This window comes from Paraburkholderia sp. 2C, from assembly GCF_054589215.1.
In genome coordinates this window covers 216069-273739 of sequence record NZ_BAAILL010000065.1, presented here as the reverse complement: position 1 = coordinate 273739, position 57671 = coordinate 216069, and the positions used below count along the sequence as shown (strand labels likewise).

The 57671-nt window shown below is 60.7% G+C and carries 45 protein-coding genes and 1 pseudogene (2 of these 46 cut by a window edge); 16 read left to right on the top strand and 30 right to left on the bottom strand.

Going from position 1 to position 57671, the window contains the following annotated elements:
- The 5 genes from ACYPXD_RS30085 to ACYPXD_RS30065 form a co-directional block, all read right to left on the bottom strand.
- Window positions 1-365: the 5' portion of an ABC transporter substrate-binding protein gene (locus tag ACYPXD_RS30085; RefSeq protein ID WP_459720435.1), read on the bottom strand. 451 nt of this gene lie to the left of the window's left edge; only the first 365 of its 816 coding nucleotides appear in the window; its start codon is at window positions 363-365; its stop codon lies off the left edge, out of view.
- Between the two features lie 58 nt (window positions 366-423).
- Window positions 424-1578 (bottom strand): methionine aminotransferase, encoded by a 1155-nt coding sequence (locus tag ACYPXD_RS30080; RefSeq protein ID WP_459720432.1) that lies wholly within the window; start codon window positions 1576-1578, stop codon window positions 424-426.
- 79 nt (window positions 1579-1657) lie between these two features.
- Window positions 1658-3067: an ATP-dependent RNA helicase DbpA gene (dbpA, locus tag ACYPXD_RS30075; protein WP_459720429.1), complete on the bottom strand. Its 1410-nt coding sequence runs from the start codon at window positions 3065-3067 to the stop codon at window positions 1658-1660.
- Window positions 3068-3077: 10 nt separating this feature from the next.
- Window positions 3078-3266: a hypothetical protein gene (locus ACYPXD_RS30070; RefSeq protein ID WP_459720426.1), complete on the bottom strand. Its 189-nt coding sequence runs from the start codon at window positions 3264-3266 to the stop codon at window positions 3078-3080.
- Between the two features lie 151 nt (window positions 3267-3417).
- Complete coding sequence (locus ACYPXD_RS30065; protein WP_459720424.1) at window positions 3418-4467, bottom strand: helix-turn-helix domain-containing protein; 1050 nt, start codon at window positions 4465-4467, stop codon at window positions 3418-3420.
- 330 nt (window positions 4468-4797) lie between these two features.
- Here ACYPXD_RS30065 and adh point away from each other — a divergent pair, with 330 nt between their 5' ends.
- Both adh and ACYPXD_RS30055 read left to right on the top strand, forming a co-directional pair.
- Window positions 4798-6318 (top strand): aldehyde dehydrogenase, encoded by a 1521-nt coding sequence (gene adh / locus ACYPXD_RS30060; protein WP_459720421.1) that lies wholly within the window; start codon window positions 4798-4800, stop codon window positions 6316-6318.
- A 139-nt stretch (window positions 6319-6457) separates the two neighbouring features.
- Window positions 6458-6837 (top strand): annotated as a pseudogene (locus ACYPXD_RS30055) (DUF779 domain-containing protein).
- Window positions 6838-6849: 12 nt separating this feature from the next.
- Here ACYPXD_RS30055 and eutC read toward each other — a convergent pair.
- Both eutC and ACYPXD_RS30045 read right to left on the bottom strand, forming a co-directional pair.
- Entirely contained in the window at window positions 6850-7677 is an 828-nt protein-coding gene (gene eutC / locus ACYPXD_RS30050) for an ethanolamine ammonia-lyase subunit EutC (protein ID WP_459720416.1), read from the bottom strand.
- Window positions 7674-9074 carry an ethanolamine ammonia-lyase subunit EutB gene (locus ACYPXD_RS30045; RefSeq protein WP_459720411.1) on the bottom strand — a complete coding sequence of 467 codons (1401 nt, stop codon included), beginning with the start codon at window positions 9072-9074 and terminating at the stop codon, window positions 7674-7676. Before ACYPXD_RS30045 ends, eutC begins: the two co-directional genes overlap by 4 nt.
- A 478-nt stretch (window positions 9075-9552) precedes the next feature.
- On the opposite strand from ACYPXD_RS30045, the gene ACYPXD_RS30040 reads away from it, so the two are divergent.
- Entirely contained in the window at window positions 9553-10539 is a 987-nt protein-coding gene (locus ACYPXD_RS30040; protein WP_459720408.1) for a fatty acid desaturase, read from the top strand.
- 30 nt (window positions 10540-10569) lie between these two features.
- Here ACYPXD_RS30040 and ACYPXD_RS30035 read toward each other — a convergent pair whose 3' ends face one another.
- Window positions 10570-15330 carry a DUF3320 domain-containing protein gene (locus ACYPXD_RS30035; RefSeq protein ID WP_459720404.1) on the bottom strand — a complete coding sequence of 1587 codons (4761 nt, stop codon included), beginning with the start codon at window positions 15328-15330 and terminating at the stop codon, window positions 10570-10572.
- A 344-nt stretch (window positions 15331-15674) separates the two neighbouring features.
- On the bottom strand, window positions 15675-16406 hold the full coding sequence (locus ACYPXD_RS30030; RefSeq protein ID WP_459720401.1) for an ABC transporter substrate-binding protein: 732 nt from the start codon (window positions 16404-16406) through the stop codon (window positions 15675-15677).
- A 281-nt stretch (window positions 16407-16687) separates the two neighbouring features.
- Between ACYPXD_RS30030 and ACYPXD_RS30025 the strand changes: the two genes are divergently transcribed.
- Window positions 16688-17542, top strand: coding sequence for an AraC family transcriptional regulator (locus ACYPXD_RS30025; protein ID WP_459720398.1), 855 nt, complete (start codon window positions 16688-16690; stop codon window positions 17540-17542).
- A 76-nt stretch (window positions 17543-17618) separates the two neighbouring features.
- Here ACYPXD_RS30025 and ACYPXD_RS30020 read toward each other — a convergent pair whose 3' ends face one another.
- Both ACYPXD_RS30020 and ACYPXD_RS30015 read right to left on the bottom strand, forming a co-directional pair.
- Complete coding sequence (locus tag ACYPXD_RS30020; RefSeq protein ID WP_459720394.1) at window positions 17619-17960, bottom strand: DUF1634 domain-containing protein; 342 nt, start codon at window positions 17958-17960, stop codon at window positions 17619-17621.
- On the bottom strand, window positions 17957-18823 hold the full coding sequence (locus tag ACYPXD_RS30015) for a sulfite exporter TauE/SafE family protein (protein ID WP_459720390.1): 867 nt from the start codon (window positions 18821-18823) through the stop codon (window positions 17957-17959). The genes ACYPXD_RS30020 and ACYPXD_RS30015 overlap by 4 nt, the downstream gene beginning before the upstream one ends.
- A 154-nt stretch (window positions 18824-18977) precedes the next feature.
- Here ACYPXD_RS30015 and ACYPXD_RS30010 point away from each other — a divergent pair, with 154 nt between their 5' ends.
- Window positions 18978-19757, top strand: a complete 780-nt coding sequence (locus ACYPXD_RS30010) for a GntR family transcriptional regulator (RefSeq protein ID WP_459720387.1) — start codon at window positions 18978-18980, stop codon at window positions 19755-19757.
- Between the two features lie 77 nt (window positions 19758-19834).
- On the opposite strand, the gene ACYPXD_RS30005 is transcribed toward ACYPXD_RS30010, so the two are convergent.
- Window positions 19835-21184, bottom strand: a complete 1350-nt coding sequence (locus ACYPXD_RS30005) for an MFS transporter (protein ID WP_459720384.1) — start codon at window positions 21182-21184, stop codon at window positions 19835-19837.
- A gap of 209 nt (window positions 21185-21393) precedes the next feature.
- Window positions 21394-22821 (bottom strand): SLC13 family permease, encoded by a 1428-nt coding sequence (locus tag ACYPXD_RS30000; protein WP_459720381.1) that lies wholly within the window; start codon window positions 22819-22821, stop codon window positions 21394-21396.
- Window positions 22822-22910: 89 nt separating this feature from the next.
- Between ACYPXD_RS30000 and ACYPXD_RS29995 the strand changes: the two genes are divergently transcribed.
- Window positions 22911-23726, top strand: coding sequence for an AraC family transcriptional regulator (locus ACYPXD_RS29995; RefSeq protein ID WP_459720378.1), 816 nt, complete (start codon window positions 22911-22913; stop codon window positions 23724-23726).
- A 43-nt stretch (window positions 23727-23769) separates the two neighbouring features.
- Here the strand turns inward: ACYPXD_RS29995 and ACYPXD_RS29990 are convergent, their stop codons facing one another.
- Entirely contained in the window at window positions 23770-24798 is a 1029-nt protein-coding gene (locus ACYPXD_RS29990) for an alpha/beta fold hydrolase (RefSeq protein WP_459720375.1), read from the bottom strand.
- 265 nt (window positions 24799-25063) lie between these two features.
- Here ACYPXD_RS29990 and ACYPXD_RS29985 point away from each other — a divergent pair, with 265 nt between their 5' ends.
- Entirely contained in the window at window positions 25064-26041 is a 978-nt protein-coding gene (locus ACYPXD_RS29985; protein ID WP_459720372.1) for a LysR substrate-binding domain-containing protein, read from the top strand.
- A 48-nt stretch (window positions 26042-26089) separates the two neighbouring features.
- Here the strand turns inward: ACYPXD_RS29985 and ACYPXD_RS29980 are convergent, their stop codons facing one another.
- The gene (locus ACYPXD_RS29980) at window positions 26090-28276 is read right to left on the bottom strand and encodes a M1 family metallopeptidase (protein WP_459720369.1); all 2187 of its coding nucleotides are present in this window, start codon (window positions 28274-28276) and stop codon (window positions 26090-26092) included.
- Window positions 28277-28894: 618 nt separating this feature from the next.
- Here ACYPXD_RS29980 and ACYPXD_RS29975 point away from each other — a divergent pair.
- Together ACYPXD_RS29975 and ACYPXD_RS29970 are read left to right on the top strand one after the other, a co-directional pair.
- The gene (locus ACYPXD_RS29975) at window positions 28895-29158 is read left to right on the top strand and encodes a hypothetical protein (RefSeq protein ID WP_459720367.1); all 264 of its coding nucleotides are present in this window, start codon (window positions 28895-28897) and stop codon (window positions 29156-29158) included.
- 26 nt (window positions 29159-29184) lie between these two features.
- Window positions 29185-29403: a helix-turn-helix domain-containing protein gene (locus ACYPXD_RS29970; RefSeq protein WP_459720364.1), complete on the top strand. Its 219-nt coding sequence runs from the start codon at window positions 29185-29187 to the stop codon at window positions 29401-29403.
- Here the strand turns inward: ACYPXD_RS29970 and ACYPXD_RS29965 are convergent.
- The 3 genes from ACYPXD_RS29965 to ACYPXD_RS29955 form a co-directional block, all read right to left on the bottom strand.
- Window positions 29370-30017 carry a LysE family translocator gene (locus ACYPXD_RS29965; RefSeq protein ID WP_459720361.1) on the bottom strand — a complete coding sequence of 216 codons (648 nt, stop codon included), beginning with the start codon at window positions 30015-30017 and terminating at the stop codon, window positions 29370-29372. The genes ACYPXD_RS29970 and ACYPXD_RS29965 overlap by 34 nt on opposite strands.
- A complete protein-coding gene (locus ACYPXD_RS29960) occupies window positions 30014-30841 on the bottom strand; it encodes a hypothetical protein (RefSeq protein WP_459720358.1) in 828 nt (275 codons plus the stop codon). The genes ACYPXD_RS29965 and ACYPXD_RS29960 overlap by 4 nt, the downstream gene beginning before the upstream one ends.
- Window positions 30842-30911: 70 nt before the next feature.
- Window positions 30912-31118 (bottom strand): hypothetical protein, encoded by a 207-nt coding sequence (locus tag ACYPXD_RS29955; RefSeq protein WP_459720355.1) that lies wholly within the window; start codon window positions 31116-31118, stop codon window positions 30912-30914.
- Window positions 31119-31375: 257 nt separating this feature from the next.
- On the opposite strand from ACYPXD_RS29955, the gene recC reads away from it, so the two are divergent.
- The 4 genes from recC (at window position 31376) to ACYPXD_RS29935 (ending at window position 41529) form a co-directional block, all read left to right on the top strand.
- On the top strand, window positions 31376-34996 hold the full coding sequence (recC, locus tag ACYPXD_RS29950) for an exodeoxyribonuclease V subunit gamma (protein ID WP_459720352.1): 3621 nt from the start codon (window positions 31376-31378) through the stop codon (window positions 34994-34996).
- Entirely contained in the window at window positions 34993-38916 is a 3924-nt protein-coding gene (recB, locus tag ACYPXD_RS29945; RefSeq protein ID WP_459720349.1) for an exodeoxyribonuclease V subunit beta, read from the top strand. Before recC ends, recB begins: the two co-directional genes overlap by 4 nt.
- On the top strand, window positions 38913-41204 hold the full coding sequence (recD, locus tag ACYPXD_RS29940; protein ID WP_459720346.1) for an exodeoxyribonuclease V subunit alpha: 2292 nt from the start codon (window positions 38913-38915) through the stop codon (window positions 41202-41204). Before recB ends, recD begins: the two co-directional genes overlap by 4 nt.
- A gap of 124 nt (window positions 41205-41328) precedes the next feature.
- Window positions 41329-41529, top strand: a complete 201-nt coding sequence (locus ACYPXD_RS29935) for a KTSC domain-containing protein (protein ID WP_459720343.1) — start codon at window positions 41329-41331, stop codon at window positions 41527-41529.
- 21 nt (window positions 41530-41550) lie between these two features.
- Here ACYPXD_RS29935 and ACYPXD_RS29930 read toward each other — a convergent pair whose 3' ends face one another.
- Window positions 41551-42000: a zinc-finger-containing protein gene (locus ACYPXD_RS29930; protein ID WP_459720340.1), complete on the bottom strand. Its 450-nt coding sequence runs from the start codon at window positions 41998-42000 to the stop codon at window positions 41551-41553.
- 451 nt (window positions 42001-42451) lie between these two features.
- Between ACYPXD_RS29930 and ACYPXD_RS29925 the strand changes: the two genes are divergently transcribed.
- Entirely contained in the window at window positions 42452-43693 is a 1242-nt protein-coding gene (locus tag ACYPXD_RS29925) for a benzoate/H(+) symporter BenE family transporter (protein ID WP_459720337.1), read from the top strand.
- Between the two features lie 255 nt (window positions 43694-43948).
- On the opposite strand, the gene ACYPXD_RS29920 is transcribed toward ACYPXD_RS29925, so the two are convergent.
- A complete protein-coding gene (locus ACYPXD_RS29920) occupies window positions 43949-44647 on the bottom strand; it encodes a glutathione S-transferase family protein (protein ID WP_459720937.1) in 699 nt (232 codons plus the stop codon).
- Window positions 44648-44753: 106 nt separating this feature from the next.
- Here ACYPXD_RS29920 and ACYPXD_RS29915 point away from each other — a divergent pair, with 106 nt between their 5' ends.
- A complete protein-coding gene (locus ACYPXD_RS29915) occupies window positions 44754-45605 on the top strand; it encodes an AraC family transcriptional regulator (protein WP_459720334.1) in 852 nt (283 codons plus the stop codon).
- An 85-nt stretch (window positions 45606-45690) separates the two neighbouring features.
- On the opposite strand, the gene ACYPXD_RS29910 is transcribed toward ACYPXD_RS29915, so the two are convergent.
- Both ACYPXD_RS29910 and ACYPXD_RS29905 read right to left on the bottom strand, forming a co-directional pair.
- Window positions 45691-46452 carry an SIR2 family NAD-dependent protein deacylase gene (locus tag ACYPXD_RS29910; RefSeq protein WP_459720331.1) on the bottom strand — a complete coding sequence of 254 codons (762 nt, stop codon included), beginning with the start codon at window positions 46450-46452 and terminating at the stop codon, window positions 45691-45693.
- A 41-nt stretch (window positions 46453-46493) separates the two neighbouring features.
- Window positions 46494-47129 carry a hypothetical protein gene (locus tag ACYPXD_RS29905; protein WP_459720328.1) on the bottom strand — a complete coding sequence of 212 codons (636 nt, stop codon included), beginning with the start codon at window positions 47127-47129 and terminating at the stop codon, window positions 46494-46496.
- A gap of 72 nt (window positions 47130-47201) precedes the next feature.
- Here ACYPXD_RS29905 and ACYPXD_RS29900 point away from each other — a divergent pair, with 72 nt between their 5' ends.
- A complete protein-coding gene (locus tag ACYPXD_RS29900; RefSeq protein ID WP_459720932.1) occupies window positions 47202-47807 on the top strand; it encodes a recombinase family protein in 606 nt (201 codons plus the stop codon).
- A gap of 24 nt (window positions 47808-47831) precedes the next feature.
- Here ACYPXD_RS29900 and ACYPXD_RS29895 read toward each other — a convergent pair whose 3' ends face one another.
- The 8 genes from ACYPXD_RS29895 to ACYPXD_RS29860 all read right to left on the bottom strand — a co-directional run.
- The gene (locus ACYPXD_RS29895) at window positions 47832-47969 is read right to left on the bottom strand and encodes a hypothetical protein (protein ID WP_459720325.1); all 138 of its coding nucleotides are present in this window, start codon (window positions 47967-47969) and stop codon (window positions 47832-47834) included.
- Window positions 47970-48088: 119 nt separating this feature from the next.
- Window positions 48089-49126: a helix-turn-helix transcriptional regulator gene (locus ACYPXD_RS29890; RefSeq protein ID WP_459720322.1), complete on the bottom strand. Its 1038-nt coding sequence runs from the start codon at window positions 49124-49126 to the stop codon at window positions 48089-48091.
- A 14-nt stretch (window positions 49127-49140) separates the two neighbouring features.
- Window positions 49141-50595 (bottom strand): hypothetical protein, encoded by a 1455-nt coding sequence (locus ACYPXD_RS29885; RefSeq protein ID WP_459720319.1) that lies wholly within the window; start codon window positions 50593-50595, stop codon window positions 49141-49143.
- 85 nt (window positions 50596-50680) lie between these two features.
- Entirely contained in the window at window positions 50681-52318 is a 1638-nt protein-coding gene (locus tag ACYPXD_RS29880; protein WP_459720316.1) for a hypothetical protein, read from the bottom strand.
- An 88-nt stretch (window positions 52319-52406) separates the two neighbouring features.
- Window positions 52407-53891: an AAA family ATPase gene (locus ACYPXD_RS29875; protein ID WP_459720313.1), complete on the bottom strand. Its 1485-nt coding sequence runs from the start codon at window positions 53889-53891 to the stop codon at window positions 52407-52409.
- 48 nt (window positions 53892-53939) lie between these two features.
- Window positions 53940-54971, bottom strand: coding sequence for a hypothetical protein (locus ACYPXD_RS29870; protein WP_459720310.1), 1032 nt, complete (start codon window positions 54969-54971; stop codon window positions 53940-53942).
- A gap of 4 nt (window positions 54972-54975) precedes the next feature.
- Window positions 54976-56634 carry a hypothetical protein gene (locus tag ACYPXD_RS29865; RefSeq protein ID WP_459720307.1) on the bottom strand — a complete coding sequence of 553 codons (1659 nt, stop codon included), beginning with the start codon at window positions 56632-56634 and terminating at the stop codon, window positions 54976-54978.
- Between the two features lie 409 nt (window positions 56635-57043).
- Window positions 57044-57671 carry the 3' portion of an HNH endonuclease gene (locus ACYPXD_RS29860; protein WP_459720304.1) on the bottom strand. Its footprint extends 434 nt past the window's final position, so the window shows 628 of its 1062 coding nt (coding positions 435-1062); its start codon lies off the right edge, out of view — the gene reads right to left on this strand; it ends in the stop codon at window positions 57044-57046.

The following is a 57671-nucleotide window of genomic DNA, read 5'->3' as shown; positions in this document are numbered from 1 at the left end:
ACGCGGTAGATGATATTCGTGAAGTCGATCGCCTCGCGGCGCTTGTCGGTCGCGTTCATCGCCGAGTTGATCGCATCGAACTTGCGGCCCTGCAGCGCGGGAATCAGACCGTCGAACGACGTCTCGACCCAACTGCACCTGAGCTTCGCCGCCTTGCAGACCGCGTCGCCGATTTCGATATCGAAGCCCTGCAGTTCTCCATTCGCGCCTTTCGATTCGAACGGCGGATATTGCGCTTCGAGGCCGTAGCGCAGCGTCGTGGCGTCGGCGGCTGGCGCGGGCAGTGGGGCAAGGGCGGCGATTAGCAATGCGAATGCACACGCCGGCATCAACCCGCCCGGCAACCGGCTTTTGAGCAGCTTCATGTCGATCTCTCCCTGTTGATATTGATTTATTCAGACGAGACAGCAGAAAGTCGATGCGTCAGATCGCGCACAAACGCCGCGCGCCTTCCAGCAGCGTCGCGTCGTCTTTCGAAAAGCTTAGGCGGATTAGCCCCGAATCGGTACCGTCCGTGTAGAACGCGGACAGTGGGATGGTCGCAACCTGTGCGTCGCGGATCAGGCGCAGCACGAAGTCGTTGTCGCTTTCGTCGGAGAAATCGCGAAAGCGCGCGAGCATAAAGAAGCTGCCTTCGCTCGGCAGCAGTTCGAAACGCGAATCGCGCAGCGCGTTGGCGAGCAGATCGCGCTTGTGCTGATAGAACGCGGCAAGGCCCAGGTAGCTTTGCGGTTGCGCGAGCGCGGCGGCAAACGCGTATTGCATCGGCGTATCGGCCGAAAACATCATGAACTGGTGCACCTTGCGGATCTCGTCCATCAGCGCCGCGGGCGCGACGCAGTAGCCGACGCGCCAGCCCGTCACGTGATACGACTTGCCGAACGACGACACGATCACGCTGCGTTCCGCGAGTTCCTGATCGCAGGCCATGCTCAGGTGTGTCGCGCCGTCGAATATGACGTGTTCGTACACCTCGTCGGACAGGATCACGATGTCCGTATTGCGTGTAACCGCCTTCAGGCGTTCGATGTCGTGGTCCTTGAAAACCGTCGCCGTCGGATTGTGCGGCGTATTGACGATGATCATCCGCGTGTTCGGTGTGATCGCCGCGGACACTTCGTCCCAGTTCACGCGAAAGCCGGGCAACGACAGCTTGATCGGAACCGGCGTTGCGCCTTGCAGGCGAACGATCGGCGCGTAGCTGTCGAACGACGGCTCGAAGTAGATCACTTCGTCGCCGGCGTGCACGAGCGCGCTGATCGTCGAATAGAGCCCTTCGCTCGCACTTGCGATAACCGTGACTTCCGACGATTCGTCATACCGCGCGCCGTACAGCGTCTCGACCTTGCGCGCGAGCGCTTCGCGCAGGCTGCCGATGCCGGTCATCGGCGCGTACTGGTTGTGACCGTCGCGCATCGCTTGCGCGACGTCTTCGATCAGCATGGCGTCCGGCATAAAGTTCGGCGCGCCCTGCGACAGGTTCAACGCATGGTGTTCGGCGGCCAGCTGGGCGATCACCGTGAAAATCGTGGTGCCGACATCGGGTAGTTTCGAGCGGGTTTGCAGCGCGCTTTGCATGGGGTGTCTCCGCTTTGCTTGTCGGCTTTGCTTGTCGGCTTTGCTTGTCGGCGTTGCTTGTCCGCCTTATTCGTCCATTTTATTCGTCCATCAGCCGGACCTTGACCTTCTTCCCCTTCAGCTTACCGGCATTGAGCTTGCGTAGCGCCTCGCGCGCAATGCCACGCTCCACCGCGACATACGTCGAGAACTCGGTCACATTGATCTTGCCGATCTGCGCGCCGTCAAACCCGGCATCGCCGGTCAGCGCACCAAGCACGTCGCCGGGACGAATTTTCTCCTTGCGGCCGCCGAGAATCTGCAGCGTTTCCATCGGCGGCAGCAAATGCTCCGAATTGCCGTTCGGGCCGGTCGGCTTCAGCTCCGCCAGCGGATGCCATTCCACTTCGCGCCCCTGTGCTTTCTCGATGCTGCCGACGCGGCCCATTTCGTCCATGCTCGCGAGGCTCAAAGCCCAGCCATCCTGATCGGCGCGGCCCGTGCGGCCGATGCGGTGCACGTGCACTTCCGGGTCGGGCGTCACGTCGACGTTGATGACCGCTTCCAGCTGCGCGATATCGAGCCCTCGCGCGGCGACATCGGTTGCGACGAGCACCGAGCAGCTGCGGTTCGCGAACTGGATCAGCACCTGATCGCGTTCGCGCTGGTCGAGCTCACCATGCAGCGCGAGCGCATGAAAGCCCTGCGCGCGCAGCACGTCGAGCAGATCGCGGCACTGCTGCTTCGTGTTGCAGAACGCGAGCGTGCTGACGGGGCGATAGTGATCGAGCAGCAGGCCGACCGCGTGCAGCCGCTCGTCTTCGGTCACCTCATAGAAGCGCTGGCGGATCTTGCTGTCGTCGTGGCGCTCTTCGAGCGTCACCTGCTTCGGGTTGCGCAGGAACTGCTGGCTCAGCTTCGCGATACCGTCGGGGTAAGTCGCCGAAAAAAGCAGCGTCTGGCGTTCCTTCGGGCATTGGCGCGCAACGGTCGCGATATCGTCGAAAAAACCCATGTCGAGCATGCGATCGGCCTCGTCGAGCACGAGCGTGTTCAGCGCCTGCAAAGGCAGGCTGCCGCGCTCGAGGTGGTCCATGATGCGCCCCGGCGTGCCGACCACAATATGCGCGCCATGTTCGAGGCTCGCGATTTGCGGACGCATCGGCGTGCCGCCGCACAGCGTCAGCACCTTGATGTTTTCTTCGGCGCGCGCAAGGCGCCGGATTTCCTGCGCGACCTGATCGGCGAGTTCGCGAGTCGGGCACAGCACCATCGCCTGCACGTCGAATTTGCGTGTATCGAGCCGCGCGAGCAGCGCAAGCGCGAATGCCGCGGTCTTGCCGCTGCCAGTTTTCGCCTGCGCGATCAGATCGTGGCCGGCCAGCGCGAGCGGCAAGCTGGCCGCCTGGATCGGCGTCATGTCGACATAGCCGAGCTGCGCGAGATTCGCGAGCGCGGCAGGCGACAGCGGCAGCGTGCTGAAGGGCGTGGCGGACGTCGGGCTATTCATGTTCAATCCTTCAATCCTGGTAGGGACGGCCTTCGAGCTGTTCGTAGACGACGGTGCCGTCGTCCGCCTCGAAGCGTTCGACGTAATTGCGCGCGCCGCACATCGGACAGCGGAACAGAAGCCCCTGGCCCTCGTTCTTGATGACGACGTCGGATAGCGCCCACTGCGCGCCGCAGGACTGGTTTCTGCAGGTAAACACGGTGATTCCTCAGGTAGATGCGTTGGATACCGGGCGATTCTAGCGGATGGGAGATCGCGGACCGCGCATGCCGTGAGGAAAAGTTTCGGCAACCACTTCAAGCGGGCGCCGGAAACAGCCTTGCGCAGCGCGGCGCGAGGTGAGCGGGGCGTCAGTGGGCCAGGCGGAATTCGCCGCGAAGCGTCTGTGCGGCCTTGAGCGTGTCCGACGGTCGCATGCCGAACAGTTTTCTGTAGTCGGCCGCAAACTGGCTCAGATGCCAGAAGCCCCATGCGGCGGCGACATCCTGCACGGAAAGCGCGCCGCCGCGCGATGCGTCGCAGAGATCGCGGCGCGCGCCGTTCAGCCGGATCACGCGCAGATAGCTCGCGGGCGCCATGCCGAGCACGTCCTCGAAGCAGTACTGCAGCGTGCGGCGGCTCACATGCAGATGCTCGCACAGTTCGGGCACGCTCACCGGCCGGTCGCGGTTCGCCAGCACATAATCGCGCGATTCGCTGACGACGCGGCGCCGGCGCGGCCGCAATGACGCCGCCTGCGCGGGCTCGCAATCCGTCGTCATGCCGCATGCGCCGAGCAGCACGTCGAGCACCGATGCATGGAGCTGGGGCCGCGCGCACGTCGCAAGCGCGGCGTCGCCTTCGGCCAGAATCTGCGCGAGGCGCGCGCAAAGCTGCGCCTTGCGCACCGGATCGATCTGCAGCACGCCCGGAAGCGCCGCGCGATCGACCAGCGCATCCCCGTGTCCCGCCAACGCCGCATGTCGACGCAAGATGCCGCCATGCACGACCACACCGAAAATTTCATAGCCGGCCGGCGTCACCAGTTCGAACTCGATGCCGCCAGGTCTCAACGCAACGGCATCGCCATCGATCGCGTTACCGTCGATGCGCCCCGTCGCGTCGCGATGCACCGGAATGCCGAACCAGTACGCGTCCGATTGCACCTCGCATGTCTGGCGCAGCGTCTCGCTCGTCGTTTCGCGGAACACGTGCATATCGTCGACGTGCAAGCCGGTGAGCTGTCCGGTAAATCGCCCGGACGTCAGTTGATCGTACGTCTGCCGCCAGCCGTGGAGATTGCGCGCCTGCTCGTCGGCATCGTGTGCGATGCGCGTTTGCACGCGATACAGCTCGCGGTGCTGCGGTGACATGGCTGTTTCGCTCGCAGCGGCATCGGGAACGTCGGTGTCGATTGTCATGGGGATCACCGGGCGGCAAATGTCGGGCAATGGATGCCCTCGCTACTTTAGCCGCTCAAAAAAACGCTGTGGGCAAGCTGTTACCGCTCATGCATGCGCCGCGGCGGCTGCTGTTCAGATCGTGAACAACGGCCGCGACACTGTTCAATATCGAAGCGCCTCGCGAAGCGAACGTGCAGGTATGCGAAACAACTATGCATTGCAACGGTGCCCGATGCACCGCGATCAATCCTGGCTTGCGTCGATTGGCATGGTTCTGGCGTGACGAGCGCGCGGCTAACGCTGTAAGGCTGCCGCCCCAAACAATCGACACATGTGAGGAGCATTCAGATGAATCATGCGGAAATGCAGTTTCTGAGCACCGATTACCCGTACAAAAAGCAGTACGCGAATTTTATCGGCGGCCAATGGGTGAAGCCGGCCGGTGGCGAGTACTTCGACAATATTTCGCCGATCACCGGCGAAGCGTTCACGTCGATTCCGCGCTCGCGCGAAGCGGACATCGAGCTCGCACTCGACGCCGCGCATCGCGCGAAAGCGAGCTGGGGCAAAACCTCCGCCACCGAGCGCGCGAATATCCTGAGCAAGATTGCCGACCGCATGGAAGCCAATCTGGCCCGTCTCGCCGTGGCGGAGACGATCGACAACGGCAAGCCGCTGCGCGAATCGATGGCCGCCGATATCCCGCTGGCGATCGACCACTTCCGCTATTTCGCGAGCTGCATCCGCGCGCAGGAAGGCTCGATCTCGCAGATCGATGAAGACACCGTCGCCTATCACTTTCACGAGCCGCTTGGCGTAGTCGGGCAGATCATTCCGTGGAATTTCCCGATCCTGATGGCGGTGTGGAAGCTCGCGCCCGCGCTTGCCGCCGGCAATTGCGTGGTGCTGAAGCCCGCCGAGCAGACACCGGCTTCGGTGCTCGTGCTGATGGAGCTGATTCAGGACTTGCTGCCGCCTGGCGTCATCAACGTGGTGAACGGCTTCGGTCTCGAAGCGGGCAAGCCGCTCGCGTCCAACAAACGCATCGCGAAGATCGCGTTCACCGGCGAGACGACGACCGGCCGGCTCATCATGCAGTACGCGAGCCAGAACATCATTCCGGTCACGCTCGAACTGGGCGGCAAGAGCCCGAATATTTTCTTTGCCGATGTGATGGATCACGACGACAGCTTCTTCGACAAGGCACTCGAAGGCTTCGCGATGTTCGCGCTGAATCAGGGCGAGGTCTGCACGTGTCCGTCGCGCGTGCTGATCGAAGAGAAGATTTACGACAAATTCATCGAGCGCGCGGTGAAGCGCGTCGCGGCCATTTCGCAAGGACATCCGCTCGACGCGAAGACGATGATCGGCGCGCAAGCGTCGCAGGAACAGCTCGAGAAAATCCTCTCGTATATCGACCTCGGCAAACAGGAAGGCGCGCAATGCCTGATCGGCGGCGAGCGCAACACGCTCGACGGCGAGCTTAGCAAAGGCTATTACGTCAAGCCGACCGTGTTCCGCGGCAGCAACAAGATGCGCATCTTCCAGGAAGAGATCTTTGGGCCGGTTGTTTCGGTAACCACATTCAAGAACGAAGATGAGGCACTCGACATCGCGAACGACACGCTGTACGGACTCGGCGCCGGTGTGTGGACGCGCGACGGCACGCGCGCGTATCGCTTCGGCCGGCAGATTCAGGCTGGACGTGTGTGGACCAATTGCTATCACGCTTACCCGGCGCACGCGGCATTCGGCGGCTACAAGCAATCGGGTATCGGCCGCGAAACGCACAAGATGATGCTCGACCACTATCAGCAGACGAAGAACCTGCTCGTCAGCTATAGCGACAAGGCGTTGGGATTCTTTTAAGCGCTGATCGCTTCTCTCGCTGATCGTCTTGTTGTCCGCTTTAGTTGCCCCCTTTGTTTGTCCGCTTTGTTTGTCCGCCTTATTTGTCCATAGGCAGGCCGCCGCGGCGGTGGCCTGCTTCTTTTTACCGGGGAAACGAATGTCTGTTGAACGTGTAGTCGCGACGGATCCCGCCATTTCGCTGATTCAAAAGCTGGCCGCTGAACACGGTTCGATTCTGTTTCATCAATCGGGCGGATGCTGCGACGGCAGCGCGCCGATGTGTTTTCCGACGAGCGAATTCCTGGTGGGCGCGTCCGATGTGAAGCTGGGCGCGATCGCCGGCGTGCCGTTTTATATGAGCGAATCGCAGTTCGAGTACTGGCAGCACACGCAGTTGATTATCGACGTGGTGCCCGGTAACGGCGGGATGTTTTCGCTCGAACGGCCCACGGGCCTGAGATTTCTGACGCGCTCGCGGCTCTATGACGATGCGGAAAATGGCTTGCCACGCATCCGGTGGAACGAGCCGACGCTTGAACGAGATTTTTTTTAGTGCGCGTTGAGCGTGTTGGGTGTGTCGCCACCGCTGCCGGCAAGAGGCATTGCATCGCCGGCCGTCGGTGCGTCTTCAAGCAGTGCATCGCTTTCGTCTTTTAGTCCGACACCGGTCAATTCAAGGCGACGCGCGTGCGTGAGCAGATAGTGCAGCTTATGCGCGGCGGCGTCGAACTTCAGCCCCTCAGGGCGCACGTTGGAAATGCAGTTGCGCTGCGCATCACTGCAGCCGACTTTCGGCGCGTAGGTCAGATAGATGCCAAGGCTGTCCGGCGAGCTCAGGCCGGGCCGCTCGCCGATCAGCATCACCACGATGCGCGCGCGCAGTAATTCGCCGATTTCATCGCCTAAGGCGACGCGCGACTGACGGGCCACGACGATCGGACCGATTGTCCAATCCTGCTCAAGCCTCGCGTGAATCGCCTGCAGCATTGGAATCGATTGCTTCGATGCCGCGAATGCGGAGAGCCCGTCGGCAATCACAAACACGACATCGGGCTCTTCGGACGTCGCCTTCGATAACACCTCGCGGCTTTCATCGGACAGCCTACGCCCGAGATCGGGCCGCCGCAAATAGTGTTCGCGGTCCGGCGCCGCGCTATGAACATCGAGCGTCGCGGCAAATCCATGTGCGCGCAGTCGCTCATGCAGCGCGTCTGCGTCGAGCGGATGATGGACTGCATCGCGCGCTTGCGCGTGCGACAGGTTGAACGCAAGCAGTGGAGCCGTCGGCACGCTGTTGCCCGCGCGCCCCAGTGCAATGCGTGCGTGGGTGAAAGCGCGCAACGCATCCCACGGATTTTTCTCGACGGAATCGCTCATGGCACCGCTCCGACCCATTCGCGTGCGCCTTCGAGCAGCGGTTGCCGCGCGGCCGCGCTGTTCAGCAGCGCGCCGCGCTGATCGGTGATCCTCATCGATTCGAGCCATGCTTCGAACTCCGGCGCGCGCCGCAAGCCAAGCACTTCGCGCAGGTACAGCGAATCGTGAAACGACGTGCTCTGGTAGTTGAGCATCACGTCGTCGGCGCCCGGCACGCCCATGACGAAGTTGACGCCGGCGGCGCCGAGCAGCGTCAACAGGTTATCCATGTCGTCCTGATCGGCTTGAGCGTGGTTCGTGTAGCAGATGTCGCAACCCATCGGCACGCCGAGCAGCTTGCCGCAGAAGTGGTCTTCGAGGCCCGCGCGCGTGATCTGCTTGCCGTCGTACAGATACTCGGGCCCGATAAAGCCGACCACGGTGTTCGTCAAAAGCGGCTTGAACTGGCGCGCGACCGCGTACGCGCGCACTTCGCAGGTCTGCTGGTCGACGCCGTGATGCGCGTTCGCGGAAAGCGCACTGCCCTGTCCGGTTTCGAAATACATCACGTTATCGCCGACGGTGCCGCGCTTGAGCGACAGCGCCGCTTCGTACGCTTCCTGCAGCAGTGCAAGCGAAATGCCGAAGCTCGCATTGGCTTGTTCAGTGCCCGCAATCGACTGGAACACGAGGTCGACCGGCGCGCCCTTCTCGATCGCGGCAAGCGTGTTGGTCACGTGAGTCAGCACGCACGATTGCGTCGGTACCTGATAACGCTGGCGAAAGTCGTCGATCATCCGCAGCAGCTTCGTGATCGCGGCGAGACTGTCCGAGGCCGGATTGATGCCGATCACCGCATCGCCGCAGCCGTACATCAGACCGTCGAGCATCGAAGCGGCGATGCCTTTGACGTCGTCGGTCGGATGGTTCGGTTGCAGGCGCACCGACATATGGCCAGGCAAACCAATCGTGTTGCGAAAGCGCGTGACAACCGGACGCTTGCGTGCCGCGGCGATCAGATCCTGGTTGCGCATCAGCTTCGACACCGCCGCGACCATTTCGGGCGTAAGGCCCGCGGCAATGCGCTCGAGCGCGCGCGAATCCGCGCTCGCCGCGAGCAGCCAGTTGCGAAAATCGCCGACCGTCAGATGCGAGATTTCGGCGAAAGCGTCGGGCGAATGCGTATCGACGATCAGCCGCGTGACTTCGTCGCTTTCATAGGGAATCAGCGCTTCGTTGAGGAATGTGCGCAACGGCACGTCGGCGAGCGCCATTTTGGCGGCGACGCGTTCTTCTTCGCTCGCCGCCGCCACACCGGCGAGCTGGTCGCCGGAGCGCAGCGGGCTCGCTTTCGCGAGCAAGGTCTTCAGGTCGGCGAAGCGGTAGGTGCGCGCGCCGATCCTCTCCGTAAAGCTCATCGTTGCACTCCCTCTCTGGCATCGGCCGGCGCCGCGCAGTCTGTGCCGCCGCGCATGCCAGCGATGCTGCCACGATAGCGCCAAATACCGGGATCGTCACGCGGTTTGCTGGCAAGCCGCCGCGCGCGAACACAGCGCCCGTCGATACCGGCACGGCCGCGCATGGAAACCATGGGTAGCGGACATAGCCGACATAGCCGACGTAACCGACGTAACCGACGTAACCGACGTAACCGATGTAACCGATGTAACCGATGTAACCGATGTAACCGATGTTACGAGGGCGGCAGTATCCACGTTATCGAAATTCGGCAAATTTTCGGGTGAGCGTTTCCAGGATTTCAACGGATCGCGTGAGTCGCTTCGGTACGACGTATTCATTTTCCTGTCCTTGAAGTGTGCGAGCGTACGAGGGCTTTAGGCTGGAGGAACTCGTTTATCCGCCGGCCATAGCGACTACTCACAAGGAATGCGGCAAATGAATCGAACAAGATCAGCCCACGAGGCTGCTAAAGATGCATCGCCGGGCGGCCCGCCGTCCGGCGTCGGGGTTTCAGCCAATCTGGCTTTGATTGCGCTTGTCGTGCTCGCGATGGGCATCGAACTCGCCGGAATGGCGCTGCTGCTTCAGCACACGGGCACGGCCGCACTCGGCCTGATCGTGCCGGTCGTGCTGCTCACGCCCACGCACTGGGGTCTCATTCATGAGTCGATTCATGGTCAATTGCTGCCGCGGCACACGGCCAACGAAAACGTCGGACGCCTGCTTTCCATTTTGCTTGCACTGCCTTTCGATGCCGTTCGCTTCGGACATCTGATGCATCACCGCTTCACGCGCGAACCGTACGATCAGCCCGATATCCACCACGCCGGCGAGCGGCGCTGGCTTGCACGGCTTCGATATCTGGCAATGCTGTGCGGCGGGTTCTATCTGATCGAACTGCTGTCGCCCTGCATCGCGTTTCTGCCGGTCAAACTCGTCCAGCGTCTGTTACACGACGGGTTCAATGCGAACGGTGAGCAAGGCGACGAGATCCGTCGGCGCTTTGTCGACTTCGCGAGCGCCGAGCGTAGACGCAAACAGACGCGACTCGATTTCCTCGCGACGCTCGCGATTTACGGCGCGGCGTTCGCGTTATATGGCCGCTGGTGGCCCGTGCTGGTGTTGATCTGCTATTTGCGCGGCATATGGATCTCACTTGCCGACAACATGCCGCATTACGGCGTCGCGCTCGACCGTCCCGGCCGCGCGCACAATTTCAGGCTTGCGCGCGGATGGCGGATCGTGGTGATGAACCATCATCTGCACGGCCTGCATCATCTGCACCCGACGTTACCATGGTCGGCGCTGCCGCGGCTCGCGGCAGGTGCGGAAGATGCCAGTGCGATGGGTGATGGCGATGGGTATTTCAGCGCGTTGGGGCGGCAGTTTCGTTGGCCGAATCAGCGCGCGTCCGATGTATAGACAAAGGCGCGCGGCTCGTACGCTCTACCGTCATGACGGCGATGACATACGGTAGATATTTCCGCTCATCAACACAGCGCCGTCTCGCTGTAGTGAATCCAACTGCAAAAGAACCGCTTCCCGCAACTGGGCGCTTACCGTACCAAAGCCGAGGAGGCGGCCAACGGCTGAAGGCACTTCGTCCCGATGCCCACCCAGGTTTTCGCGTAAAACGGAACCAATCGCTTCCCTGATCTCTAACGGCGGCAGATACTCAGGCTTGCGCAATGTAGCCGATCCCACCTGCGTCCGGTCGCGCACACGTATTGGTCGCCCCGGTATATCGAGGAAGTGATTGTCCGTCGTCGCGGCCAAGTCAGTCACGAGAACTTGTCGCGCGCGGTCGAGCACTTCGCGGATACGGTTCCCCGCTCGCTGCAAGCCCCACAAGGTTCGGATTCGCGTAACGACCTCATCGAAATGAATAGGGCCTTCAACGTCTACCACCTGCCGCATCAACTCTGCCAGTCGTGTGATTGGCACCTCATGCAACTCCTGATGATTCGGCACATCAACGGCTGCTTCTTGGTAAGGAATGGTTGCACGACGCGTGGAGTCTATTTGCAGAAGCGAAGCATCCTCACGGTCAACGATAATTTGCATCGCGCCGGGTTTCGAGCGTTCCATGTCTTTGCGCGATTCGAGTTCCGCCTTTGCTGCAATGACTGCGGTCTTAACCTTTTCCAATTCGATTTTCGGCTGCCTGAACCAATCCGTACTCCAGATACGGTGAAGAATCCAGCCATGGTCTTCCAGCACCGATTGCCGCAGGCGGTCGCGATCGCGAGCAGACCGGGAAGCGTGATAGCTCGCCCCATCGCACTCGACCCCGAGTAAATACCGACCGGGGTTGTCTGCGTCGACAATGCCAAGGTCAATAAAGAATCCAGCTATGCCTACCTGCGGATGTACAGTCAGACCCTCCGCGCTCAAAGCCTGCAAGACTTCCTCTTCGAATACCGAGTCGAGATCGCGCCCGCTTTGAGTGGCGAGCGTAAGCCGCCCCGTTGCTGCGTAGCCGAGAAATACTTTTAAAGCGGCTACGCCCTTGCCCTTTGCACGTTCCAAGTCGATATCGTCCGCCGTGATCGAAGAGAAGACTTCGCAGCGAAGTTTGGCCCGTGAAATCAGTACATTCAGACGGCGTTCTCCCCCGTCGAGGCTCACTGGGCCAAACCGCATCGGCAAAGGCGCGCGTGAATCGCCAGCGGTGCTTCTTGCATACGCGACCGAAATGAAGATGACGTCTCGTTCGTCGCCTTGCACGTTTTCGAGGTTCTTGATAAAGAACGGTTCGTCCGGATGACCGGTAAAAAACGGTTCAACTTCCGGGTGCTGACGTCGTAAGAGTTCAAGTTCGTCCTGAATGGCGATCTTTTGCTGCAGCGAAAATGCCGCAACGCCCAAGCTCATCTGCGGCGCAGTTTTGGCGTGTCCAATGACTGCGCGGGCTATCGCGCGCGCCTCCTCACGATTGACACGCGCACCACCACTGTCAAATGTCCCGTTAGCAATGTGATTGAACCGCAGCCCCATTCCAGACGAAGACGTATGCGGGCTCGGCACGATGAAAAGCTGGTTTTTGTAGAACTCCTGGTTCGAAACAGCTATCAGCGATTGATGGCGGCTCCGATAATGCCAGCGCAGCATCATCTGCGGCATCCCTTTAGCGATACAGAGGCTAAGAATGCTCTCCACGTCCGCAGCATTGGCGAGATACGATTCTTCATCTTCGGAGGTCTCGACGTCCGAGGTCATCCGGGAGAAGAAGCGTGTCGGTGGCAACTGGCGGTCATCGCCGACCACAACGAGTTGCCTGCATCGCGCTATTGCGCCCAACGCGTCGACCGGCTCGATCTGACTCGCCTCGTCAACTACGAGGAGATCAAATTCGACAGCGCCCGGCTCCAAAAATTGAGCCACCGATAGCGGACTCATCATGAATACCGGTTTTATTGTCTGCACTGCAGCACCCGCCAGCTTGAAAAGACGCCGCAAAGGCATGTGGCCGCGCTTACGGGCAATTTCCCCATTCAGCGCGCCCATCGGACCGATACCACTATTTCCCCGCGGTATCTTCTCGTAATGCGCTAGCGCAGTCTCTGCGCGAGCCAGTTCGATGCGTCGCTTGTCGAGCGAACGGAAGGCTTCGACCGACTCGCTATGCAGGTCGCCGTCGAAGGTAGCGACAGTACTGTCATGTTGGCTCAGCGCGCGCAACATCTGTTCGTAATAGGCACGCTCGAAAAAACGTTCAAATCGGTCAAGCTCAATCACGCCGAGTTCAAATTGAGCGGCAAGTTCGGCCAGTCCTTCGGTTTGTGCTTTTGTGCGAACAGCGACGTATTGCACCCAATCAAAGAGCACTTCCGGCGATGCAGCCCAGCTTTGCAGGCGGTTCTGAAGCCCGTCGAATGTCACTGCGGTTAGATCAGAAACGCCGAAAGCTACCGGCAAGTCGAGTGCGTAGGCAGAGAAGAGTGCCGTCAGGCTGCCTTCGAGTGCCTTAAGCTTTCCACTCAGTGCTGTTCCCAGTTCCGCGCATTGCTCTGGCGAGGGAAGACTTGAATATAGAGTGCGGAAGGCTTCAGACAACCCCTTTCCATCTTGGCCCGACATCCATTTGACGACCGCAGCCAATTGCTGCCAATCGCTTGCCTCACCTTTCCACAGGCTCCCGAATGCGGCTTGGCCGTCCCGATCCCGATCTGCGATCGCCTTTCGATGTTCCTGGGATTGGATGATGTCGTCCAGAAGGGCGACCCGGTCGCGATACGATTTGGGTAACGGGGCCTTCGTGTGCGACTTGACCTTTGACATGGCATGTCGATAGGCACCCGAAAATACTCGGAAGATCGAATCGCCATGTGCCGCAATATGCCGGCGGCACGATTCGACATCCTCCTTCCAAGCGGACTCGGCAAACGTGGACTGTAGCTTCGCGTGAGATGCATCGAACTGCTTCCCGTGCTGAACGAGTTGCTCAAGTGCCGTTAACCCACTCGCCCAGATTCCTGACGCGACCGTGGCACGATCGAGGGTGGGTGCCGCACCGATTTGTCGACTGAGTTCGAGTTGCTCGATCAATTCGCCCATTGTTTTCGCTAGCGGCAAACCAAGTGACGTGGCAAATGCTGCGCTGTCAGCAAGCAGTAGCGACACATCTTTTTGTCTTAGCTGAACCTGACCGATCAGACGCTCGGCGTCCAGACGCAGCAGCGAGGTTAATCCGACACCACGCCAAGCGTGTCCGCCGACGCCACCGAGCTTCGCAGCCTTTATGACGAAGTCATGCACGAGAGCTTTACGCGCACGATAGGTGTCCTCAGCCCAGCTTTCCGGACTGTCGAGCAACACCGGCAAGCCTGACAAGCTCACATCGGCCAAGCGAACCAACTGACCGACGATCTGAAAGGGAGTCCTGCGGCACTCACCGAAGGAGGCATGCATTGCGGCCGCATAGCCATTCAATCGACGACGTATCGATTCAAGTTCACTAATGATCTCGTCGCGCGACGCGATCTTGGGTCGTCCAAGATCTCTTGTCGCCTTGATCTCCTCAAGCACGCGTCGTTTATTTGCGTGATGACTGTGCAACTCGAGACACGCCGGGCTCAACCCAATAGCAGTTAGTCGACGAAAAACCACCTCCAGCGCGGCCATCTTTTCGGACACGAAGAGCACGCGTTTCCCGTCGGCAATCGCTGAGGCAATGACATTGGTGATTGTTTGCGACTTACCTGTCCCTGGAGGTCCCTGGATAACCAGATGTCCTCCTCGACGCACCGCCTCAATGGCGAGCGACTGAGAACTGTCCGCGTCGACGACGTGCTTTTGCTCTGCCACGCTTACGACGTCGTCAACTACCGTATCCTCCGGAAACAGTTCGCCCGTCGCGGGAAATCCCTCGTGCATCGCGGCCACGATCAGTTCGTGCTCGTCGATTCGTTTGTGCGCCGGCCAGTTGGCAGGATCAAGATCTCGGTACATCAAGAACTTGGCGAAACTGAAAAAGCCGAGCGCCATCGCGTTCGGGCGGACTTCCCACGCCGACTGCGACGATATAACCGAAGCAACGCGGTCCAGATAAGCAACCGGATCGAAATCATCACCCGTTTGAAACTCCGGGAGGATGAGCCCAAAATCCGCCTTGAGCTTTGCAGCTAGAGATAGATTCTCTGCGGCGTCTTCCTGCAACCACTGAAGGTGGAAGCGCTCGGCCGCGCTCTTGCGCTCAAGCGACACTGGTAACAAAATGAGCGGCGCATAACGTTCGGTCTCCGGTGAATTGACGTCAAACCATTTCAATTGCCCGAGAGCCAGATAAAGGATGTTGACGCCTTGCTCTTCGATGAACGTACGAGCGTCGTAATACATTTCCAGCAGACGATGTTGAAGCTTGTCCGACGCGAGCTTCGTTTGAAGCCTGAGGTCGCGATGACGACTTGCTACGCCGGCTTCATCATCAGGATCGTCGGCCGGTTGAGGCAATGAAACGCCGCTTTCGTCGTCGCCAGGCTCGGACTCTGCTGTTCCATCCTCGCCGCTTCTTTCACTTGCTTTACCCGGCAGGAAGGTCATATTTCGACCTTCGGCGACAAGCAGACGATAAACCTCGGGGGTCAATTCGTCGTATATGTTGATTAGCTTGCTGGAAGCACGCTTTGGGAGGCTAAGCAAACGATTGCGTGTGGATAAATCGAGCAATGTCTGTCGGCTCTTTTCGAGTTTATTTGCGATGGTTTCGGCCATGATCATTCACACGAATGCGGGTGACGTTTGATTTGCACCCCGTATCGTATTATTTTTTTCGTGTAAAGAAACTAGTTATTGAGCGAATCTTACGAGATTCGACAACTTGCCTTATTTTTGACATGGAGCGATCGTCGCTCGCGGATTGGATCCGTTTGTAATCGTTTATGCGTAGTCGAGCCGACAAAGTCTTTAAGCTTGACGCGCTCGACATACGTTTTATGCAAATGTCATGATTTACATCGCTGGCTCAATGCGAATTCGATATCACCGACGCCGGTCACTGAGGGGCACGCGTCGCGCGACACAAGCATAAATCTCAGTGCTATCGAAATTGTCAAAGCTCAAGCCGCCGGCGCCACCGACGCGCCGTTAATCCCGTGACGCGCAAGCGCCGCCGCCACGAACCCACTGCGCTTCTGGTCCTCGACATAGGCGCGAAGGAAAGCGGCAGCCTCGTCGCCGCGGCTCTTCGGCACGCCCATGGCCTGCTGGATCACCATAAAGCGCTCGTTGAGCAACCGCAGTCCCGCGGTGCGCGCGGCGTCGGCTTCGAGTTGCTGCTTGACGCCCGCCGCCACGTCGAGCGCCTGATCGAGGAACGTCTGCACGACGGCCGGCGAACTCGGCGCGCGCACGATCGTCGCCTGCTTCAGTTCGCGCGTGAGGAACAGATCGTATGCACTACCGAGCCCTACCGCGACGCGATTCGTCGATACATCGACCTCGTCGTTTCGACGAATCGGCGAGGCGTCGCGCACAAGATAGTAGCCCTCGATCAGCACATAAGGCGCCGTGAATGCGATGCTCGCGCCGCGCAACGGATCGATCGCGAAGAAGCCGACATCGGCGCGTTCGTCCGATACCGCCTCGACGGACTTGCCCGCCGTATCGAATACGACGAGTTCGATCTCCACGCCAAGCCGCTCCGCAAGCGCGCGTGCGAGATCGACGGAGACGCCGCCGGGCTCGCCTGTCTGCGGGTTGCGATTCGCAAGAATCGGATTGCCGAGGTTAATCGACGCGCGCAGTTTTCCTTTGGGCGCGAAAGCGGAACGGACGGTATCTGGGTTCATGGGTCGAATGCGGTTCGTAAGGGAAGGTGGGCGCACCCAAGGTGCAACGGCAACGGCTTCGAGTACTACGCACACGCGATGTTACGTTACGCGCCCGCCCGCCGTGTTTAAGAAACGCTCGTTTCCAATTCGGCACCGTCGAATCTACGCGCCGCGGCGCCTCATGTGTTTGCACGTATCGCGGCATGCATGTGCATTTACGCACCACGCAAACTCCGCAGGATTTGTTAAATCGACTCGTGCTACCTTGCTTTCAACCCGATTACCGCTCGCGTGCCCTCATGAACGATCAGAGCCATCAGTCCCGCTATCTCGCGCGGCTGCAGCGCGTGCTGGACTACATCTACGACCATCTCGACGAACCGCTCGATATGGACCGGCTTGCGCGGATCGCGTGCTTATCGTCATACCACTGGCACCGCATCTATCAGGGTTTGTACGGCGAGACGATCGCAACGACGGTGCGGCGTCTGCGGCTTCATCATGCGGCGGGTCTGCTCGCGAACGGTACGCAACCGATCGCCGAAATCGCAACGCAGTCCGGTTATGGCAGCTTGCAGTCGTTCACGCGCACATTTCGCGCGGTGTATGGGATGCCGCCTGCGCGGTATCGGAAGGAAGGGAGTCATCGCCGGTTTCGGCCGGTCATTTCTGGAGGTGCTGAAATGGAACATCGAGACGTGGAGATACGCGACGTACCGGCGATGGAAGTCGTGTCGATCGAGCACGTGGGCGACTATATGCAGATCGGTAAGGCCTTCGATGCGCTCGCGGGCTGGCTCGCCGCGCGCGACCTGCTGACCGACGATATGCGGATGATCGGCATCTACTACGACGATCCGGGCGTCGTCGCGAAGGAGCAGTTGCGCGCGAAAGCGGGCGCGTGGCTGCCGCGGCCGGTCGAGGTGTCGGCGCCGTTCGGTATCACGCCGGTGCGCGGCGGCCGGTATGCGGTGCTGCGTCACAAAGGTCCGTATAGCGACATGCACGCGGCCTATGAGTGGCTGTTCGGCGAATGGCTCGTCAAGTCCGGGCACGAAGCGGATGACGCGCCGGTGTTCGAGGAGTATCTGAACGACCCGAAGCATACGGCCCCGGCCGATTTGCTGACGGAGATTTATGTGCCGCTGCGTTGAGGTGTGACCAAAGGCTAAGGGCCGCGGCTAAGGACCGCGGCCAACGCCAAGCGGTGCCGCCGGCCTCGACGATGGCTTATCCGCCGACGGGCCCAAGCCAGATTCCAAGCGCGCAGCCTGCCGCAATGATCGTCAGCACCGTCGCCGCGATCGCGACATATCGACGGTTTCGCTGCCGCGCGAAGACGACGAGCATCAGCGTGACGCGCAGAATCGGCAGCAGCACGAACAGGCCCACGCCCGCCGTGATCACGTTCGCGCCCCACGGCGCCTGTTTCGCTTGCAACATACCGGCGCCGGTCGCGGCATTCAGCACGAGACCGGCGCCGATCACCGCGCACGCCACCCACGTGCCGTATTGAAGCAGCGCCGCTAGCCAACGGTCCAGCTGCGGCAGAGAAAATCGCGGCGCGTTCATGGATGGACCGACGCGGTGAGATCGACCCCAAAGCCTTGCAGCAGCATCGTGCAGGCGACGAGCACGAGGACGCTCGTAAACAGCAGTCGCAGTTTTTCGTTCGACACCTTCATCAATACGCGTGCACCGATCACGGCGCCAATCACCGACCCCAGCGCGACCGGCCCCGCGATCGCACTGACGATCTCACCGCGCAGAAAGTAAGCGCCCGCACTCGCGGCCGCCGTCACGCCGATCATGAAGTTGGACGTGGCCGTGGACACCTTGATCGGCAAGCGCAGCGCGTGATCCATCGCGGGAATCTTGAGAATGCCGCTGCCGATGCCCAGCAGCGCGGACACGAGGCCCGCGACATACATCAACGAGAGACCGGCGGGAACGCGCCGCACTTCGTAGGCAACCTCGCACTTCAGACGCGGATCGCGATAACTCGAATGCAGATCGAGCGCCGCGGCAAGGCCGCCGCGCGAGACGGGCATCGCGCCCGCCACCGGATCCGTGCGGCGCAGATACATCTGCCATGCCGACACCAGCAGAACCACCGCGAACAGGAAATCGAGCGCGGCGACTGGAATCAGGCCCGCCACCAGCACGCCGGTCAGCGCGCCAAGTGTCGTGCCCGTTTCGAGCACCAGCGCGAGACGCACGTTGGTCAGGCCGTGCCGTAAAAAGTCGGCGGCGCCGCCGCAGGAGCACGCGATAACCGACACGATGCTTGCCCCGACCGCCGCATGCAGGTCGAAGTGAAACAGCACCACGAGCAGCGGCACGATAAACAGGCCGCTCGCCATGCCAAGCATGCCGCCGAGCGCGCTCGAGCCGAGGCCCGCGAAGAACAGCCAGAGTGTGGTGGTGAGACTCACGGTGCCCCGCGCTTGAAGTTCGATGTCATTATAACATGTTATAACAGGTCGAAAATCAAGCGCAACCCATGTTGACAGGTAACCGTCCGGCGGCTGAAACACCGATCGATTGCTATATCATCGCTACGCGACCACACCGCGCCAGCCACTTACCTTGCGACATTCGAAACCCACCACCGTAAAGAAGCGAGCCACGCGCGAAACCGGCGCGCCGGCGCCGCTTTACTCGCAGATCCGCGAGGCGCTGCGCGCCGAAATCGAACGCAAAGCGCTGGCGCCCGGTGCGCAGTTGCCGCCCGAAAGCGCATTGATGGAACAGTTCGGCGTCAGCCGCATCACCGTACGGCAAGCGCTCGCGCAATTGCAGACGGACGGCCTCGTGTTCAAGGTGCCCGGCAAAGGCACTTTCGTCAGCGAGCCGAACGCGACGCAGGAAATCAACCATCTGGAAGGGTTCGCCGAAGCGATGGGGCGGCAAGGGCGCGGCACGACCAACCGCGTGCTCTCGCATACGGTGACGCGTTGCAACGACATCGTCGCCGCGAAGCTCGGCATCGAGCCGGGCAGCTACGTGACCGAGATACGGCGCGTGCGCTATCTCGACAGACGACCGGTATCGCTCGATATCACGTATCTGTCAGTGGAAATAGGCGAGGTGCTCAGGGGCTCCGAAGCCCTTGTGACCCGCGACCTCTTTTCGATTCTCGAAGACGATATGAAAATCCGTCTGTGCTACGCAGATCTCGACATCGCCGCGATTTCCCCGGACGCGGCGATGCGCGAGATCCTCGAGATGCATGACGACAGCCCTTTGCTCAAGATCGAGCGCCTCACGCACAACGCGCAGAACGAGCCGGTCGATTTCGAGTACCTGTTCGTGCGCACTGACTATCTGCATTACACGTTACGGCTCGAGCGGAAGCGCAAAACTTAAGTGCGCTCAGTGCGCTCAGTGCGCTTACTGCGCTTACTGCGCTTACTGCGCTTAGTGTGCCTGGCGCACTCACGCCATCACGAACGCACGACGCTGCCTTCCTCGTGCGCATCCATCTCGCCGCTCATGGCCACCTCGAGCGCGCGATCGTGATGCAGCAGCAGCGCCGCGGCCATACCGACAAGCCCCGCGCCCGCAAGACAAATCAGGCCCGCGCCGAAACCGCCGGTACTGTCCTTGATCCAGCCCATTGCATACGGGCCGAAGAAGCCGGCGAGGTTGCCCAGCGAATTGATCGCGGCAATACCGCCGGCCGCGGCCGCGCCCGATAGAAACGCCGCGGGCAGTGTCCAGATAACGGGCAGACAGCCGAAAATCCCGAAGCCCGCAATCGACAGCGCGATCATCTTCAACACCGGACTATCGAGCCCCGCGGACGCCGCGATGCCGGCAGCCGCGACCAGCAGCGCGATACCGACGTGACGCTTGCGCTCGAGCTTGCGGTCCGAATGGCGTCCCCAGACGATCATGCTGATCACGCCGACGACATACGGCAGCGACGTGACGAAGCCGGTCTGCACGTTGCTGAGGCCAAACGACTTGACGATCTGCGGCAGAAAAAAGCTTAAGCCGTAGTTCGTCGCATTCGCACCGAAATAAATCAGCGCGATCGCGAGCACGCGCGGATTGAACAATGCCTGCTTCACGCTGAACGCGCGCACGGCCTCACGATGCTTGCGCTCATCCGCCTGGCGCGCGACGAGCCAATCGCGCTCGTCGGCGGCAAGCCAATGCGCGTCGGCCGGCTTGTCGGTCAGATAGAAGTACACAACAAACGCGAGCAGCAACGCGGGCAAGGCTTCGAGCAGATACAGCCATTGCCAGCCCGCCAGACCCGCGCGCCCGTCGAGCGACAGCAGCGCACCGGAAATCGGCGCGCCGATCACCGTGGACAGCGGAATCGCCGCCATGAAGTAACCGACCACGCGACCTCGATAGACCGCTGGAAACCACAACGTCAGCAGGAAAATAATGCCGGGAAAGAAACCCGCTTCGGCGATACCGAGTAAAACACGCAGTCCATAAAACACGTCTGTATGCGGCAGACCTGTATATTGGGAAATGTGTGGAATAAAGGCCATGGCCGCGGCGACGATACCCCACGTGAACATGATGCGTGCGATCCAGCGCCGCGCGCCGAAACGCTCGAGCAGCAGATTCGATGGGACTTCGAAGAAAAAGTAGGCAATGAAGAAAACGCCTGCGCCAAAGCCGAACTGCGACGCGGAGAAGCCGAGATCCTTGTTCATCTGCAGTGCTGCAAACCCGACGTTCACGCGATCCAGATACGCCACGAAATAGCAGACGATCAGGAACGGCACGAGCCGGGACATCACGCGCTTCATGGTGCGAGCTTCAAGATCCATCGGTGTCTCCTCCGAATTGGGATCGAGTGGGGATGCCTTTTAGCAGGAGACTACTCTTTGAAGGCTCGCGATAGAAGTGCGATTAGCGATTTCATGCGGGAAAACATGAGGGGCTATCTGTGACGCATGAATCTTGCTCGCGTGCACCGCACAGGCACTTTCAATCTGAAAGAAAGCGGCAAAGCGCGCACCACTATGACAGCTCCGGTTTAAGGCAGTGCACCGAGCACGCGCCACCAGAGAAGATCGAGCGGCAACACCGCGACGATCGTGATGGCCGCGAGTACGAGACACAGGCGTGCCCCCTCTTTCAACGACACGCCGCCCATATGCATCGCGATCATCATCGGCGGCGACTGATACGGCAGGATCACCGTCGAGAAAGCCGGTACCTGCAGCATCAGGACGGTGTACAGCGAAAGCCCGCTTGCGTGTGCGAGTTGGCCCGCCAGCGGCGTGAGCACCGCGGGTAGCGCCGGCAAGGTGGTGAGCATCGAAATCGCCATGCCGATCGCGACGATCAGCACAACGTTTTCGATCGGGTGCCCGGGTTCCATATGCGTCGCGTCAAGCAACAGATGCGCGGCCCACTGCCCTAACCCGCTTTCCGTAATCAAGGCGCCAAGGCCCAGAAAGCCCGCGACATAAATCAGCGGCGCGATATGCATGCCTTGATTGAAGTCTTGCGTCGACATGATGCGGGTTTGCGGCAGCAAGCACGCGACGCCCGCCGCAAGGCTGACCCACGCGGGTGAAATGCCGTGCCAGAAGTCTGTTGCATAGAACAGCAGCGACAACGCGAGCACCGCGGTCAGCATCTTTTCCGACGACGAAAACGGCTTGACGGTTCGTTCCGCGAGCGCCGTCTTGTCGATCCTGTCCGGATACAGCCAGCAGATCAGCACAATGATCAACACGGTTTTGAGCGCACCGAGCAGCGGAAAATGAAGCAGCAGATACGGCGCGTATTGCAGCTTGACACCGTAGAGTTGCTCGGCCGCGCCAAGCAATACCGAATTCGGCACGTTGGCGGGAAGCACCGACGTGGACGGCATATAACTGCCCGCCGCAACAGCCATCACGATGCCGGTGTGGCCGCGACGCCCGTGACTCAAGCCAAGGCGATCGGCCAGCACGAGTGCAATCGGCGTGAGGATCAGGATGCGGCCGGTCGTCGACGGCATGACGAATGCGAGCCCCACCGAAGCGAGCACGACGACAGCAACGTAATGGCGATACGTGTCGGCGCGCATCGACAATAGCTTGTCGCTCAGGCGCTGTGCGAGCCCGGTCGTGCGCACCGCAACGCCCGTAATGCTGCCGCCGAAAACGAGCCACCACGCCGGCGAAGTGAAGCCGCTAAACAGCGTTTCGGGCGGCGCGACGGCGAATAGCACGCCGAACAGAAAGAACAGCAGCGTCGTGACCGGTTCCTTGAAGAGGCCGAGCGCCCAGCTCGTCACCGTGAAGACCACGAGCACCGCGGCGCGAAACGTCGCGGGCGCAAAGCCGTGAACGGGCGACACGTAGCGGGTCGCCCCCAATGCCGCAATCAGAACGAGCAGCACGACGGCCGTGCCGATCTGCTCGCCGCTCCATCGCCTGTTTCCGACGACGGCTTTCCGCGCGTCGCTCATGGAGGTCTCCCACTTTCTGTTCGATCTGCTCATCGTAGACCGATTTAGAATGGCATCAAATCGTTTCCAGGCCAAAAACTTACGCTTTTATGCCACGCCAGCGAACTGCGTACGATCCCTATCCGAAGCACAAGCCGACGCCCGCCGAACCGGTCATCGTGCATCTACGGGTTCCGCCTGCGGACGGCGTGATCCCGTGGCACACGCACGCGTGGGGACAGCTTGTGTGTCCTCATCAAGGCAGCGTCCGGGTTAGCGTGCCAGGCATGATGTGGATCGTGCCGCGCTACCGCGCCGTGTGGATTCCGCCCGGCATCGAGCACGAAGTGGCGATGCTCGGCGAAGTGGACTTCCACGTGATGTATGTGGAGCCTCGCGCGCTTTCGCTGCCGCTCGACGCGTGCACGGTCATCGACGTGAGCCCGTTGATGCGCGAGCTCGTCAACGCGCTCGCAGACCATGCCATGCGCCAGGAAAGCCAGGAAAGCCAGCAAAGGCGGCGCCGCGCCGCGATGACGTTGCTGGTCGAAGAGATGCGCGAAGCGCGGACGTTGCCGCTCGGTTTGCCGTTACCGACGGAACGGCGGCTTAGAGCGCTATGCGTCGCGATGATGGAGGAGCCCGGCGCGGACAGGACGCTCGCTGAATGGGCACCGCATGTCGGCGCTAGCGCGCGGACGCTCGCGCGGTTATTTCATACCGAACTCCATACGAGCTTTGGAACATGGCGCCGGCAATTGCGGCTCGCGCGCGCCATCGATCTGATCAGTCGCGGCATGCCGCTCGCCGATGTAGCGATCGAAGTCGGCTATGCGAACCCGCCCGCATTCACGACGATGTTCAGGAATGCGCTGGGTTTTCCGCCGTCATATCTGGTGAATGCAGGGACAGCGGAGGACGCCTGATTCCGTCGCCCCCCCCACCACCGCATCACGGTTCACCTCGGCATCACAGATGCTGCACCTGCAAAACCGCATCGGCGAACGCCTTCGGCGCTTCCTGCGGCAGGTTGTGCCCGATGCCGCCGCTGATCGTACGGTGCTGATACTTGCCCGTGAACTTCTTCGCGTACGCCGACGGGTCCGGATGCGGCGCGCCGTTCGCGTCGCCTTCCATCGTGATGGTCGGCACCGAGATGGCCGGGAATGCCGCGAGTCGCTTTTCGAGGTCGTCGTATTTCGCCTCGCCCTGCGCGAGGCCCAGACGCCAGCGGTAGTTGTGAATCACGATCGCGACGTGGTCCGGGTTGTCGAATGCCTTCGCCGAGCGGTCGTACGTTGCATCGCTGAAGTGCCATTTCGGCGACGCAAGTTGCCAGATCAGCTTGTTGAAATCGTGCGTGTTCGCCGCGTAGCCCGCCTGGCCGCGCTCGGTTGCGAAGTAGAACTGATACCACCACGCGAGTTCGGCCTTCGGCGGAAGCGGCTTGCGGTTCGCTTCCTGGCTGCCGATCAGATAGCCGCTCACCGACACGAGCGCCTTGCAACGCTCCGGCCACAGCGCCGCGATGACGTCGCAGGTGCGACCGCCCCAGTCGTAGCCGGCAAACACGGCCTGATCGATTTTGAGCGCATCCATCAACGCGATGATGTCGACCGCGACGACCGCCTGCTGACCGTTGCGCGGCGTATCCGCCGACAGGAAGCGCGTCGTGCCGTAGCCGCGCAGATATGGAATGATCACGCGATAGCCGTGCGACGTCAGAATCGGCGCGACATCGACGAAGCTGTAAATGTCGTACGGCCACCCGTGCAGCAGGAAAACGACCGGACCGTCCTTCGGACCGGCGTCCACATAGCCGATGTTCAGCGTGCCTGCGTCGATCTGCTGGATCGAATCGAACGACGCATTGCTCGCGGCGGCATGCTTCGGGGCAGCGGCGTGAGCGAGATTGCCGAGGCCCAGTTCAAGCAGGCTCAAACCAGCGAGCGTGGTGCCGAGCAGCCGGCGACGGCGAACATTCACGGTATCGGACATGACCATTCCTCTTATCAGGTTTGTTAGAGAGACGCCGTGTGCATCGTGGCGGAAATGTTGCGTTATAGCCGAAAGAAACGCCCGGTTTATTTCCCAATGTATCCGCGCAATCTTCCGACACAAACAACCCGACACTGGCCGTCGCCGCTAGAGCATGCATCTTCGCCGTCAGACGTGCCGCTAGCAAGAGCAACAAAGTTCACATATCGTTGCCTGGCGAGCAACGCACAATGGCTGAAATTTGCCCCGGATTCGGAGAGGTTCGATGCGAGAGATCAACCAGCAACGGCTGCGCTATTTCAATGAGGTGCTGACGCACGGCACGATTCGCGGCGCGGCCGATAACCTGAACACGTCGCCGTCGGTCATCACGCGGCAGATCAGGCTGCTTGAAGAGGAACTCGGTGCGCTGCTGTTCGAACGGCAAGCGCGTGGCGTGCGGCCGACCGAAGCAGCGGCGCATCTGCTCGAGTTCTGGCACGGGTACCGGTCGCAACAGGAGAAGCTCGAAGATCAATTGCATGCGCTAAAAGGGCTGCAGACCGGCCACATCGAGATTGTCGTCAGCGAGGGGTTCGTCGATACGCTCGTCTCCGAAGTGCTGAGCCCGTTTTGCGCGCGCTATCCGAAGCTCGATATCGGCATGAATATGCTCGCCGTCGATGCGATTCTCGAAGAGGTCGCGGAAAGCCGCGCGCATATCGGGCTCGCCTACAATCCGCCGCCGCATCCGCAGATTGCGTATCGGGCGAGTTCGGCACAGCCGGTGGTGTTACTGCTGCGCAGCGACCATCCGCTGGCGCTGCAAAAGCGCGCGGCAACCGTCGACGATCTGCTTGCGTGGCCGCTTGCGGTGATGCCGTCGACGTTTGGCATCGGGCATGTCGTGAACATGCTGGAAGTCGCGGAAAACATCGAGCTTCGGCCGACGTTGGCGACCAATTCGTTGACCGCGTTGAAACGCGTGGTGATGGCCGGCGAGTTTGTCACCCTGATCGGCGAGTTCGCCGCGTATCGCGAGATGGCCAGCGGCGAACTGACCGCGCTGCCGATCATGCATCCGTTGTTTCAGGGAACGCACGCGCGATTGATCGTCAAGGAAGGACGGCCACTCGCGGCAGGGCCGTTGGAATTGATCAGGTGGATTGAGGAAAGGCTGCCGGTGTTTGCTGCTCAACAGGCCCCCAAGCCCGGCGGCCGGACGCGAACGCGCCGCCGTCCCGATCCGCACAGTCGTGCATAACGATCGGAACGGCGGCCGCTCACACCTCACCTGCACCTGTACCTGCTGTTACTCCGTCTGGCTACGCGGCTTCAGCTTGCCCTGGTAGCGCAGCAGCGGACGTTCTGCCTGCGGTTGCGCTTGCGGGACCTTCAGCATCAGGCTACGCGCCGTCGCGGTTGCCGGCGGCGTGATCGAACCGATTGTCGTCGCACGCGTCGGATTCGCGAGGCCCGAATTCACGAGCATCTTCGCTTCCATCTGCAGGTTGGTCAGCAGCACCGGGTCGGTCAACGCGCTGCTTTGCGCGAGCAACTGACTCCACGCGTTATCGCCATAGTTCGTCACGTAGTAGTCGAGCCCGCTCGGATCCGCAACGACGGCCGAGCAACCGTTCACGCGGACCTGCATCTGCGTGTCCTTCAACGCGACAGTCTTGCGACGCATGAGGCCGTCGCCATAGGCGAGCGTCAGCGGCACCGTCCATTGAATGCCCGGATACGGGTTCTTGTTCGGATACGGCGCCTGCTTGAGCGAGACGACCGTCTGATTGCTCGTCAGATCGCACTGCGTATCGAGCGTGATCAGCGGTACGCCCGTTTGACGGACGAAGCTGTCGCCGATGTCCGCCATCGACTGGCCGCTTGCCTTCGATAGCTCGTTCCACAGGCGCTTGGGCGTCGTGTTGCCGAACGAATAATCGGTCAGGTACGACTGCAGTCCCTTGCGCATCACGCCTTCGCCGAGATAATTCTCGAGCATCTTCAGCACGATGCCGCCCTTGTCGTACGTGAAGGGGCTCGCGCTCAGCACGAAGTCGTTCGAGGCCCAGTCGTTGAAGTTCGGCTGAACCGGGAACGCGTTGGCGCCAAGGTCGCGCGACATAACGGCGTACTTCGTCCTTACCTCGTCGACCCAGTTGAAGCGATCCGGGAAGAACAGGATCTTCGTCTTGTTCTCGAAGAACGTGGCGAACGATTCGTTCATCCAGACGTCGTCCCACCAGTCGAGCGTGACGAGGTCGCCGAACCACTGATGCGCGGCTTCGTGCGTAAGCACCGTCACGCCATAGTCCGACATCGGCGTGCCGGGGGGCGGCAGGATGTCGTCGGCGAATTCGAGAATGGCGCCCCAGTTCTCCATGCCGCCGAAGTTCAGGTCCTTCTGCTCCTTGAACGCGTCATTCGCGGCAACGGTGTCGAACTTGGTCAGCGGCAGCGAGATGCCCGTGTAGCGATAGTAGTAATCGAGCGCCTGCTTGGTCTGTTGCATCGCCGGCACGGCCCAGTCGCGCATGCCGGGCGGCGCGAAGATGCGCAAATGCAGGTTCTTGCCGTTCGCAAGCGGATTCGCGAAGTCGTCTTCGAGCACGTCGAACTGGCCGCCGCCGAAGAACAGCAGATACGACGGCATCGGCGGCGTCTTCTCGAACGACACGCGCTTGTAGCCTCTATCGACGTTCACGGACGGCAATTCCGCCGCATTCGATACGACGCGCCAGTTCTGCGGCACTTCCGCCGACACTTCGTAGGTCGGCCGGAACGCCGGCTCGTCCCAGCCGGGGAACCATTGGCGCGCGAGGTTGCTTTCGCCTTGCGTGAGGATGGCGCCGCTCGTCGTGCCGTCGGTCGCCTTGAGGTCGACGCGGAACACGCCTTCCGCTGCGGAGCAGCCGGGGTACTTGTCGTCGCCGCAGCTTCCGCCGGTTTGGGTGGCGGGGTCGTCGTAGGTCTTGAAGTTGATGATGCCCGTCCACTCCATATGCAGCGAGTATTCGCCGGCGGGAATCTGGCCGCTCGCGGGGCGCAGCTGGTAGAAGTCGCCGTCGTCCTGCGGCGTGGCGATCAGCTCGATATTGCCGGGCTGCAGCACGGTCTTGCCGTTGACGAACTTGATGCGATGGCCGGCCACTTCGATGTAATTGACCTTCTTCTTCACCTGGATGTCGACGTCCGCGCGGCCGTCGAAGGTGGACAGCGCGGGGTTCGGGCGGAACCAGAGCCGGTAGTTGACCGGCTGCACGGTGTCAGGCAGTTCGACCGGCTTCACGGTCTTCTTGATCGTTTTGTCGGCGGCGACGGGCGCGGCCGGCGTCGGTAGCGCGGGCTGTGAGGCGGCTGTCGAGGCCGCCGCTCCGCTGACCTGCGAGTTGTTCGACGCGATCCCGCCGGCATCGTCTCCACCACCACATGCGCTCAATGCCAGCGTGCCCGCCAGTAGCAGGCACTCTAGCCTTAACCGAAAATATGTACGCATTGTTCGTCCCTGTCCGGAAAGAGCTGCTTTGAAATGTGCGGTTGTTTGTTGTTTTTTTATTAAATAAAAATCGGAAAAAAGGTCTCCCCACGCGCCTGATCGCGAATGAAAAATCGGTATTAAAAGGCGAATTCCGGCCTCGACTTTAATTGCCGATATCAGTGCTTTTGAAACGTTGAAATCAAGAATCGCTACGACGTGACGGCTCAGCACGCGGCGAACGCCGCGTGCCTGTGGACTCTCGTATGCCGGTTATAAGCCCGCGCGAACCCTAACGAGCTTTCATCTGATAACTACCAGCTTACGATGGCGGTAGATTAGTTGGGCAAACGTTAGCGTGTCAACGTTCAGTTACAAATTATTTCTCTAATTCTTTTGGCTATGCGAGGTAAATCAATGTAATTCGGAGCGGATTTATTGAAATTGCATTGGGGAATGGCAAATGCAATTACGCATTGATTTGGGGGAATTGGTGTGATTGACGCGCACCGCCATCGCATCGTCGCGCGCCCGTGCGCCTTCTCCGAACAAACCACCCATCCCAAAAAAGTTCGTTGATATCCTTGGATTCGTATCTTCGTTAGCCGACACGCGGGACACGCCCGCCCGAGTCTACTTATGACGCTTGCAATGGAAGAGTTCTATCGGTCTAACGGAGTCGAGTTGGCGCGAATGCGCGCCAGCGTACATGCGTCCTTCCCGCTTCACACCCACGCCGAATATGTTGTCAGCGCAAATCTGTCGGGCTGCGAAAACATCTGCCTGGACGGCAAGAAGCTGCGCGCGACCGAACGCATGGTCACCGTCTATAACCCCGAGGCGATGCAGTCTTCGAGCTTCGATTCCAATGCGGGCGATGCCGAGTTCACAAATTTCAACTGATCCGCAGCTTCAAAACCGCAGTGGGCATGACGCCGGCCAGATACCATATGCAGCTTCGATTGATCGAAGCGCGAAGCCGGTTGCGTCGCGGTTTCACCGTACAAGACGTTGCGTTCGATCTGGGATTTTTCGATCAGAGTCACTTCATTAACGCCTTCAGGAAGGTGCTTGGCATGAGTCCGTTGCGGTTTGCCGAGCCCGGGCGCTTCCGTCAAACTGGCAATCCGAGAATAAGCGTGCGATAGCCCGAGGAAACGACCTGCCACGCAAAAAACGCAAAAAGCGCCGCGGATGCGAAGTAGCAGAACGACAACGCTTTGGCGCCGAAGGCTTTGCCTCCGAGCCTTGCAATAAGACATACCGCACACGTCCAGACGACGCCCGCGACAAAGAAGCCCGCGAGAAAACGGCCGGTCGCGTCCCATCCCTGAATGCCCGATTGCGCGATCAACGCGCCACCAACCGCAGCGAACCAGACTATCGCCGAGGGCGAAGACAGCGCTAGTAAAGCCCCTTTTAACAGTTGTTGAAAATGCGTCCCGCCCGCCTCGGCGCTGCCGCCGGATGATGAGTGAGCCGATCGGAGTGCGCTGATCGCCATTTTTGCCGCGAGCACGACAAGGACCACCGTCCCGCCGAGCCACATTCCCCATCTGACTGCGGAAAATTGCAATAACGCTGTCATCCCAGCCAAGGCGAGGATCGCGTAGATCAAATCGCCGATGCACGAACCCATTCCGAGCCAGAAGCCCGTCCAATAGCCGCGTTGCATTGCGACGGTCATCATCGCGATATTGACGATGCCGATGTCGAGGCATAGCGAGAGGGAGAGAAGGAAGCCGTTGGTTGCGGGGCTCATGCTGCGAGAAAATCCTGGTATTGGTAAATGGGTTGCACATAGTCGAGCGTATGGACTGATCTGCCAAGCAATGAGGCTATGCGGTCGTGGGCGCACCTATTGAGATGCGGACAGTATCGATTAGCAAAATCCATCACCGTCGCGAGATTCCCGGTAAGGACTGAACACGACAGCTGCTTTGCAAGAGCAGCCATACCGGCAATCATGTCCGCGCTCGATATGCCCATCTTGCCGTCGCTCGTCTCCACCTTCGCGTAGCCGAGCTCGATCAAAAACTGCAATTGAACGAACGCGGCGCCAGCATCCGGAAAATCTCTCGGCGCGCGGCGCAGGTATCTGAGCATTTCAAAGCAATAGACCTGACAGACCATTTCAGGATCGAGCCCCAGACCGTCGCACCACGTGTCGGTCACGCAAAGCAGGAACCCGAACACATCGGCAAGCGCCTCTTGAAGAACCATCGACGCCCATCGATCGGCCTTGCTAATGATTCGAAAATCGGTTTCAGGCCCGACGATGGAGTGGCCGATATCATGGCCCTTAAACCACGAGATAAGATGCGCACCCGCTTCCGATGCTCGCAGAACGCCATCGGTCACGCAGATGTGAGCCCTCGACTCCTCCAGAGAGATCAGGTTAAAAAGTGCGAGGTAGGTGTTTGCAAAAACAATCGTCCGCTTTCTGCTCGCATACTTGACTCCCTCGTCCTCCGGCAAGAAGTAGGCAAAGTGCTTTGGGTAGAAATTAGCCTCGCCCGCCGCGGCAACGAGATGCGTGATCTTGAATTCACTGACTGAGCCAAGGACCAACCGTTCGTCGAGCATGTCGCAGATCTCGGCAAACGCATCTGGTGATAGCTTGTGTGCCGCATCCGCAATATTCTGATGGCGCACATCAGGAGAAAGAGATTCTTTCGGACACGGCCCGCGTCGCTGTATCCGCGATCGGCTGCAAACCGCGAATCGCCTGAGTCAATTTAAGAATTGTCGTGACATGTCTTGCTATTTCATAGGTCATTCCTGCATCGTTCAGGTCAAGCGTCAGGGAACTAACCGTGTGCATTCGGTTGCGCGGCCAGAAGACGGAGATCTCGTTTTTCATGGTCGGTGTGCATGAGATAGAGAGTCCGGATGGTCGCGCCGACAGGGAAGAAAGGATTGGAAGAAATTGAGGAAGCGCTGGTCTGCGATTTCCCGGGCGTATGTCAGCACCTGAATCACAGCTTGTATCATTACCGACAAGCATCCGGACACCCTCTGTCCCCCTGCACCCCCAAAATACGCGGACAAGCCGTCCCTTTCGCCAACGCAACCGCATTCGCGACGACCGAGTACATGCCATCCTCGATGGAGCTTCGTTTGAGCTTGACACCCCAACCGCTACCGGCCGGACTGATGCTCGTGCATGGCAATCAGCCCGAGCGCTTGCGCGACCTGATGATCGAATGGATCAGGCAATATCCGCTCGCGCCGCTCGAAAACGAAGTGATCCTCGTGCAGAGCAACGGCATCGCGCAATGGCTGAAGCTCGCGTTCGCGGCCGATTCCGTCGATGGCGGCTGCGGCATTTCCGCCGCGCTCGATCTTTCATTGCCGGCGCGCTTTCTGTGGCAGGCCTATCGCGCCGTGCTCGGCGCCGACGCGGTGCCCGCGGTTTCGCCGTTCGACAAATCGCGCCTCGTCTGGCGGCTGACTCGCCTGTTGCCGGAACTGCTCGATCAGCCCGACTACGCGCCGCTCAAGCGCTTCATGGCGCACGACGACGATCAGCGCAAGCGCTTTCAACTCGCGCAGCGCGTCGCGGATCTGTTCGACCAATATCAGGTTTATCGCGCGGATTGGCTCGCGCGCTGGGCCGCCGGCGAGGACGTGATCATCGATGCGCGCGACAAGCAGGCGCCGCTGCCCGACGAGCATCGCTGGCAAGCCGCGCTTTGGCGCGCGCTGCTCGACGACGTAACCGTGAACGCGCCCGCGCGGAAAGGCGCCGATGCATCGACGGCCGGCCGCGCGGCCGTGCACGAAGCGTTCATCGAGCGTGCCGCCGCCCTGCCCGATGAAGACCGGCCCAAAGACTTGCCGCGACGCGTGATCGTGTTCGGCATCTCGAGTCTGCCGCACCAATCGCTCGAAGTGCTGGCCGCGCTCGCTCGCTTTACGCAGGTGCTGATGTGCGTGCATAACCCTTGCGCGCACTATTGGGCCGACATCGTCGCCGATCAGGATCTGTTGCGCGCCGAGCGTTCGCGTCAGCGGCGGCGTCAAGGCGCGCCGGCGATCGTCGACGAAGAACAACTGCACCTGTACGCGCATCCCTTGCTGGCCGCATGGGGCAAGCAGGGGCGCGACTTTATCGGCCTGCTCGACGAATTCGATAGCGATGCCGCACGCGACGCGTATTCGTCGCGCTTTGCGAATATCGGTCAACGCATCGATCTGTTCGAAGCCGAAAGCACCTCGACGATGCTGCAGCAGTTGCAGGACGACATTCGCGACTTGCGTCCGCGCAAAGAATCGCGCGAAATCTGGCCCGCGGTCAATCCGCGCATCGACCACTCGATCCGCTTTCACATCGCGCACAGTCCGCAGCGCGAGGTCGAGGTGCTGCACGACCAGTTGCTCGCCGCCTTCGCTGACGACCCTACCCTGCGACCGCGCGACGTGATCGTCATGGTGCCGGATATCGAAGCGTACGCGCCACATATTCAGGCCGTATTCGGTCTGCTCGACAAGGACGATCCGCGCTATATCCCGTTTAGCGTCGCGGACCGCGGGCAGCGTGACTTCGATCCGCTGCTCGGCGCGCTCGAGACGCTGCTCGCGCTGCCGCAATCGCGTGTGACCGTCAGCGACGTGCTCGATCTGCTCGAAGTGCCCGCGCTGCGCGCGCGCTTCGGCATCGCCGAAGACGATCTGCCGAAGCTGCATCACTGGATCGGCGGCGCGAATATCCGCTGGGGGCTGCACGGCGAACAGCGCGCGAGTCTCGACTTGCCGAAGGCCGGCAGCGACGATGCGCCGAATACGTGGGCATTCGGTTTGCGCCGGATGATGCTCGGCTATGCAGTCGGCGACAAATCGGACGCGTGGCGCGACATCGAGCCCTACGCTGAAATCGGCGGGCTCGATGCGGCGCTGCTCGGGCCGTTGACGCATCTGATCGATGCGCTCGAACACACGTGGACAACCTTGCGCGAGCCGGCCACCGTCGAGGCGTGGTGCGCGCGTCTGCGCGAGCTCAAGAACACGTTTTTCGCGCCCGTCGACAGCGACGATGCGTACACGCTCGGGCGTCTCGATACGGCGCTCGAAGCATGGCGCGACGCATGCGACGATGCGGCGTTGACCGGCGAATTGCCGCTCTCGATTGTCGCGGACCACTGGTTATCGCAGCTCGAAGAAGGCAGCCTGTCGCAGCGCTTTTTCGCGGGCGCCGTCACGTTTGCGACGCTGATGCCGATGCGCGCGATTCCGTTTCGCCGCGTCTGTCTGCTCGGCATGAACGATGGCGATTATCCGCGCACGCGCACACCGCTCGACTTCGATTTGATGCGGCAAAACTACCGGCCCGGCGACCGGTCGCGACGCGAAGACGATCGCTATCTGTTCCTCGAAGCGCTGTTGTCGGCGCGCGAGCATTTGCATGTGTCGTGGGTGGGACGCAGCGTCACGGACAATACGCCGCGGCCGCCGTCGGTGCTGGTCGGGCAATTGCTCGAACATCTCTCGGCCGGCTGGCGTCTTGCCGGCGACGAAAGCGGCGACCCGCATGCGCTGGGCGAGGCACTGACGATCGTTCACCGGCTCCAGCCTTTTAGCGCCGATTATTTCCCGGCCGGTGCGCATACGTCTTCGTCCCCTCTGTTCACGTTCGCGAGAGAGTGGCGCGCTTCAACGATGCCGGCGACCGTTGCAGACGCAAGCATCCATCGTTCGAGTTCGACACCTGAGAACGTGATGTTGCCCCCGCTCGAGCGCGACGAACCGCTATCCATACGCGAACTCGCCGACTTCTTGCGCGACCCGGTCAAGTCGTTCTTCCGGCAACGTCTGCGCGTCGCGTTCGAAACCGACGTGATGGCAAGCGAAAACGACGAACCGTTCGATCTCGACGGCCTCAGAGCGTGGCAATTGCAAAACGAGCTGATCCGCGCGCAAACCGAGGCGCTCAAGCGCGGCGACGATGATCTGCTTCCCGCGGCGCAAGCGCGGCTCGCGCGCATGCACCGCAGCGGCGACCTCGCGACAGGCGGATTCGGCGAACTGCTCGGCGACGAACTGATGGAGCCGATGCCCGATCTCTTCGAGCGTTACAGAATCGCCCTTGCGCGTTGGCCCCAGATGCTCGACGAACAGCAACATGAACTGAGCATCGAAGAAACGATCGATGGGCGAACCCGTTCAATCGACGACTGGATCAGCGACATTCGCACGAATACGGATCGCGAGCTGGGTCGTGTGATTCTCGATGCAAGCACGCTGATCAAAGACAACAAATACCGGCGCGACAGACTCATCGCACATTGGGTCGCGCATCTGGCGGCGCAGGTAGCGGTGGGTCCGCTCACCACGGTCGTGGTCAGCAAGATCGGCAGCGTCGAACTCGCGCCTTTAGCAGATGAAAAAGCCCGCGCACATCTGCTCGTCTTGCTGCGCGCGTGGGACGAAGGCATGCGCCGGCCGCTGCCGCTCGCGGTCAATGCGGCGTTTGCATGGCTAGGCAAATGGTCGCCCGAGACCGCGGCCGATCGGACACTGGCGCGCGACGCAGCACGCGCCGTGTACGACGGTACGTCGTGGCAAGCGGGCGAGCGCGACATGAACGCGTATTTGCAGCGTGTTTATCCCGACTTCGATGCGCTCGCGGCGAGCGGCGATTTCGAGCGGCTCGCGGTCGACCTGCTGCTGCCGCTGCATCTTGCGATTCCTTCGTCGACGAAGCAAAAGAACAGCGCAAAAGATGACGGAGACGCTCAATGAGTGAGCTTATGAACGCGACGCAATCATCAACGGCGGCCGCGGCGCTCGATCCGCTGCGGTTTCCTTTGCGCGGCAGCAGTCTTATCGAGGCAAGCGCGGGGACGGGCAAGACCTTCACGATCGCGATGCTCTATGTGCGTCTGGTGCTGGGGCACGGCGGTGGCGAAAGCGGTAACGATGCGCGCGCGTTGACGCCGCCGGAAATCCTTGTCGTGACCTTCACCGATGCGGCGACGAAGGAGTTACGCGAACGGATTCGCGCACGGCTTGTCGATGCAGCCGAATATTTTCGTGCGGACCCGGACGAGGTCGACGCCGCCGCTCCTCCGGCAGGCAAGGATTTGCTGCACGACTTGCGCGCTGAATACGATTCTAAAGACTGGCCCGGTTGCGCGCGTCGTCTGCAACTGGCGGCCGAATGGATGGACGAAGCCGCCGTTTCGACGATCCACGGCTGGTGCAACCGGATGCTCAGCGAACACGCTTTCGATAGCGACAGCCTGTTCTCGCAGACACTCGAAACCGATCAGAGCGCGCTGCAAGCCGAGGTGGTGCGCGACTACTGGCGAACATTTCTAACGCCGCTCGATGCCGAATCCGCGCACGACGTGCGTCAGTGGTTCGCGAGCCCGCTTGATTTGCAGCGTGTGGTGAGCAGATTGCTCGCCCATGCGGATTTGCTGCCGCAAGCCGAAGCACCGGAATCGACGCTAAGGGAAGCGCGCGACAAACAACGTGCGCATCTTGCGAAGCTAAAGAAGAACTGGACGTCATGGTGCGACGAGCTTCAGGCCATACTCGATGAGGCACGTGAAAAAAAGCAGTTCAACGCGCAGAAGCTGAATCGCGCGAACTGTCAGACCTGGCTCGAAAAATTGCGCGCGTGGGCGGCCGATCCGCTGATGGCCAGACCCGCGTTCGACGACAAGGCTGCGGTATGGACGCGCCTCACACGCGCCGGTCTCGCGGAAATCTGGAAGGTCGGCGATCCGCCCTCGCACCCGGCGCTCGACGCCATGGAAGCGCTGCGCGATGCACTCGCCGCGCAGCCGACCGCTTACTACGATCTGCTTTGCCACGCCGCGCATTGGGTCTCGCAACGCTTCGCCGCCGAGGAAAAAAAGCGCTCGCAGATGGGCTTCGACGATCTGCTGACGCGTCTTCGCGATGCGCTGCGTTCGCCGAACGGCGCGCGTCTCGCCGACATCATCCGCAAGCAGTATCCGGTCGCGCTGATCGACGAGTTTCAGGACACGGACCCGGTGCAGTACGCGATCTTCGATGCGGTCTACCGGATCGAGGAAAACGACAAGGACACGGCGATCATCCTGATCGGCGATCCGAAGCAGGCGATTTACGCGTTTCGCGGCGCCGACATTTATACATACCTCGCAGCACGCCGCGCGTGTGTGGGGCGGCTCTTTACGCTGAAAAAGAACTTCCGCTCGACGGTCGCGATGGTGCGTGCGGTCAACCGCTGCTTTGAAGCGGCCGAGGCGCGCACAGAGAGCCCCGGCGCCTTTCTGTTTCGCGATCCGCGCACGGGGGAGAATCCGCTGCCGTTTATCGCCGCCGAGGCAGCGGGTCGTCGCGACGCGTTGCAGATTGCGCACGGCGAATCGCCGGCGGCGCTGACTGCATGGTGGATGCCGCCGGTTGAAAGCGGCGTAGCGCTTTCGAAGGATGCCTACATGCGCGGCATGGCGGCGAGTTGTGCATCCGAGATGGTGCGTCTGTTGAACCTCGGCGAAGAGAAAAAAGCAGGCTTTGTTAGTGTTGGTGTTGGCGATGGCGACGGCGATGGCACGCCAGGGATCAGACCATTACAACCGGCCCATATGGCTGTGCTCGTCAACAACGGCGAAGAGGCGCGCGCGATTCGCACGGCGCTGGCCGAGCGCGGCGTGCGCAGCGTCTATCTGTCCGATCGCGATTCGGTGTTTCAGACCGAGCAGGCAATCGAGTTGCGACATTGGCTTGCCGCCTGCGCGGAGCCCGATGACGGAAGGCTCGTGCGTGCGGCGCTCGCAACCGCGACGCTCGGGCTCGACTTCGCCGATCTCGATGCGCTGACGCACGACGAGATCGCGTGGGAGACGCGTGTGATGCAGTTCCGCGGCTACCGCGACAGCTGGCGGATGAAGGGCGTGCTGCCGATGCTGCGTCAACTGCTGCACGATTTTCAGGTGCCGCAGCGGCTGATCGGGCGAACGGCGGGCGCGCCCGTAAACGGCGAACGGGTGCTGACCAATCTGCTGCATCTGGCCGAGCTGTTGCAACAGGCGAGCACGCAGCTCGACGGCGAACACGCGCTGATTCGCTATGTCGATGAAGAGCTTGCGGATCAGGCCGGCGGTGGCGCGGGCGGCGATGCGAGGCAGATCCGTCTCGAAAGCGATGCGGGCCTCGTGCAGGTCGTGACGATTCACAAGTCGAAGGGGCTTGAATATCCGCTCGTGTTTCTGCCGTTTGCGGGCAACTACCGGCCGGCGAAGGCGACCGATATGCCGCTGAAGTGGCATGACGACGGGGGCCGGTTGCGGGTGACGCTCGACGATGCGTCGGTGTTGCCGCAGGTCGATCGCGAGCGGCTCGGCGAAGACTTGCGCAAGCTTTATGTGGCCCTCACGCGCGCGCGGTACGCGACGTGGGTGGGGATTGCGCCGGTCGCCGGCATCGAGTTGAGCGCGTTTGGGTATCTGCTGTCCGGCGGCAAGGCGATCGCGCCGGACGAGCTGGGCCCGTTGCTCGAGCAACTGCGCCTCGATCATGCGGATATTCGCGTGGCCGAAGCACCGGTTGCGGGCAACGAGCGCTTCATATCGAGTGAATCACAGGCGGCGGGCGGCGCGGCGCGCACGTTGTCGCGCGCCGTGCGCGAGCATTGGTGGATTGCCAGCTATTCGAGCTTGCGCAAGGTCGACGGCGTGATCGGCGGTGTTACCGCGCATGAGGTTGCTGCAAGTCCACTCGCCGCTGTCGGCACGGGCGAGCAGCAGCCGGCGCCCGATACGCGCGGTCAGGATGTGTATCAGGAGCTCGCGGGCGCGCAAACGCCCGATGAGTTTGCCGACGCGGCGTGGCAGCGGACCGATGCGCCGGGCGACTATGCGGACGTGCAGGTCGATGCCACGCTGCATGGACTGCCGCGTGGTGCCGATGCCGGTACGTTTATCCACGAGTTGATGGAGTGGGCCGCGACTGAGGGCTTCGCCAAGGTGGTGAACGACCGTGATGCGATGCGCGATACGATCGCACGCCGCTGCAGCGTGCGCGGCTGGGCGCGCTGGATCGAGCCGCTGACCGAATGGCTGTTGCGGCTGCTGAAAGAGCCGCTGCGCATTCCGTCGATTCCGGCGTCCACGACGGGCGGCAAGGCGGTTGTTCCGCCCGTGATGCTATCCGCGTTGACCACCTATGTGCCCGAGATGGAGTTCTGGGTCGCGACGCATAACGTCAATGCGCAAGCGCTCGATCGTCTTGTCTGCGATATGACGCTCGATGGCGCGGTGCGTCCCGCGCTCGAGCCCGCGCAACTGAACGGGATGCTCAAAGGGTTTATCGATCTGGTGTTCGAGCACGATGGCCGCTTTTATGTGGCGGACTATAAATCGAACTGGCTCGGGCCCGACGATGCCGCCTACACGCCGGCGAGGATGCGCGCGCAGATCCTGCACTCGCGCTATGAGCTGCAATACGTGTTGTATCTGTTTGCGCTGCATCGCCTGTTGAAGGTGCGTCTGCCCGATTACGACTACGACCGCCATGTCGGCGGCGCGGTGTATCTGTTTCTGCGCGGCAGTCATGCGGAAAGCCAGGGCGTGTTTGTCGACCGTCCGCCGCGCGAATTGATCGAGCAGCTCGATGTGCTGTTTGCGAAGCGTGTCGGCGGAGAGGAAATGGCGGGAGATATTGCATGACGAAGCGGCGTGTCACTGACTCCCAAACCGGCGATTTATTCGCGGACTTGCCGCCGACGGGCACGCATCGTGAGGACGATGCCGTTGCGGCTGTCCGTGGTGTCCCTGCTGTCCCTGCCAGTGTCGCGAGTGCCACGGGTGCCGCGGTTGTTGCGCTTACCGCGGTTTCCGATACTGCATCGATGCTTGGCGTGCTCGACGAATGGGTCAAGCGCGGCTGGCTGCGTCCGCTCGACGCGGCGTTTGCGCGATTTCTTGCCCGCGAGGCGTCCTCCGATGCCGCGCCGTTGCTGATTCTTGCGGCGGCGCTGGCGAGCCATCAGCTGGGCCGTGGTCACGCGTGCCTCGATTTGCAAGCCGCGCTTGACGATCCGACCTTCGTGCTGTCGCTGCCGCCTGACGATGCGATCGATCGGATGATCGAAGCGCCGACCCATGCGCCTACCGATCTGCTCAAGGGCGTGACGCTCGGACAATGGCTCGAGTCGCTCGATCATGCCGCGCTTGTGAATGCGGGCGCGGGCAATACGCCGCTTGTGCTGGTCGGCACGCGCCTTTATTTGCGGCGCTATTGGCAATACGAGCAGGATGTTTGCGCCGGTATTGAACGGCGACTGCATGCGTCGTTGCGGCATGCGGCCGCGCTCGATATCGAGGCGGTGCGGGCTACGCTCGATGTCCTGTTTCCGCCTGCGAATCGTGACGCGGAACAGCGTGACGCGGAAAAGCGCGGCGCCGACTGGCAGAAGCTCGCGTGCGCGCTCGCGGCGCGCAGTGCGTTCAGCATCGTGACCGGCGGACCGGGGACGGGCAAGACGACGACAGTCGTTAAGTTGCTGGCTTTGCTGCAGGCCATTGCGTTGAGTCACGGCGATAGCGGCGGCGCTGGTGCCGCTGGACGACGTGCCCGGCCTTTAAGAATCAAGCTTGCCGCGCCGACCGGAAAGGCCGCGGCCCGGCTGAACGAATCGATTGCGGGCGCAGTGGCGAGTTTGCCGGTCGACAACCTTGCGCATGGTGCGCAAGTGTTGAAGGCCATTCCGACTGTCGTGACCACCCTGCATCGCGTACTTGGCACGCGCCCCGACAGCCGGCGCTTTCGACACGACGCGAGCAATCCGCTACCGGTCGACGTGCTCGTGATCGACGAAGCATCGATGGTCGATCTCGAGATGATGGCCGCGGTGCTCGACGCGTTGCCGTCGTCGGCACGGCTCGTTCTGCTCGGCGACAAGGATCAGCTTGCGTCCGTCGAGGCGGGCGCCGTGCTCGGCGAATTGTGCGAACGGGCCGCGCGTGGACATTACACGCCGCAGACGCGCGAGTGGTTGCAGGCAGCGACGGGCGAGCGTGTCGACGACGCGATGATCGACGAGAACGGCACCGCGCTGGATCAGGCGATTGCGATGCTGCGCGAAAGTCACCGGTTTTCGTCGGCAAGCGGGATCGGGGAGCTGGCGCTGCGCGTGAACGAAGGGGATGCGGCCGCGGTTGAGCGCGTGTTGAGCGAGGCACGCGCGGATCTTGCGTTACTGAATTGCTCAGCGGGTCATGATGCGTCGTTCAAGGCGCTGATTGTCGATGGGGATGTGGGTGGCGATGGCGCTGAAACGTCGGCAGGTCGGCGGCATGGCTATCGGCACTATCTCGAGACGATGCATGCACGGCAGCCTGCGCGTGATGCCGGCTCTGCTGCACTGGATAGATGGGCTGGCGAGGTACTCGACGCGCACGATGCGTTCCAGTTGCTATGTGCAGTGCGGCGCGGGCCTTGGGGTGTCGATGGGCTCAATAGGCGCATCGCGCGGCTACTGCACGAAGAAGGTTTGATCGACGCGCGCAACGAGTGGTATGCGGGACGGCCGGTGCTTGTCACGCGGAACGACTACGAACTCGGGCTCATGAATGGCGATATCGGCATTACGCTGGCTTATCCGGGGAGCGCCGATGGGCGCGGCGCGATGCGCGTGGCGTTTCCGGCTGCGGACGGGTCGGGTGGCATCAAATGGGTGCTGCCGAGCCGCCTGCAAGCGGTGGAAACCGTGTTTGCGTTGACCGTGCATAAGTCACAAGGGTCGGAATTTATGCATGCGGCGCTGGTGCTGCCGGATCGCTTTAGTCCGATTTTGACGCGCGAGCTCGTTTATACGGGGGTGACGCGGGCAAGGGCTTATTTGACGCTGGCGGTGCCGGAAGGAAAGACGGTGCTCGAGGAGGCGGTGACGGCGAAGGTGCAGCGGGCGAGTGGGCTGCTCGCGGCGTTCAGCGTGGGGATGGAAGCGGACTGAACAGGATTGATACCGCTACTCTCCACATGTGCTACGGGGAATAAAATTGGACGTCATGCGCTCGCGCATTCGAAGCACTTGTGAAAGCTTCGCTCACGCTCGCGTCGAGCAAAAGGAGGATGGCATGGAGATGATCCTGGTGAGATCGAGGGCAATTCGTGCAGTCGGTTACGATGCCCGCACCATGCAAATGCGAATCCGTTTTCAGCAAGGACACACCTACGACTTTTGCCGCGTTCCCGCTGACATCTATCAAGGGCTGATGGATGCGACGTCGAAGGGTACTTACTACAACGAGTACATCAGGGATAAGTACCCGTGCTAGCTTGACGAGGCAGGCGATGCTTCATTGCCGCTCGCCCGCATTTCGATGCGCCTTCCACGCTTCCACATAGCGCAGCGCCTGCTCGCACTGATCGAGGGTGAATGCATGGAGACTCGACGGCACGGGATCGAATCCGAGCTCTTGTGCGACCCATCGAACGGCCTTGGCGCGGGCCTCGAAAACGCTGACCTTATCGCGCCGCGCCTTCGCTTCCGCTAACGGTTCGAGCCTATCGTGCAGGCGGCTTTTCGCTTCGCGTAACGGCGCGTCGGCGAGGCGGCCGAGCGGCACGTTGTGCTTGCTGCGCGGGCGCACGCCGATCCACGCTGCGCACGATGTGCAAATCCACACGGCGGCGTGGTCGTCGCGGTACGGATAGTCCGCGTCGCCGAATTGCGCAAGTTGCGCACGTGCACCGCAGTAGTCGCAGTGCGGTTGGGGGAGAGCTTTGACGGGGCGGCCGACTCGCACGGGGGTTCCTCCTTCTTCGCAAGAAGAGATGCTGAAGGATAGCAAGTTCGGACGGTACGACGGAACGTGCGCGCGAGACGTGACGGCATCAACTCGCGGGCGGGCGGCGCCGACGGCCGGAACCCGGCTGCTGCCTTTACCATAACGATATCTCTTAACAACCTACCCGAATGAAACGTGTATCTCTAAAGGCATATCGGGTTTAATCGTCGCTGCTTCAGCGTTCACATACGCCTTCGTCACGATTAACGGAAGCAGACAAGGGTCTCCGCCCCTACGGAATCCTACAAAAATCCTAGTTTTCCTAAAGTATGTCGGCGCGGACCGCAGGTCTATCAGACCTGTCCATTCCGGCGCTGCATCGTTTGCATCCACACAGATAAAACAGGGCAGGTGGCTCGGCTTCGCATCTGACGGCCTCGTCGCCCCCGCTCCGTCGGAGATAGACACGATGTTCGCCAGACTACGCGCAGACTTTTCGGCATCCGCAGCCATCGCGGGACTGATCGCCCTTGTCGCAACGTATAGCGGTCCGGTTCTGATCGTCGTGCAGGCGGCCCAGGCGGGGCATCTGTCACACGATCTGCTCTCCACGTGGATATGGGCGGTTTCCATCGGCGCCGGCGCGCTTGGCCTTTGGCTTAGTCTGCGGCACAGAATGCCTGTGATCGGCGCGTGGTCGACGCCCGGTGTCGCTCTGCTGATCACCGGACTCGCGCATTATCCGTTCAGCGATGTGATCGGCTGCTATCTCGTGGTTTCGATCATTGTTGCGGCGCTGGGTCTATCCGGTCTTTTCACGCGGCTGATCCAGCATCTGCCGGCACATCTGCTATCTGCGATGATCGCCGGTGTGCTCTTCGAATTTTGCGCCGGCATATTTCGATCGCTCGAGTCGACGCCCGGCGTCGTCTTGCCCATCGTCGTGGTGTACGTCGTCTGTCGGCGCGTCATTCCGCGCTATGCCGTCGCGCTGGCGCTGCTCGCTGGCGTGATTGTCGCGCTTCCGGGCGCGAATCTCAGCCGTGATGGGCTTAATCTCAGTATCGTCAAGCCCGAACTGACGGTTCCCAGTTTTTCCATGGCGTCGCTGGTCGGCTTGGGCCTGCCTTTGCTTCTGCTCGCGCTCACCCAATACGCGACGTCAATCCACATTCTGCGTAGTGCCGGATACGTGATTTCGCCGCGATCGGTGGTCGGCGCGAGCGGGCTGATGTCGATTCCGCTGTCTCTGTTCGGCAACTCCGGCATTAATCCGGCGGCGATCGTCGGCGCCATGTGCGCGAGTCGGGAATGCCACGAGGACCCGCGGCGCCGATATATCTCGGGCGTCGTCTGCGGCGTCGGTTACCTGGGCATCGGCGCGTTCGGTGCGTCGGTTGTCGCACTGTTTGCGCGCTTGCCCGACGGCCTCACCAGCACGCTTGCAGGCCTCGCGCTACTCGGCACGCTCGTGTCGAGTCTCGCGTCCGCGCTGGCGAACGAAACGCATCGCGAATCGTCGGTCATCACGTTCGTCGTCACGATCTCGGGCATGTCGTTCTTTGGTCTGGGGTCCGCGCTGTGGGGGCTCGTCGCCGGCGTCGTGTTCTCGCTTGCGCTATCGAAAAGGCGGCCTTCGGCTCCTGCAAAGCAATCGGAAAGCGTAGCCGCGACGGCGGCACGCGCGTCAGTTCAGACAGAACGCACCTGATCGTTCTACGGCGCAAACCGGATCGATGCAGATGGCTGCGCGGGTGCCGCGCGGCTGAATGCTTACGTGTTCGAGTGGGTGAATCACGAAAACATCGTTTTGGACCCTTACAACTGGGAGGATATTTGACCATTACGGCTCACGGACGCGCGGCGCTCGACTGGCTGCTGAGCGTCCAGCGATCGCCGCGGTGGGAAGAAGTCCGGTGGAGTCGGTATGGCACGTAGGCAGGGTGCGGGCGGACCGCGCTTAAGCTTATGGTGCCGCCACGTCAAGCCGAGCGTTTTGAGGAAACATCTCGCGACGCGCTGCTTCGTCCATTTCGGCCTTGAATGCGTGGCGCGTTTTCAATGCGCCGGCTCGTTGCGCGGCCGGCCGCGCGTTGATTTCATCGAACAGGCGCTTCACGTGCGGCAGCTTGTCCCATGCATCGGCGTCTCCCGTCAGGAAAGGCACGACACCGGCCCAACCCCATACCGCCATATCCACCAGCGTGTAGGTGTCGCCAAGCATATAGCGGCGCTGCGAGAGGCGATCGTTAATGATGTTCCAGTGACGCCAGGCCTCGAAGTCGTAGCGGTTAAGCGCGTAAGCCTTCGGCTCCGGCGCGAAATGCCTGAAGTGAACGGATTGCCCGGAGTACGGACCAACGCCGGTTGCAACGAACATCAGCCATGAATACATCTCGGCGCGTGCGGCAGGCTTGTTCTCGGGGAGAAACCGTCCCGTCTTCTCGGCGAGATAAAGAAGAATGGCATTGCTGTCAAAAATCACCGCGTCGCCATCCACGAGCGCCGGCGTCTTTCCGTTCGGGTTGACGGCTCGGAAGGCGTCTGTGTGCTGCTCGCCCTTACGGGTGTCGACCGGCACTACTTCGTACGGCAATTCTGCCTCTTCGAGAAAGAGCGCGACCTTCGCCGGATTCGGCGATGGGTGGTAGAAAAATTTGATCACGAGGTCTCCTCTTTGCGATGAACAACATACCAACGAGGTTGCCAATGTATCGCAGCGAATAGGACAATAAGTGACCAATAGTCCTGATGTTTAAACCATCCGTCCCATGATCGATCGTCTGTCCAGCTTGCTGAGCCGCTTCGAATTGCGTGCCCGCGTATTTCGTGGCGGCGGTCTGTGCGGCACCGAAAGCTTCGAAAGCAATGGCGACGAATGCCATCTGCATCTCGTGCGCGGTGGGTCGATGGTACTGACGAGCACGCCGCTCGGCCGACACGTTATTGCGAAGCCCGGTGCGGTGTTCCTGCGTCGCCCGGCTTCCTATCGGCTCGATTCAAGCACGGGCGACGCTGCGGAAGTGGTTTCTGCCGCTTTCGAGTTGGGGCTGGGAGACGAAAACCCGCTACTGCGCAGTTTGCCCGAGATGCTTTCGATTCCATTTACCTGCGTACCCTCGCTCGAAGCGGTGCAGGAGGCGCTTTTCACGGAGTGCCACGAGCGCGCGTGCGGCCACGCGGCCGTGGTCGACAGACTGGCTGAGGTGCTGGTGATTCAGCTGCTGCGTTTCGCGATCAGACGGCAGCTCGTCGAGAGCGGCTCGCTCGCCGGCCTGGCTGATACGAAGCTCGCCAAAGCGTTGACTGCGATGCACTCGGATCCATCACAGGAGTGGACGCTGGAACTGATGGCCAGCATTGCGGGCATGTCGCGCTCGCGGTTCGCGGCATCCTTCACGGACACTGTGGGGATTCCGCCTGGCGAATACCTTGCGCAATGGCGCATCGGGTTGGCGAAGACGCTGTTACGGCGAGGGCTGCCGGTGAAGCAGGTCGCGCTGGACGTCGGTTACGGCAGCGCAAGTGCGTTGACGAGAGCGTTTGCGCATGGCGTGGGTCTTACTCCAACGCAATGGTTAGCCGGACAAGAGAGCGTAACCGGTGTGCGGCTGGGCGACTGAGACGGAATGGGGCTTTCGCAGGGATGTTGAAGATCGGTTTGTTTGAACGTGATTTTTGACAACTGTTCAACCCGGCCGTAAGCGGTTACCAAACTGAGTGGAAAAGCGCGGGCATCACGACGCCGGCAGCACCGACAAGATTGAACCGCGCGACGTCATCGAGCGACGTCGGATTCGGGTTGACTTGTACGACCGTCGCCTGGCGTCTCGCCGCTAGGAGCGGCAGACCCGCGGCGGGTTGCACGAGCGACGACGTGCCGACGCTGAACAGCACATCACACGCCTCGCATGCCTTGACCGCAGCTTCCCATTCGCGCTCCGGCAGCATCTCGCCGAACCAGACGACGCCCGGGCGTATGTATCCATTGCACCGGTCGCATCGCGGCGGCGCGAGGCGTCGACCGCCCTCGGGTTCGTCGGGTGCCTGAGACGGCAAGGCATAGGGATGACGGCAAGTAAAACAGAACGGGCGATTCAATCGGCCATGAAGATGCAGCACGTTGCTGCTGCCTGCGCGTTCGTGCAGGTCGTCGACGTTCTGGGTGATGACGTCGACGCGTGCGACCTTTGACGCGATAGCGGCGATGGCCTGATGCGCTGCGTTCGGGGCGGCCTTCATCACCTGCACGCGGCGCCACTCGTACCAGCCCCAGACGAGATCGCGATCGCGCGTGAAGGCGTCGGCGGTTGCCAGTTGCTCGGCGTTGTAGCGCTCCCAGAGGCCGGTTAGCGCGTCGCGGAAGGTGGGGATGCCGCTTTCGGCGGAGACGCCGGCGCCGGTTACAAAGACGACGTGCTTGGCGGCGTGTAGGGCAGTGATCAGGTCGGGTGGGATGGTGGTGGTCATGGTGGTTCGCGAGATCAACGATGAAACGCAGACGCGTGTGCTCACGCGTCGAGACGTTGAGCAATGATAGCGAGCAGATCGCGCCGCATACCGAATCGACCCCGAGCATCGTTTCCCGCCGAAGCACCGATCATGTATGCGAGCGCGTGAAGCGCCGTATGTGCAGGCAAATCGCCTGCGACAGCCCAAAAGCCCGCGCGGCGCTGCGGAAGCTGCGTTGCGTCACCGGCGAATAGTACGATTTCGGGGCGTGTGCTTTCCCATGCACAGACCATTGCGTGATTCGCGCCCACGCAGTTCCAGCAGAATGCATCTTGCGCGCGCGGCGACGGTTTGACCACATGCACGACAAGCACAGCGTTTTCGGCGATACGGTCGCGTGCGATGGTCCAGCTCAGCATGCCGTCCAACGAAGGCAAACCGTCGAGCCATGAGTGCACTTCATGTTCATCGAATCCCCACGGGCGCAACGCAACATGCAACGTTGGTTGGCTGTTGCGATCGGCGCCCGGATCGAATGCCTGTTCGCGCGGGAGGCTGTCCGTAGATTTGGTCATGTGGCTAGTGTGGTTGTTTAGCGAGCCTCCATCTTGAATCGCACTTGAGACAAACGCTGTCCGATCAATCGAGCACTGCATCGAACCGATTGTGAGACCTGTGGTATGCAACGAGTCCATTAACTAGGACACGATTTGTCTCAACTGTAAGGCACAATCGATCTGATTCAGGACTTGGCGGCATCAACAAGAATGCGAATAGGGTACGCAAGAGTCTCTACGGATGACCAGAATCTCGACCTGCAAATCGCCGCGCTCAAGCACGCGGGTTGCGATCGCATCTTCACGGATCAGGGGATTTCCGGCGCGCAGTTTTCGCGGCCGGGGCTTGCCGCTGCGATGACGGTGCTCTCGGCGGGTGACACCTTTGTCGTCTGGCGACTTGATCGTCTCGGGCGATCGTTGCACAAGCTGATTGAACTCGTGGAGGGTTTCGGCGAGAAAAAGATCGGCTTTGCGTCGCTTACCGAATCGATCGACACGGGCTCGCCGGGCGGTACGCTGGTCTTTCATATCATGGCAGCGCTTGCGCAGTTCGAACGTGGATTGATCAGTGAACGAACGAAGGCAGGCATGCTCGCGGCGAAAGCGCGTGGGCAGCAGGTTGGGAGGCGACGGGCGATGAGCGAGCGGGAATGCGTCGAAGCGCGCGGGTTGCTGGCGGCGTATTCGACTTCGGATGTTGCGCAGCGCTATGGCGTGCATCCGCGGACGTTGTTGCGGAGTTTGAAGCGGCAGGGGATTGAAGTGAGCCGTCGCGCGGGTGAACCGGGACACGCGTATTTGCTGATAGCGTGACCCGGCTTCAGTCGCGTCGTCAGGTCAGGCCACCGGGGCGCGCGCTGCATCGCGACGGACCTTTTCGATGTATTTGCCAAGCGCGGCAGTGGACAGCGCACCTGCGACGAAGACGATGGCGAAAGCGGCGAGTGTTTCGAGCGGGGAGTTGTTTGGGATCATTTGAGTTCCGTTGGTGTCGCGATGCGCCCGGAGGTGGGAAGCATCTTGCAGCAATTTAACGCCGGGTCAAGACAATTCATGTCCCAAGACAGCGATCGGCACCGAGCACCGAGCCGGCGTCACGCTCTCGTCGCGAAATAAAGCTCGTGAGCCCGCTTCGCTTCATTGGCGAATGTCTGGCGAAGCTGCTTCGGTTCGAGTACTTCCACGTAAGGTCCAAACGCTCGAATCCACCAGTGCAAGCGGTCGCTCAGCATGACTGTCGCCCGCACCGTTATCGAGTCGTCGTCGTTGGTTTCGACACGCTGATCTGTCGAAATCGGTGTCTCGACAACCGCATGACGTGCATCGCCGGCAAAGCGTAAAACGATCTGCACCTTGCCTTGCGGGAAGAAATCGAAGTGCCGCTCATTCTCGACGTATTGAGCAAGGGAGAAGTCTCGTGGATAAGCAAACGATTCAAGCTGCACCTTTGCGCTTTCCATCCTGTCGAGCCGGTACGTGACAGGATTAGGCTTGCCGGGCTGCTTGGCAACGAGATAGACCATTTCGGCGGCTTCGACCAGCCCGAGCGGCATAAGAACGTGCCGCACCGGTTCATTGGACGGTTTCGAACGCGCGCGGTAGCCTATCTCCAACAGCTGCTCGGCAAACAATGCGTGCGACACCATCTGAAAGACCACTTCCTTGATAGGCGGACGAACAAGCTGAAACGCGCCATCCACGACGGCTACCTTGCGATGCCAGCTCGCATGACGACGCCCTTCATGGCTTGAGCCGCGCGCCAGTCTTTCGTTCGCAACGTCAAATAGACCCTTGAGGGACGAGCTGACCAGGGATGGAATCTGCCGACCGGCGAACCGGTTAAGAACCTGCAGCGCAAGCGCTTCATCGAAGCCCATCATGGCGCCAGCCTTGGCAGCAATGCCGCTCGCGCCATCCTTGCGCTGCCATTCAAGTGCGTTGCCAGCGCGGCGGTTCACGACAACACCCTGTTCGAGCAGGGCTTCAAGTCGCCGCTGAACTGTTTTGACGTGTGCGACCTCGGTACCGAGCCGCCTGACCGCATCGGCGACGCCGGGCGTGGTCATCCAGCGCTGCTGATCGCGCGGGGTAGGCAGAACGGCGAGGATCTCGGAGTCTATTTTTGTTGTCATGCTCTGCGCTTCCGTTACCCCGTCACACCTTCTTTCGCCGCCAGCGCCTTCTTCAGGCCGTCGACGAAACTTTCGCTTTCGACTGTCTCATTCCACGCTTCCCATTTGTCTTTGGTGGCGAACTCTGCATCGCGATCGAGCTTATTCCGTTTTTCCTCCGACCAGAAAATTCCATCGTAACCATAGTCCAGCGCCTTCTTCTGGGCTGCGATTTCTTCGTCCCAACGCTTTTCATAGGTGCTTCGCGCCATTGAGAGCTTGAACTCGAGCGTCGAAAGATCGTCTTTCGTCAACGACTGGATCAGCTTCTCACGCACTGCCACTGCAATTGAAGGGTTCTGGAACAACGTTACGCGAGCTTCAACGCTCCCGTTAGCGCGAAGTTCATGCTGACAGGCCACGGCCAACGACGGATTGGAGGCAAGCGCGCGCAACACAATCTCGTCTCTCGAGGCAAGCAGTCTTGCCTGAATCTTTTCTCCGATCACCGGATTAGACGCCAACGATGCGCGCACCTTGGTCTGACTAACTCCCCAGTGCAATTCTCCGGTAAAGCGTTCCTGCAGCGCCATGCTCAGAGAGGGATTCGATGCAAGCGCAACGACCAGCGCAGTAGCCGCCCTTTCCTGATCGATGCCGTACTTGTACGGCATCTTCGAAGGCACAGCCGCTTCATATCTTGCGGCCTGAAGTTCCTCGGGTAACGACGGATTCTTCAGGAACGCGATTCTCACGTCGGAGTCCACATCTTTGCCGAGCGCGTCATGCAAAGAAGCAATCAATGATCGGTTCTTCGCGAGCGCACATCTCACCTCCCAGTCGTCATCCTGGGCGAACCGGCGTTGCAGCTCGGCGTTGATCGAAGGATTCTCGGCAAGTGCGCTTTTCACTTCCTTACTGCCCGTCTCACAGAGGAACAGGTGCCATCGCTCCTGGAGCCATGGGTTGCGCGATAGCGCTTGCCGGACCACTGGCTCTCCTTCGCGAATGAGTTCTTCCTGCCATTGCGGATGAATGTTTTGTTGCTTCAGATATTCGGCCTTATCTGTGTCATCCCATCCATCAAACCCCTGCGGCTTGATCTCCGCTGTGGACGGCTCGTCGGTCGGATCCGGCGCTTCCTCGATGATGGCCTCCGCAGGCGCTGGTTCCGCGCCTGGTGGCGCCACCGGCGGTTCTACCGGAACGTCCGCCACATCGTTTCGCTCAAGCAGGTACTCCGCGACTTCGTCCGGCACCTCGACGCCCAATGCGGCGCCAAGGCTGATCAGCAAACCCTTGTCGTCGCCGTTATCGCTGACCGCCAGGACGTTTTCCCGTTCGGCATCGTAGCCATAACTCTGCAGCCACCGCTGCAGGGTGCTCTTCCTGTAGAGCGTGAGGATTTCGGCAGTGAGGTTGTCCTGCAGCGCATCCAGTGTGCGCACTTTCATGCCGTTGATGTTCAGGTCGAATTTGATGGACTTCATGGATCGATATCTTTGAAAGTGATGCAAGCCGACATAGCCGAGACATCACTCGGTGTCGGCAGCCGCGTGGTTCTTTTTGAGCGCGTTATGCAAACACGGCGGAAAACACCGAAGCGACAGCCTTAGCCGCATGGCGCACTCCATCGGCCGCAACGGAGGCCACATCCTTGAGCACATGGGTCGCTGCTTTCGCGACGGCCTTCTGGGCCGCAAACATCGTGCGAGCCACCGTGCCGCCGGCAAAGCCGCCGACCAGGCCGCCGACGAACCCGCCCACGAGCGCGCCCCATGGCCCAAACACCATTCCGATTTCAGCGCCAAGCAACGTGCCTTCCGCAGCAGCCGCGAGCGACGCGAGCGCCACCGTTGTCGTTTCAGCCATTGCCTCCAGCGCTTCAGGCGCCGACAACTCGCCGCGGCCAAGCTTGTACAGAATTTTGGCGTTTTCCATCCCGATGAAAACGATGTTGGCGATTCGCCCTGCCGGCGTATTCTTGACCAGCGTACCGAGCCAGCCATTTTTCACGGCGACCACGATGCCGCCTACCACGGCCACCATCAGGCCGGCATGCGCCCCGCTTTTCACCGAACTTTGGAAGAACTCGTTCATCGCTTCGCTGAACGGCGGATTCTTCTTGCCACGCAGACTGTTCCAGGCTCGCGTGCCGAGAATGCGCGCGCCCTGCATCGCGCATGCGATCGCCGCAGCAAAAAGCGCCTGCTTGCCGATCTGTTTCGCGATGGTGATACGGTTCGCGTCTTTCCACTCGTATTGACGCGTCTCCTGTTCTTGCTGGGCGGCTTGTTGCTGACGCTTCGCGTCTTCCTTCGACAGCGGAGTCGACGTAACGCCATCCGCCTCGATTACTTCAGTGCTGCCCGGGATGTCCTTCGACTGCCCTTCGGGCACAAGCTTTTTCTGGCCGCGATAGTCACCGCGGTCAAAGCACGTCTGCGTCGCCTCTGCGTCAGCGCCGTATTTGCATTGGTAACGGCCAATCAGTTTGCCGTTTCCGTCATAGATACCGATATCGACGGAGTTTTTCGTGTATGGGTTGCCCGGCGCGGGGGACAGGACTCGGGCGCGCAGCGGGCTGCCCTTTGCCGCCGCATCGATGTTGAACGTATCGACGTGATGCTGTTCCGCGATAAACCCGTCGAGGTTCATGCACAGGCTGATTTCGCCGTCGAGACGCTGAACCACGGCCGCACTGTTCCCGGTGGCCTGAGTAATCGCGCGCTCAATGTCGGTGGTGTAGAAGGCGACGTCCGTTGCTCCCTTCGTCGCGACCACACGGTCGAGTTCCTTGGCCAGCCAGTTCGAGCGTGTCGCGCCGCGGTCGAGACTCTCATGCAGATCGGCCTTTTTCTGATGCAGCAAACCGACCGTCGAGACGACTTGACGGGCCGCTTCGTCCATCTCCGCATCATCGGCCCAGCGATGACGGCGAAACATCGCCTTCAGCCATTCCTCGTCGCTGACTTCGCTGCGATTGTGCTCGTAGGCGTGAACGAAGGTTTGAACGATGCCGGCGGTGTCCTCGGCTTCCTGGTCGCTCGCCGTGCCGTCCTGGGCGACCGGCAAACATTCGTTTTCAGGTGCTGCCGCGTCGTGCATCGCGGCCGGCAGTGTCTCTTCGGGATGGGTCGAATTCACGGCTGTCACTTCTGGTAGTTGTTGGATGATCGCCTCGTCCCATGTATCTACGGCAATGGGAATCAAACCTTTAGGGTGCTTGGTGCGAGGCGAATCACAAGCTAGCAAGCGGTCGGGACAGTTTCTGTCTCAACGATGCGCCTCGGCTCACCGCTTATGACGCGGGCTTGATCTTCGTTCTGGAAAGCTTGTCCTTGTATTCGGCGACCTTGTCCTTCATCACGACGCTCAGCGGCACGGTATTCCTGACGACACCCAGCAGACGGCCGGTATCGACTTGCGCCTTCGCATTGACGAAGGCCAGCTCGATCGCTTCCTTGACGACGGCTTCGATGTCCGCACCCGAAAAGCCCTCCGTCTCGTCGGCGAGCAGGTTCGAATCGATCAGGTCGGACAGCTTCTTGCGGCGCTTCAGATGGACTTCGAAGATTTCGGCGCGCTCGCGACGGTTCGGGAAGTCGACGTAGAAAATCTCGTCGAAGCGGCCCTTGCGCATCAGTTCGGGAGGCAACCCCGAAATGTCATTGGCCGTGGCCAGCACGAATACCGGGCTGCTTTTTTCCTGCATCCACGTGAGGAAGTATCCGAAGAGACGGCTTGCGACTTCGGAACCGGAGCCGGAGCCGCTGCTGCCCATGCCGACGAACGCCTTTTCGAGTTCGTCAACCCACAGCACGCAGGGACTGACGGCATCCGCGAGTCGCAGCGCGCGGCGCATGTTGTTTTCGCTTTCACCGACGTACTTGCCCATCAGCGAACCGACGTCGAGCCGAAGCAGCGGAAGCTTGAACAGCGCGGCGGTCGCTTTGGCCGTCAGCGATTTTCCGCAGCCCGGCATGCCGACGATCATGATGCCCTTCGGCATTTCGACGCCGAACTCGCGCGCCTCATTGAGGTTGGCGAGGACGGTTGATTTCTGCTTCAGCCACGATTTGAGTTTTGCGAGGCCACCGATGTCTTCGAGTTTTTCTCGTATCGGTAGCATCTCGAGAATGCCGCTTTTCTTGATGATCTGCTCTTTTTCGGCAAGCACGAGTTCGATGTCGTTGGCGCTGATGCTGCCGTCGCGCTGGTAGCCGCGATTCAGAAGTTGTGTGATTTCCTGCTTGCTCAGCCCGCGGAACGCTTGGGCCAGGTCGGCGATTAGCGAGGTGGAAAGTTCTAGCTCGTAATGACGCGCGTAGTCGGCGACGATGGCGGCGATGCCATTTTCGTCGGGCAGCGGGAGATCGAGTAGCGTGACGAATTTTTCGAGCTCGGGCGGCACGCATGGCTGCGACGCAACCATGAAGAGCGTCGCGGATGTGGCATCGTGGTGAACGATTTTGTCGGCGAGCGCTTTGATTCGGGCGATGGCCAAGGGATTCTGGTTTAGTGCTAGATGGGCGTCCTTGATTACGATGAAATGGTTGGTCAGGTCCATTTCCAGCAGCGTTTCGACTGCGTCAGGGAGGCTCTGGTATGGCGAGGTCGGGCGCTTGGTCGCGAAGTCGACGAAGCCTCGGGCCATGTCCCATTCGAGAATTTGGCGGTCGGCGGCGACGGATTTGATTAGGGCGTCGGCTTCGCGTTCTTCGTAAGTGACCAGGTAGATTAGCGGGTAGAGGGACTCTACATGTTCGCGGAGGAGGTTGAGCATTTGGGATGGCGGCGTGTGATGGTTTTGTTTTTGAGTGTTGGTTGGGGATCATCTCGCCCCGGAAACGTGGCCAAGCAATACATACGCGGTGCCGATCCCTGCCGTAGCACAAAGCGCTAGCGTCCAGATCGACATGCGAAGCCGGCGGACCTTGTCTGCAGCCCACTGCCTCGTTGTCTGCAATGTCACCTGTTGCGCCGCCAGTGCCGTACGAAGCTCGCCCAGATCCTGATTCAGTTTCTCGACTTCCTTCTGCGCCGCTTGCCGGTTGCGTTCCCGATCTGCCGCTTCTGCCTTCAGCTCTCGAACGATGGCCTGCTCTCGTTCCACAGACGCCTGCAGCTTCGCCACGACGTCCCGCTCGATAGCGCTCAACCGCTCGAGCCAAGCCGCTTCCTGCTCTCGATATTGTTCGGCCTGGTTTGCGGCTTCTATCTGCGCACGCGTGTGAAACTCCTTCTCACGTCTGTCGAAGCGCTCGGTCAGCCGTCCGATCTGATCGGCCACGGCGTGCTCCGTCTGCTCGGCTAACGCGCCCATTTCGGTTAGCTTGATATCGAACGCCGCGACCAGATCGTCCCTGCTTTTCGCGACCTGCGACGCAATCGCAATCAGTTTCCGTTCTGTGTCCAGCGTGTACTGAATGTCGAGCGAATCCTTGACGAGGCGCTTTACTTCTTCGCCTTGCTCGAATAGTTTTGCGTGCTCGTCCGCCAGTGCGGCGGTGTGCCGGTCGATGCTCTCCGACAGCTGCCTGATCTCCGCTTGCTGACTCAGCAGTTGGCCCTGCTGACTTTCCAGCTTTCGCGCCTGAAACATGCTGATCACCATCAGCTGCCCCAGCGTCTTCGAAAACTCCGCCTGAACCTGCTGCGCGTTGAGCTGCGCGGTGTCAAGCTGGTCACTATTCAACCAGCGCATGAACACATTGCGCTGTTCGTGCTCGGTGCGAAACTTCTTTAGATCGTCCAGTTGGCGGAAGATGCGCCTAAACCGGTTGAGCACTTCATCGACATCGACGTTACCCAGCAATTCGTTTGGCACATTCAGTTGTGCCAGCTTTTCAATGATGTCTGCCATTTCGTTAGTTTAGTGAGCATTGATTCAACAGATCGCCGAGCGATGCCTGAGCAGATTGCCGCCGTGCGCGTGCCGCTTCGATAATGGCGAGCGTGTCGGCCCTGAGCTCACCGGTCGAGCGCGCCAATTCCACGGCATTGGCGATGCTTTGTTCGTTGCGCATGTATCCGGACACGATGACGTGGTTTTCCTGTTCGAGCTGTGCATACAGCTGCGATTGAGCAAACTGCCGGTCAATCAGGTTCGCGACCTGCCCGACCAGCGCCGCATCGGCATCTGCCTTCGCCAATTGCGCTTCCAGATATTCCGTGCCTTTGTCCGACAGCATGTCGAATAGCCGATCGATGCTGTAGATGGTGAGCGCGGTCATCAGGCCGGTGAGAATGCCGGTGACCGCCGGTGCGAGCGTGTCGGCCAGGGGCGCCAATAGCGGGACAGAAAGGATAAAGCCGCGGACCGACTGCTCGAACGCCATACCGAGGCACGTGGTCACGACGCCCGCGATCAGCTTGGTGGCCGCACGCGCGACGTCCATGCCGGTCGCGCCCTCTGGCGGCGACACGATCATCTTCACCGCCGCCCATATCCCCTTGATGCTTTCGCGGATGATCGTCACGACCTTGGCGGACGTGGTGATCACGTTGTTGATAATGAAGGTCAGAAAGTTACTCACGAAGCCTTGAACACCGCCGGACACCAGCGCGTCAAACGCGTCGCGCATTTTGCTTTTTACCCGTTCCAGCACGCGTTTCATCGCATCGACCACACGATCGACGAGACTGACCTCTTGCGTCGGCGCCTTGACGATTGCTGCGATCTCCAGATACGAGCCATTGACGAACTCGAACATCAACACGCCCATCGCCTGCCGTAGCGCGTTCTTTCCGGCCTCGGCCGCGCCGGTCATCAACAGCTCCTTGCCGTGATATACGACACGTTCCTTTGCTGTCGGCATGTGTTTGTCGATCGCGCTTTGCGCCTTCTCGACAAGCGGCTTCGTGATCGATTCATCGAAGCCATTTTCGGCGGTGAGATATTCCTCGGGAGACTTAGCCCGCTTGTCGTTGTTGGTTTCGCGTGTCGTGTAATTCAGATTGTCCGGCTCCGAACTTATTTCCTTGCGACCTTCCTTGTCCTTCATCCAGCCGCCCTTTTGATGAGCCTGCTTCATCGGAACGGTATGGTCGAGTTCGGCGTTCATGGCCGGCTTGCCGTTTTCGTCGGTGCGCGTGGTCGGTGCTTTCTGACCGGTGTAGGCGTCTGTGAATTCCTGTGAATTCATGGTGCCGTTTTTGACCATCTCCTTCTTCTTTTGGCTCTTCGCGGTCGTGTAGTTGTAGTCGGATCGCTTGTACTCCTCCGACTCCTTCGCGAAGATGTCCTGCTCGGCGTTATGTTGGGTTGTGACATTGCCGCCAAGTTTGTCGTTGAACATGGCCGGCGTCAGGCCGAATGGGCCGATGACTTGTTGCAGCACCTGCTCGCGGCAACTGGTCAGGAGTTCGTCGAGGCGTTGCTCGCGGAGTTGGTGTGAGCTTGGGGTGGTTGGAGCGGCGTCGTCTGGGTGGATCGCGTCGGGCAACGGCGCATCGCTCCAGATGGCGGTCAATCCGATGTCGGTGAAAGTGTTGAATGAAGGTGTTTCGGTGTCGGTGGTGGCCATGTTGATTCGTGTTGTATACGATCGCGGCGCTTCGTATCTGGCTACGGGTATTCGTTATATCGTCCACGGGTGGGAAAAGTTGAGGGTGGTGTGAGCGGGGGGTTTTCGCTGTCGAGACCTTCGACACAGTGCGTCGGGACATATGGTCAGGTGTGGGAAGCGCTCACGCGTTCCGGCGTCTTGGCAGTGAAACGTTTGCGAGGCGTGCGAGGATTGATGTGCTCGCCAATTGCTACGTCCGCGAGTTCACGCGAGCAAGAAATTCAGGGGAATGGGCGCACCACGTACCAAAGAGAAAGTGTGCACTTCGCGCAGGACCGAGTACACGTCGCGGAGCTTGCAAGAATAGTGGATAAGCGCGGCTGAGCCGTCGATTAAAGGTGCACGCGCCCGCTTCGAATAATGAGCCTCAAGCGAAGGCCATCATGATTTGAGCCGTGGCCGGTTCCGTCTGTCTTTGCCGCAACCAGAAATGCCCCCTCGCTTCGTAGGCTTGTCTGTAAGCCCATTTCGCAATCGTATTCGTAACTGTCAAATTGGACACAAACCCAACTTCCGCAATTGCGAAGCCGATGTCCTCATGCCGCTGGTAGTTGCGTTCCAGCCAACGATCAAGGTGCGGCTGCCCAGCGAGTAGTTCACGTTTATCGGCGTTACATGTCGCATGCGCAACAACGAAGTTGAGAGCGGTATCGCGCGGATAACGGGACCAAGGGATGAAATGATCGACCACAGCCTGGTCGTACAACTTTCCCTGACAGAAAAAGCAACGATCGTCCTGTAGGGGGCGCAAAATCGATGCAACATCCGAGAGGTCCGCCCTTGACGTTCCGAAGAGGAACCGTTCGAGTCTCGCAGACCGCCCAATCAATCTCGTATTGCGTCGATTGGCGCTTACGTGGGCGGTCCATCCTGTTCGCGCTAGTTGTTGAAGAAACCCTTGAAATTGTCGGAGACTGTACGAAACACCAGGCAATAGCTCGACCGCGTTTCCGACAACGGGCAATGCATAAAGGAAAGAGATGGTCGTGCCCGAA

Bases quoted from the DNA above. Each gene is read 5' to 3' on its own strand.
- ACYPXD_RS30080 (WP_459720432.1), bottom strand. From the start codon at position 1,578: ATGCAAAGCGCGCTGCAAACCCGCTCGAAACTACCCGATGTCGGCACC.
- dbpA (WP_459720429.1), bottom strand. From the start codon at position 3,067: ATGAATAGCCCGACGTCCGCCACGCCCTTCAGCACGCTGCCGCTGTCG.
- ACYPXD_RS30065 (WP_459720424.1), bottom strand. From the start codon at position 4,467: ATGACAATCGACACCGACGTTCCCGATGCCGCTGCGAGCGAAACAGCC.
- adh (WP_459720421.1), top strand. From the start codon at position 4,798: ATGAATCATGCGGAAATGCAGTTTCTGAGCACCGATTACCCGTACAAA.
- eutC (WP_459720416.1), bottom strand. From the start codon at position 7,677: ATGAGCGATTCCGTCGAGAAAAATCCGTGGGATGCGTTGCGCGCTTTC.
- ACYPXD_RS30045 (WP_459720411.1), bottom strand. From the start codon at position 9,074: ATGAGCTTTACGGAGAGGATCGGCGCGCGCACCTACCGCTTCGCCGAC.
- ACYPXD_RS30040 (WP_459720408.1), top strand. From the start codon at position 9,553: ATGAATCGAACAAGATCAGCCCACGAGGCTGCTAAAGATGCATCGCCG.
- ACYPXD_RS30035 (WP_459720404.1), bottom strand. From the start codon at position 15,330: ATGGCCGAAACCATCGCAAATAAACTCGAAAAGAGCCGACAGACATTG.
- ACYPXD_RS30030 (WP_459720401.1), bottom strand. From the start codon at position 16,406: ATGAACCCAGATACCGTCCGTTCCGCTTTCGCGCCCAAAGGAAAACTG.
- ACYPXD_RS30025 (WP_459720398.1), top strand. From the start codon at position 16,688: ATGAACGATCAGAGCCATCAGTCCCGCTATCTCGCGCGGCTGCAGCGC.
- ACYPXD_RS30020 (WP_459720394.1), bottom strand. From the start codon at position 17,960: ATGAACGCGCCGCGATTTTCTCTGCCGCAGCTGGACCGTTGGCTAGCG.
- ACYPXD_RS30005 (WP_459720384.1), bottom strand. From the start codon at position 21,184: ATGGATCTTGAAGCTCGCACCATGAAGCGCGTGATGTCCCGGCTCGTG.
- ACYPXD_RS30000 (WP_459720381.1), bottom strand. From the start codon at position 22,821: ATGAGCGACGCGCGGAAAGCCGTCGTCGGAAACAGGCGATGGAGCGGC.
- ACYPXD_RS29995 (WP_459720378.1), top strand. From the start codon at position 22,911: ATGCCACGCCAGCGAACTGCGTACGATCCCTATCCGAAGCACAAGCCG.
- ACYPXD_RS29990 (WP_459720375.1), bottom strand. From the start codon at position 24,798: ATGTCCGATACCGTGAATGTTCGCCGTCGCCGGCTGCTCGGCACCACG.
- ACYPXD_RS29985 (WP_459720372.1), top strand. From the start codon at position 25,064: ATGCGAGAGATCAACCAGCAACGGCTGCGCTATTTCAATGAGGTGCTG.
- ACYPXD_RS29980 (WP_459720369.1), bottom strand. From the start codon at position 28,276: ATGCGTACATATTTTCGGTTAAGGCTAGAGTGCCTGCTACTGGCGGGC.
- ACYPXD_RS29975 (WP_459720367.1), top strand. From the start codon at position 28,895: ATGACGCTTGCAATGGAAGAGTTCTATCGGTCTAACGGAGTCGAGTTG.
- ACYPXD_RS29970 (WP_459720364.1), top strand. From the start codon at position 29,185: ATGACGCCGGCCAGATACCATATGCAGCTTCGATTGATCGAAGCGCGA.
- ACYPXD_RS29965 (WP_459720361.1), bottom strand. From the start codon at position 30,017: ATGAGCCCCGCAACCAACGGCTTCCTTCTCTCCCTCTCGCTATGCCTC.
- ACYPXD_RS29960 (WP_459720358.1), bottom strand. From the start codon at position 30,841: ATGCTCGACGAACGGTTGGTCCTTGGCTCAGTCAGTGAATTCAAGATC.
- ACYPXD_RS29955 (WP_459720355.1), bottom strand. From the start codon at position 31,118: ATGAAAAACGAGATCTCCGTCTTCTGGCCGCGCAACCGAATGCACACG.
- recB (WP_459720349.1), top strand. From the start codon at position 34,993: ATGAGTGAGCTTATGAACGCGACGCAATCATCAACGGCGGCCGCGGCG.
- recD (WP_459720346.1), top strand. From the start codon at position 38,913: ATGACGAAGCGGCGTGTCACTGACTCCCAAACCGGCGATTTATTCGCG.
- ACYPXD_RS29935 (WP_459720343.1), top strand. From the start codon at position 41,329: ATGGAGATGATCCTGGTGAGATCGAGGGCAATTCGTGCAGTCGGTTAC.
- ACYPXD_RS29925 (WP_459720337.1), top strand. From the start codon at position 42,452: ATGTTCGCCAGACTACGCGCAGACTTTTCGGCATCCGCAGCCATCGCG.
- ACYPXD_RS29915 (WP_459720334.1), top strand. From the start codon at position 44,754: ATGATCGATCGTCTGTCCAGCTTGCTGAGCCGCTTCGAATTGCGTGCC.
- ACYPXD_RS29910 (WP_459720331.1), bottom strand. From the start codon at position 46,452: ATGACCACCACCATCCCACCCGACCTGATCACTGCCCTACACGCCGCC.
- ACYPXD_RS29905 (WP_459720328.1), bottom strand. From the start codon at position 47,129: ATGGACTCGTTGCATACCACAGGTCTCACAATCGGTTCGATGCAGTGC.
- ACYPXD_RS29900 (WP_459720932.1), top strand. From the start codon at position 47,202: ATGCGAATAGGGTACGCAAGAGTCTCTACGGATGACCAGAATCTCGAC.
- ACYPXD_RS29895 (WP_459720325.1), bottom strand. From the start codon at position 47,969: ATGATCCCAAACAACTCCCCGCTCGAAACACTCGCCGCTTTCGCCATC.
- ACYPXD_RS29890 (WP_459720322.1), bottom strand. From the start codon at position 49,126: ATGACAACAAAAATAGACTCCGAGATCCTCGCCGTTCTGCCTACCCCG.
- ACYPXD_RS29885 (WP_459720319.1), bottom strand. From the start codon at position 50,595: ATGAAGTCCATCAAATTCGACCTGAACATCAACGGCATGAAAGTGCGC.
- ACYPXD_RS29875 (WP_459720313.1), bottom strand. From the start codon at position 53,891: ATGCTCAACCTCCTCCGCGAACATGTAGAGTCCCTCTACCCGCTAATC.
- ACYPXD_RS29870 (WP_459720310.1), bottom strand. From the start codon at position 54,971: ATGGCAGACATCATTGAAAAGCTGGCACAACTGAATGTGCCAAACGAA.
- ACYPXD_RS29865 (WP_459720307.1), bottom strand. From the start codon at position 56,634: ATGGCCACCACCGACACCGAAACACCTTCATTCAACACTTTCACCGAC.